At 69.9% G+C, this 56,039-nt stretch carries 49 protein-coding genes, 2 tRNA genes and 4 pseudogenes (1 of these 55 running past the window's edge); 31 read left to right on the top strand and 24 right to left on the bottom strand.

The genetic code is table 11. The annotated features are described in order from the left end of the window. The 4 genes in view from H3H34_RS08945 to H3H34_RS08930 are tightly spaced (at most 17 nt apart) and all read left to right on the top strand, a layout consistent with a single transcriptional unit that may run on beyond the window. Window positions 1–305: the final stretch of a cytochrome c family protein gene (locus H3H34_RS08945; RefSeq protein ID WP_235945634.1), read on the top strand. Its footprint begins 1,123 nt before the window's first position; only the last 305 of its 1,428 coding nucleotides appear in the window; the start codon falls outside the window, past its left edge; the stop codon is at window positions 303–305. Between the two features lie 17 nt (window positions 306–322). Then, entirely contained in the window at window positions 323–2,257 is a 1,935-nt protein-coding gene (locus H3H34_RS08940; protein WP_328831708.1) for a heme-binding protein, read from the top strand. 4 nt (window positions 2,258–2,261) lie between these two features. Then, on the top strand, window positions 2,262–4,067 hold the full coding sequence (locus H3H34_RS08935; protein ID WP_235945632.1) for a hypothetical protein: 1,806 nt from the start codon (window positions 2,262–2,264) through the stop codon (window positions 4,065–4,067). A 1-nt stretch (window position 4,068) separates the two neighbouring features. Beyond that, window positions 4,069–7,968, top strand: a complete 3,900-nt coding sequence (locus tag H3H34_RS08930) for a hypothetical protein (RefSeq protein WP_194744952.1) — start codon at window positions 4,069–4,071, stop codon at window positions 7,966–7,968. Window positions 7,969–8,025: 57 nt separating this feature from the next. On the opposite strand, the gene gdhA is transcribed toward H3H34_RS08930, so the two are convergent. Next, window positions 8,026–9,381, bottom strand: a complete 1,356-nt coding sequence (gdhA, locus tag H3H34_RS08925; protein ID WP_194744951.1) for an NADP-specific glutamate dehydrogenase — start codon at window positions 9,379–9,381, stop codon at window positions 8,026–8,028. A 919-nt stretch (window positions 9,382–10,300) separates the two neighbouring features. Here gdhA and H3H34_RS14160 point away from each other — a divergent pair. The 5 genes and pseudogenes from H3H34_RS14160 (at window position 10,301) to H3H34_RS08905 (ending at window position 14,493) form a co-directional block, all read left to right on the top strand. Beyond that, window positions 10,301–10,557, top strand: a pseudogene (locus H3H34_RS14160) (type II toxin-antitoxin system CcdA family antitoxin). Continuing rightward, window positions 10,557–10,628, top strand: a pseudogene (locus tag H3H34_RS14155) (hypothetical protein); the annotation flags it as partial. The pseudogenes H3H34_RS14160 and H3H34_RS14155, both read left to right, overlap by 1 nt. A gap of 43 nt (window positions 10,629–10,671) precedes the next feature. After that, window positions 10,672–10,821 carry a CcdB family protein gene (locus H3H34_RS14150; protein ID WP_408033953.1) on the top strand — a complete coding sequence of 50 codons (150 nt, stop codon included), beginning with the start codon at window positions 10,672–10,674 and terminating at the stop codon, window positions 10,819–10,821. A 196-nt stretch (window positions 10,822–11,017) separates the two neighbouring features. Continuing rightward, window positions 11,018–12,004, top strand: coding sequence for an AAA family ATPase (locus tag H3H34_RS08910; protein WP_194744950.1), 987 nt, complete (start codon window positions 11,018–11,020; stop codon window positions 12,002–12,004). A 17-nt stretch (window positions 12,005–12,021) separates the two neighbouring features. Then, window positions 12,022–14,493, top strand: coding sequence for a S8 family peptidase (locus H3H34_RS08905; RefSeq protein ID WP_194744949.1), 2,472 nt, complete (start codon window positions 12,022–12,024; stop codon window positions 14,491–14,493). 483 nt (window positions 14,494–14,976) lie between these two features. Here H3H34_RS08905 and H3H34_RS08900 read toward each other — a convergent pair. After that, window positions 14,977–15,068 (bottom strand) — tRNA-Ser (locus H3H34_RS08900). A 130-nt stretch (window positions 15,069–15,198) separates the two neighbouring features. On the opposite strand from H3H34_RS08900, the gene H3H34_RS08895 reads away from it, so the two are divergent. Then, complete coding sequence (locus H3H34_RS08895) at window positions 15,199–15,510, top strand: hypothetical protein (RefSeq protein WP_194744948.1); 312 nt, start codon at window positions 15,199–15,201, stop codon at window positions 15,508–15,510. Window positions 15,511–15,680: 170 nt separating this feature from the next. After that, a complete protein-coding gene (locus H3H34_RS08890; protein WP_194744947.1) occupies window positions 15,681–16,610 on the top strand; it encodes an aldo/keto reductase in 930 nt (309 codons plus the stop codon). Here the strand turns inward: H3H34_RS08890 and H3H34_RS08885 are convergent. From H3H34_RS08885 to H3H34_RS13315, 5 genes are read right to left on the bottom strand one after another with little or no spacing between them, the layout of a single operon-like run. Continuing rightward, a complete protein-coding gene (locus H3H34_RS08885) occupies window positions 16,607–17,797 on the bottom strand; it encodes a CCA tRNA nucleotidyltransferase (RefSeq protein WP_194744946.1) in 1,191 nt (396 codons plus the stop codon). The genes H3H34_RS08890 and H3H34_RS08885 overlap by 4 nt on opposite strands. Next, the gene (locus H3H34_RS08880) at window positions 17,784–18,401 is read right to left on the bottom strand and encodes a CoA pyrophosphatase (RefSeq protein WP_235945630.1); all 618 of its coding nucleotides are present in this window, start codon (window positions 18,399–18,401) and stop codon (window positions 17,784–17,786) included. Before H3H34_RS08880 ends, H3H34_RS08885 begins: the two co-directional genes overlap by 14 nt. Then, window positions 18,385–18,987, bottom strand: coding sequence for a DUF1285 domain-containing protein (locus H3H34_RS08875; protein WP_194745226.1), 603 nt, complete (start codon window positions 18,985–18,987; stop codon window positions 18,385–18,387). Before H3H34_RS08875 ends, H3H34_RS08880 begins: the two co-directional genes overlap by 17 nt. Window positions 18,988–19,044: 57 nt before the next feature. Continuing rightward, window positions 19,045–19,566, bottom strand: coding sequence for a GNAT family N-acetyltransferase (locus H3H34_RS08870; protein WP_194744944.1), 522 nt, complete (start codon window positions 19,564–19,566; stop codon window positions 19,045–19,047). Beyond that, window positions 19,563–19,730 carry a hypothetical protein gene (locus H3H34_RS13315; protein WP_194744943.1) on the bottom strand — a complete coding sequence of 56 codons (168 nt, stop codon included), beginning with the start codon at window positions 19,728–19,730 and terminating at the stop codon, window positions 19,563–19,565. Before H3H34_RS13315 ends, H3H34_RS08870 begins: the two co-directional genes overlap by 4 nt. Between H3H34_RS13315 and H3H34_RS08865 the strand changes: the two genes are divergently transcribed. Next, complete coding sequence (locus tag H3H34_RS08865; protein ID WP_194744942.1) at window positions 19,729–20,361, top strand: glutathione S-transferase family protein; 633 nt, start codon at window positions 19,729–19,731, stop codon at window positions 20,359–20,361. The two genes, H3H34_RS13315 and H3H34_RS08865, sit on opposite strands and share 2 nt — an antisense overlap. Before the next feature lie 41 nt (window positions 20,362–20,402). Here the strand turns inward: H3H34_RS08865 and H3H34_RS08860 are convergent, their stop codons facing one another. Then, window positions 20,403–20,996 (bottom strand): hypothetical protein, encoded by a 594-nt coding sequence (locus H3H34_RS08860; RefSeq protein ID WP_194744941.1) that lies wholly within the window; start codon window positions 20,994–20,996, stop codon window positions 20,403–20,405. Window positions 20,997–21,001: 5 nt separating this feature from the next. Further along, window positions 21,002–22,174, bottom strand: coding sequence for an acetyl-CoA C-acetyltransferase (locus H3H34_RS08855; protein ID WP_194744940.1), 1,173 nt, complete (start codon window positions 22,172–22,174; stop codon window positions 21,002–21,004). Between the two features lie 162 nt (window positions 22,175–22,336). Between H3H34_RS08855 and phaR the strand changes: the two genes are divergently transcribed. From phaR to H3H34_RS08835, 4 genes are all read left to right on the top strand, one after another. Further along, window positions 22,337–22,903, top strand: a complete 567-nt coding sequence (phaR, locus tag H3H34_RS08850; RefSeq protein ID WP_194744939.1) for a polyhydroxyalkanoate synthesis repressor PhaR — start codon at window positions 22,337–22,339, stop codon at window positions 22,901–22,903. A 4-nt stretch (window positions 22,904–22,907) separates the two neighbouring features. Further along, complete coding sequence (locus H3H34_RS08845; RefSeq protein ID WP_194744938.1) at window positions 22,908–24,347, top strand: FAD-binding oxidoreductase; 1,440 nt, start codon at window positions 22,908–22,910, stop codon at window positions 24,345–24,347. Window positions 24,348–24,454: 107 nt separating this feature from the next. Continuing rightward, window positions 24,455–25,201 (top strand): SapC family protein, encoded by a 747-nt coding sequence (locus H3H34_RS08840; RefSeq protein WP_194744937.1) that lies wholly within the window; start codon window positions 24,455–24,457, stop codon window positions 25,199–25,201. Between the two features lie 20 nt (window positions 25,202–25,221). Beyond that, window positions 25,222–25,776, top strand: coding sequence for a cytochrome b/b6 domain-containing protein (locus H3H34_RS08835; protein ID WP_194744936.1), 555 nt, complete (start codon window positions 25,222–25,224; stop codon window positions 25,774–25,776). A gap of 10 nt (window positions 25,777–25,786) precedes the next feature. Here the strand turns inward: H3H34_RS08835 and H3H34_RS08830 are convergent, their stop codons facing one another. Continuing rightward, window positions 25,787–26,887 (bottom strand): NAD(P)-dependent alcohol dehydrogenase, encoded by a 1,101-nt coding sequence (locus H3H34_RS08830; protein ID WP_194744935.1) that lies wholly within the window; start codon window positions 26,885–26,887, stop codon window positions 25,787–25,789. 72 nt (window positions 26,888–26,959) lie between these two features. Between H3H34_RS08830 and xseB the strand changes: the two genes are divergently transcribed. The 6 genes from xseB to tgt all read left to right on the top strand — a co-directional run bounded on the left by xseB (window position 26,960) and on the right by tgt (window position 31,530). Beyond that, complete coding sequence (gene xseB / locus H3H34_RS08825; RefSeq protein ID WP_194744934.1) at window positions 26,960–27,211, top strand: exodeoxyribonuclease VII small subunit; 252 nt, start codon at window positions 26,960–26,962, stop codon at window positions 27,209–27,211. After that, window positions 27,211–28,107 carry a polyprenyl synthetase family protein gene (locus H3H34_RS08820; RefSeq protein WP_194744933.1) on the top strand — a complete coding sequence of 299 codons (897 nt, stop codon included), beginning with the start codon at window positions 27,211–27,213 and terminating at the stop codon, window positions 28,105–28,107. The genes xseB and H3H34_RS08820 overlap by 1 nt, the downstream gene beginning before the upstream one ends. Before the next feature lie 64 nt (window positions 28,108–28,171). Beyond that, a complete protein-coding gene (gene coaD, locus H3H34_RS08815) occupies window positions 28,172–28,699 on the top strand; it encodes a pantetheine-phosphate adenylyltransferase (protein WP_328831855.1) in 528 nt (175 codons plus the stop codon). Window positions 28,700–28,715: 16 nt separating this feature from the next. Then, window positions 28,716–29,405 (top strand): peptidylprolyl isomerase, encoded by a 690-nt coding sequence (locus tag H3H34_RS08810; RefSeq protein WP_194744932.1) that lies wholly within the window; start codon window positions 28,716–28,718, stop codon window positions 29,403–29,405. A 3-nt stretch (window positions 29,406–29,408) separates the two neighbouring features. Then, window positions 29,409–30,425 (top strand): tRNA preQ1(34) S-adenosylmethionine ribosyltransferase-isomerase QueA, encoded by a 1,017-nt coding sequence (gene queA, locus H3H34_RS08805; RefSeq protein ID WP_194744931.1) that lies wholly within the window; start codon window positions 29,409–29,411, stop codon window positions 30,423–30,425. Then, window positions 30,418–31,530, top strand: coding sequence for a tRNA guanosine(34) transglycosylase Tgt (gene tgt / locus H3H34_RS08800; RefSeq protein WP_194744930.1), 1,113 nt, complete (start codon window positions 30,418–30,420; stop codon window positions 31,528–31,530). Before queA ends, tgt begins: the two co-directional genes overlap by 8 nt. Here tgt and H3H34_RS08795 read toward each other — a convergent pair. Continuing rightward, a complete protein-coding gene (locus H3H34_RS08795; RefSeq protein WP_328831696.1) occupies window positions 31,515–32,501 on the bottom strand; it encodes an alpha/beta fold hydrolase in 987 nt (328 codons plus the stop codon). The genes tgt and H3H34_RS08795 overlap by 16 nt on opposite strands. After that, entirely contained in the window at window positions 32,498–33,874 is a 1,377-nt protein-coding gene (locus tag H3H34_RS08790; RefSeq protein WP_194744929.1) for a cytochrome P450, read from the bottom strand. The genes H3H34_RS08795 and H3H34_RS08790 overlap by 4 nt, the downstream gene beginning before the upstream one ends. Window positions 33,875–34,021: 147 nt before the next feature. Here H3H34_RS08790 and phnD point away from each other — a divergent pair, with 147 nt between their 5' ends. Further along, window positions 34,022–34,948, top strand: coding sequence for a phosphate/phosphite/phosphonate ABC transporter substrate-binding protein (gene phnD / locus H3H34_RS08785; RefSeq protein WP_194744928.1), 927 nt, complete (start codon window positions 34,022–34,024; stop codon window positions 34,946–34,948). A gap of 62 nt (window positions 34,949–35,010) precedes the next feature. Next, entirely contained in the window at window positions 35,011–36,417 is a 1,407-nt protein-coding gene (gene phnE / locus H3H34_RS13635; RefSeq protein ID WP_194744927.1) for a phosphonate ABC transporter, permease protein PhnE, read from the top strand. A 28-nt stretch (window positions 36,418–36,445) separates the two neighbouring features. Here phnE and H3H34_RS08775 read toward each other — a convergent pair whose 3' ends face one another. The 8 genes from H3H34_RS08775 to glmU all read right to left on the bottom strand — a co-directional run bounded on the left by H3H34_RS08775 (window position 36,446) and on the right by glmU (window position 45,183). After that, window positions 36,446–37,189: an FxLYD domain-containing protein gene (locus H3H34_RS08775; protein ID WP_194751897.1), complete on the bottom strand. Its 744-nt coding sequence runs from the start codon at window positions 37,187–37,189 to the stop codon at window positions 36,446–36,448. Between the two features lie 103 nt (window positions 37,190–37,292). Beyond that, window positions 37,293–38,666, bottom strand: coding sequence for a class II 3-deoxy-7-phosphoheptulonate synthase (locus H3H34_RS08770; RefSeq protein ID WP_194744925.1), 1,374 nt, complete (start codon window positions 38,664–38,666; stop codon window positions 37,293–37,295). Between the two features lie 41 nt (window positions 38,667–38,707). Beyond that, the gene (locus H3H34_RS08765; RefSeq protein WP_194744924.1) at window positions 38,708–40,135 is read right to left on the bottom strand and encodes a carotenoid oxygenase family protein; all 1,428 of its coding nucleotides are present in this window, start codon (window positions 40,133–40,135) and stop codon (window positions 38,708–38,710) included. Between the two features lie 34 nt (window positions 40,136–40,169). Beyond that, window positions 40,170–41,519 carry a glutathione-disulfide reductase gene (gene gorA / locus H3H34_RS08760; RefSeq protein WP_194744923.1) on the bottom strand — a complete coding sequence of 450 codons (1,350 nt, stop codon included), beginning with the start codon at window positions 41,517–41,519 and terminating at the stop codon, window positions 40,170–40,172. Then, window positions 41,516–43,339, bottom strand: coding sequence for a glutamine--fructose-6-phosphate transaminase (isomerizing) (glmS, locus tag H3H34_RS08755; protein WP_194744922.1), 1,824 nt, complete (start codon window positions 43,337–43,339; stop codon window positions 41,516–41,518). Before glmS ends, gorA begins: the two co-directional genes overlap by 4 nt. Window positions 43,340–43,350: 11 nt before the next feature. Continuing rightward, window positions 43,351–43,566 carry a PIN domain-containing protein gene (locus H3H34_RS08750; RefSeq protein WP_194744921.1) on the bottom strand — a complete coding sequence of 72 codons (216 nt, stop codon included), beginning with the start codon at window positions 43,564–43,566 and terminating at the stop codon, window positions 43,351–43,353. Window positions 43,567–43,572: 6 nt separating this feature from the next. Continuing rightward, window positions 43,573–43,806: a CopG family transcriptional regulator gene (locus H3H34_RS08745; RefSeq protein WP_194744920.1), complete on the bottom strand. Its 234-nt coding sequence runs from the start codon at window positions 43,804–43,806 to the stop codon at window positions 43,573–43,575. 30 nt (window positions 43,807–43,836) lie between these two features. Further along, window positions 43,837–45,183 carry a bifunctional UDP-N-acetylglucosamine diphosphorylase/glucosamine-1-phosphate N-acetyltransferase GlmU gene (glmU, locus tag H3H34_RS08740; RefSeq protein ID WP_194744919.1) on the bottom strand — a complete coding sequence of 449 codons (1,347 nt, stop codon included), beginning with the start codon at window positions 45,181–45,183 and terminating at the stop codon, window positions 43,837–43,839. A gap of 87 nt (window positions 45,184–45,270) precedes the next feature. Between glmU and gph the strand changes: the two genes are divergently transcribed. The 7 genes from gph (at window position 45,271) to H3H34_RS13880 (ending at window position 49,624) form a co-directional block, all read left to right on the top strand. Then, window positions 45,271–45,984 carry a phosphoglycolate phosphatase gene (gene gph, locus H3H34_RS08735; protein WP_194744918.1) on the top strand — a complete coding sequence of 238 codons (714 nt, stop codon included), beginning with the start codon at window positions 45,271–45,273 and terminating at the stop codon, window positions 45,982–45,984. Continuing rightward, window positions 45,981–46,589, top strand: a complete 609-nt coding sequence (locus tag H3H34_RS08730; RefSeq protein ID WP_194744917.1) for a LolA family protein — start codon at window positions 45,981–45,983, stop codon at window positions 46,587–46,589. Before gph ends, H3H34_RS08730 begins: the two co-directional genes overlap by 4 nt. A gap of 279 nt (window positions 46,590–46,868) precedes the next feature. Further along, complete coding sequence (locus H3H34_RS08725; protein ID WP_194744916.1) at window positions 46,869–47,657, top strand: exodeoxyribonuclease III; 789 nt, start codon at window positions 46,869–46,871, stop codon at window positions 47,655–47,657. Then, window positions 47,654–48,727, top strand: coding sequence for a GTP cyclohydrolase II (ribA, locus tag H3H34_RS08720; protein WP_328831688.1), 1,074 nt, complete (start codon window positions 47,654–47,656; stop codon window positions 48,725–48,727). The genes H3H34_RS08725 and ribA overlap by 4 nt, the downstream gene beginning before the upstream one ends. A gap of 38 nt (window positions 48,728–48,765) precedes the next feature. Then, window positions 48,766–49,230, top strand: a complete 465-nt coding sequence (locus H3H34_RS08715) for a L,D-transpeptidase family protein (RefSeq protein WP_194745222.1) — start codon at window positions 48,766–48,768, stop codon at window positions 49,228–49,230. Window positions 49,231–49,265: 35 nt separating this feature from the next. Then, window positions 49,266–49,342, top strand: a tRNA-Arg gene (locus tag H3H34_RS08710). Between the two features lie 150 nt (window positions 49,343–49,492). Next, complete coding sequence (locus tag H3H34_RS13880) at window positions 49,493–49,624, top strand: hypothetical protein (protein WP_268978306.1); 132 nt, start codon at window positions 49,493–49,495, stop codon at window positions 49,622–49,624. Between the two features lie 288 nt (window positions 49,625–49,912). On the opposite strand, the pseudogene H3H34_RS14145 reads toward H3H34_RS13880, so the two are convergent. From H3H34_RS14145 to H3H34_RS08685, 4 genes and pseudogenes are all read right to left on the bottom strand, one after another. Beyond that, window positions 49,913–50,965: pseudogene (locus H3H34_RS14145) on the bottom strand (recombinase family protein); the annotation flags it as partial. Between the two features lie 381 nt (window positions 50,966–51,346). Further along, window positions 51,347–52,250: pseudogene (locus tag H3H34_RS13620) on the bottom strand (transposase). 215 nt (window positions 52,251–52,465) lie between these two features. Beyond that, a complete protein-coding gene (locus H3H34_RS08690; RefSeq protein ID WP_194744915.1) occupies window positions 52,466–52,828 on the bottom strand; it encodes a response regulator transcription factor in 363 nt (120 codons plus the stop codon). A gap of 296 nt (window positions 52,829–53,124) precedes the next feature. Next, window positions 53,125–55,692 carry an EAL domain-containing protein gene (locus H3H34_RS08685; protein ID WP_194744914.1) on the bottom strand — a complete coding sequence of 856 codons (2,568 nt, stop codon included), beginning with the start codon at window positions 55,690–55,692 and terminating at the stop codon, window positions 53,125–53,127. Between the last annotated feature and the right edge of the window lie 347 nt (window positions 55,693–56,039).

Below are 56,039 nucleotides of genomic sequence, written 5' to 3'. Positions count from 1 at the left end.
CCCGCGACCTTGCCGCGCGCGCGCTCGACCCGGCGGCTGCGCTCCGGATCGTTGCCGCGATCACCGACGCGCGGCATCTCGCCCGCGTCTCCGACTACCAGGGCGGGGCCCAGACCCTGATGGCGATCGAGACGCTTGTCGCTGCGCTTGCCCGCGATGGCCTGGTCTCCGAGACCCGCGCCCGGGCGCTGCGGCCCGGGCTCGACGAAGCGCACGCGCTCCTGCGCGATGCCAACCGCTGGGACGCGGAGGCCTTCCACCGGGCGATGCTCCGCCTCGGCGCGGCCGCGCGGGCGATGCTGTGAGGCGGGCCATCCCGAGGGTGGCGAGCCTCGCGCTCCTCGCCCTCCTCGCTGCCTGCGGCGGCCCGCCGGCGCCGTCGCCCGGCCAGGCGCCGTCCGCCGGCCCGCCAGCCGCGCCGCCCGCTCCCCCGGGGCCGCCGGCACCGCCACGGCTGTTCGCCGACCCGGCGCCCGAGGCGCTGACCGAGGCGGACGTGCGCCGCATCGTCGCCCAGGCGGCCGGCGAGGCGCGGGCACGGTCGCTTCCGGTCGTGATTGCCGTCGTCGACCGGGTCGGGAATGTCCTTGCCGTGTTCCGCATGGCGGGCGCGCGGGCGACAGCCCGCACCCGGCCGGGCCCTGGCGGCAACTTCGACGCGCAGGGGATCGAGGTGCCCGCCGAGGCGGCCGCGATCGCCAAGGCGATCACCGGGGCCTATCTCTCCTCGGCCGGAAACGCCTTCTCCACCCGCACGGCGAGCATGATCGTGCAGCAGCATTTCCCGCCCTCGGCGCTCGCCCGCGGCCTCGAGTCGGGACCGCTGTTCGGAGTCCAGTTCAGCCAGCTCCCCTGCTCGGACATCGTGACGCGCTTCGCAGCCGGTCCCTTCGCGCGGATCGGCCCCAGGCGCTCCCCGCTCGGGCTCGCTGCCGACCCGGGCGGCTTCCCGCTCTACAAGGCCGGCGTGGTGGTCGGCGGCATCGGCGTGATGGGCGATGGCGACTATGGCTTCGACGCCGAGGTGCGCGACGTCGACACCGACGACGAGGAGCTGATCGCCCTTGCCGGCACCCATGGTTTTGCCGCGCCCCGCGAGATCGAGGCCGACCGGGTCTCGGTCGATGGCACGAGCTTGCGGTTCCGCGACCGGGGCATCGAGGCGTTGCGCGCCGACCCCTCGGTCGCGCCACCGCTCGAGGCCTTCCCCGGCGCGCTGGTGGCCGTGCCCGGCTACACCGACGGGGCGCTTCGGGCCGGCACGGCCTATGGCACCGAGGACTCGGGCGTGCGGCGTGCGCGGCCCGACGAAAGCGCCAGCCCGGACCAGTATGTCCTCTCCGACGGCACCGGGCTCCGGCGGTTCGCGCCGGCGGCCGGGCGCGACGGCGGGCTCACTGCAGCCGAGGTGGCTGCACTCCTCGACTCCGCCTTCGACGTGATGGCCCGGGCCCGCGGGCAGATCCGCCGACCGCTCGAGAGCCGCGCCCAGGTCTCGATCGCCGTGGTCGACTCGAGCGGTCGAGTCCTCGGGCTGGTGCGGTCGCCCGACGCGCCGGTCTTCGGGATCGACGTCGCCGTGCAGAAGGCGCGCAGCGCCGCCTTCCTCTCCTCGGCCGCCGCCGCGGCCGACCTCCTCGCCCACCCGAGCCCGGCGGTGCGCGCGACGGTTGCCGCCACGCGCGCCTTCCTCGCCGACCCGGCGGCACTGACGGGCCGCCAGGCCCTTTCCGCCCGCGCGATCGGGAATCTCGCAAGACCCCATTTCCCCGATGGCGAGGTGGGGCGGCCTCCGGGCCCGCTCGGCCGGGCGATCGACAGCTTCTCCCCGTTTGCCAACGGCCTCCAGTCGGCGCTCGTCACCGGCGACATCGCCGCCCATCTCGGCTTTCTCGCCGGCGCGGGCGCGGACCCGCCGCCGGGCTGCAGCGGCCTGCCGCCTGCCGACGGTCCCCGCGGCCGGCTGGCGAACGGGCTCCAGATCTTCCCCGGCGGCGTGCCGCTCTACAAGGAGGGCCGCCTCGTCGGCGGCATCGGCGTCTCCGGCGATGGCATCGACCAGGACGACATGATCGCCTTCCTCGGGACCGATGGCATCGTCGCCTCGACTGCGGTCAGGAACGCCGCGCCCGAGATCCGCTCCGACCGGATCGAGGTTGCGCTCGACGATGGCCGGCGGGTGCGGCTGCGCTGGATTGTCTGCCCCTTCGCCCCCTTCCTTGGCGATGCCGCGCAGAATGTGTGCGCCGGGCGCTAGGGCAATGCGGCTGCTCCTCCCGCTGCTGCTCCTCCCCGCCGCTGCCGCGGCAGCGCAGGCGCCTTCGCCCGCCGCCCCGCCCGGCGAGCCCGCGGTCGAGCGGCGCGTGCCCGGAATCCGCCCCGACCTGCCGCCCCCCGAGCCGCCGACCGACAACCCCGGCGCGGTTCCGCCGCCCGAGGCCTGGCCAGCGGACCATCTGCCCGTGCCCGATCGCTGGCGCATCCTCGACAGCCTCGAGGCCTGGAAGATCCCCTATTTCCGCGACGTCCTCGGGGTGCGCCGGCAGCGTGCGCTCGACCCCTACAACCAGAATGTGCTGAAAGGCGACAAGCCGCTTCCCGGCACGACCGACTGGTTCCTGCTGCTCGGCGCCATCTCGGATACGGTCGTCGAGCCCCGCTCCTTCCCGATCCCGGTCGGCATCCAGACGAGCGAGCGGCCCGGCGAGCTCGACGTCTTCGGCCGCACGCAATCCACCGTGGTCGCCCAGACCCTCCTCGTCTCGGCCTCGCTGTTCCAGGGCTCGACCCTCTTCAAGCCGGTGGAGCAGGAGCTGAAGGCGGCGCTCGCCCTCCAGTTCAACCATGTGCGCGTGCCCGAGCGGCGGGTGCTGAGGGTTGCGCCCAGCCTGCCTCCGGAGCGGTCGGACGCCTTCGTCGGCGTGCAGGAGCTGTTCTACGACCGCCACCTGCGCGATGTTTCCGACCGCTACGACTTCGACTCGGTGCGCATCGGCATCCAGCCCTTCACCGCCGACTTCCGCGGCTTCCTCTTCCAGGACAATCCGCTCGGGATCCGCCTCTTCGGCACGCGCGACGACAACCGGGTCCAGTACAATCTCGCCGCCTTCGTGCGGCTGGAGAAGGACACCAACTCCGGCCTCAACGCCCTCCTGCGGCCCCTGCGGCGGGACTATGTGCTGGCCGCCAACCTCTACCGGCAGGACCTGCCCTTTCCGGCGCTCACCTCGCAGCTTGTCGTGCTGTGGAACCTGAACCGCGAGGCCGGCGACATCCAGGTCGACACCAACGGCTTTCCCGTCCGCCCGGCGCTTATCGGCAATCTGCGCGGCCGGGACTATGACGCGGTCTACCTCGGCGCCAATGCCGACGGCCGGATCGGCCGGCTGAACCTCACCGCCTCGGCCTATCTCCTCCTGGGCGAAGAGCGGAACAGCGTCTTCACCGGCGAGAGGGCGCTGATCCGCGCCGGCTTCCTCGCCGCCGAGCCATCGATGGACTTCGACTGGGTCCGCCTGCGCGGCAGCCTCCTGTTCGCAACCGGCGACGGCGACCCCTTCGACGACACCCACCATGGTTTCGACGCCGTGTTCGAGAACCCGCTCTTTGCCGGCGCCGACACCAGCTACTGGATCCGCCAGACCATTCCCTTTGCCGGCGGCGGGCGGGCCGTTGCCGTGAACGGGCGCAACGGCATCCTGAACGCGCTGCGCTCGTCGAAAGAGCAGGGCCAGTCGAACTTCGTGAACCCCGGCACCATCCTTCTCGGCGCCGGCGCCGACCTCGACCTCACGCCCACCCTCCGCCTCTCGGGCAACGCCAATCACCTGCGCTTCCACTGCACCGCCGTGCTCGAGACGCTGCGCCAGCAGGGCGGGATCGCGCCCGCGATCGGCTATGATCTTTCCACCGCGGCGGTCTGGCGCCCCTTCATGCACCAGAACATCGTGGTGCGCGGCTCGGCGGCCATGCTCGTGCCGGGCCGGGGCTTCCGCCAGCTGTTCGTGGCCGAGAACCGGGCGAAGCGCTTCGCTTCCGTCCTTCTCAATCTCGTGCTTTCCTACTGACATGCGGCGCCTGATTCCGGTCATCGTCGCCCTGGTCGGCGCGGTGCCTGCCGCCCCCCTCCCCGCTGCCGAAGCCGAGCGGCCGGTCGCGCGGACCTATGCGCCAGCGCCGCCTGCGCCGAAGAGCCAGAGCTGGGCGGAAGCCGACGCCAAGTCCGCCGGCTGCCAGAGCTGCCACCGCGCGACCGACCATCGCACCATGCACGCCTCGCCTGCCGTGGTGCTGGGCTGCACCGACTGCCACGGCGGCAATGCCGCAGTCCATGCCGAGGCCGGCGCGCAGCCGGGCACCCGCGCCTTCCTCGCAACGCTCGAGCGCGCGCACGTGCTGCCCCGCTATCCGAAGGCGTGGAACTGGCCGTCGTCGGCCAACCCGAAGCGGACCTACGCGCTTCTGAACCGCGAGGCACCCGAATTCGTCCGCTTCGTCAACCCCTCGGACTATCGCGCCGCCCGCGCGGCCTGCGGCGCCTGCCACCTGCCGATCATCGAGGCGGCCGAGCGCTCGCTCATGGCCACCGGCGCGATGCTCTGGGGCGGGGCCGCCTACAACAACGGAATCCTGCCCTTCAAGCGCTACCTCCTGGGCGAAGCCTACACGCCCGATGGCAGGCCGGCGCGGATCGTCTCGCCGGGCCCGCTCACCGAGGCGGCGCGCCGGCGCGGCGTGCTGGAAGCGCTCTACCCGCTTCCCACCTGGCATGTGGTGCCGCCGGCCGACGTCTTCCGCGTCTTCGAGCGCGGCGGGCGCAACATCAACACGAACTTCCCCGAGGTCGGCCTCCCGAACGTGCTCGGCCAGATCCAGCGCCTCGAGGAGCCGGGACGGCCCGACATCCGCCAGTCGAACCGGGGGCCCGGCACCGGCCAGCGCGTCGCCATCCCCGTGCTCAACATCCACAAGACGCGCCTCAACGACCCCTTCACCTGGTTCATGGGCACCAACGACCAGCCCGGCGACTATCGCCACTCGGGCTGCGCGGCCTGCCATGTGGTCTATGCGAACGACCGCGAGCCGCGCCATTCGCTCAGCTTCGCCCGCCATGGCCGCGACGGCGAGACGGCGACTGCCGACCCGATGATCCCGCGCGGGGAGAGCGGCCACCCCATCGCCCACGCCTTCACCCGCGCGATCCCGACAAGCCAGTGCATGAACTGCCACATGCACCAGCCCAACATCTTCCTGAATTCCTACCTCGGCTACACGATGTGGGACTATGAGGCGGACGCGCCCGCCATGTGGCCCGAGAAGCAGGCCTATCCGGACGCCGCGGCGATGCGGAAGGTGCTCGACCGCAACCCGGAAGGGGCGGCCGTGCGTGGCAGATGGGCCGATCTCGACTTCCTGCGTAACGTCTACGATCTGAACCCAAAGCTGCAGCACACCCAGTTCGCCGACTATCACGGCCACGGCTGGAACTTCCGCGCCATCCTGAAGCGCGACCGCGAGGGCCACCTGCTCGACGCCGAAGGGAACCGGGTGGACCCGGCCGATCCCGAGCGCTGGCGGCGCGCCGGCGAGGGGAAGTTCGTCCCCGCCGGGGTGAACCCGGGCAAGACGGTCCACCTGATGGACATCCACGCCGAGGTCGGCATGCAGTGCGCCGACTGCCACTTCGCCCAGGACAGCCACGGCACCGGCAACATCCATGGCGAGGTGGCCGACGCGGTCGAGATCGCCTGCAGGGACTGCCACGGCACTGCCGATGCCTACCCGACGCTGCGCACCTCGAACGTCGCCGCGCGGCCCGGCGGCACCGACCTTTCCCTGCTGCGCAACCCGGATGGCCAGCGCCGCTTCGAATGGGTGGTGGAGGATGGCCGGCGGGTGCTGCTGCAGCGTTCGATCGTCGACCCCGGGCTCGTCTGGCGGGTGAGCCTTGTAAAGGACTCGGTCGATCCGGCCGCGCCGGGCTTCAACCTGAAGGCGGCGCGCGCGAAGCTGATGGCCCGCTCGGGCGCCGAGACCGGGCGCTACCTCTTCGGCCCGGGCGTCGCGCCGTCCGAGCGCGCGCACCGCGACGAGGCGATGACCTGCTACACCTGCCACCTCGCCTGGACCACGAGCTGCGGCGGCTGCCACCTGCCGATCGAGGCCAACTGGAAGACGCAGGTGCACCGCTACGAGGGCAAGACCACGCGCAACTGGGCGAGCTACAACCCGCAGGTCGCGCGCGACGAGATGTTCCAGCTCGGCATCCACCAGACGTCCAAGGGGAACGTCATCGCTCCCGTCCGCTCGTCATCGGCGCTGGTGCTCACCTCCACCAACGCCAACCGCGAGCGCATCTACGTCCAGCAGCCGCCCATCTCGGCAATCGGCTTCTCGTCCCAGGCCTTCGCCCCGCACTTCCCGCACACCGTCAGGAAGACCGAGACCAAGACCTGCACCGACTGCCACCTGTCTTCCGCCGACGACAACAATGCCTGGATGGCGCAGCTCCTGCTCCAGGGCACCAACTACGTGAACTTCGTCGGCCTCTACGCCTATGCCGGCGGCGAGGGCGGCATCTCCGCCATTCGGGTCACCGAATTCTCCGAGCCGCAGGCGGTGCTCGGCTCCTACCTCCACCGCTACGCCTACCCGGATTACTATCGCTGGTTCGTCGAACGGCAGGGCCGGGAGCTGAAGACCGCGCGGCGCGGGCGGGCGGTGATGGGCTCCTTCTGGAACGCGCGCGATTCGGCCGAGGAGTTCCGCAACATCGACAAGGGCACCGCCGGCGCGGTCGGCTGCCTGCAGCACCGGGGCGAGTGGCTGTTCGCCGCCGAGGCGAAGGCGGGCCTCAGGGTCTATGACATCGCCAGCGTCGCCAACAAGGGCGTCTCCGAGCCGATCCTGACCGGCCCCTTCTCCCGCCTCGGCCACGACACGCTGGTGCCCTCGCGCCACGCCACCTGCGTCGCGCTTCCCACCAACCAGCCGGTGGCACCCACCCGCAACACGCCCGAGATGCGCGAGCTGAACGCCGAGCAGCCCTTTCACCCCATCTACCACTATGCCGCGGTCTCGGATGCCGAGGAGGGGCTTATCCTCGTCAATGTCGACACGCTGGTCGACCGCGAGCCGCGCAACAACCGGCTGCGCCGCGCCGTCACCTGGAACCCGGGCGGGCTGCTCCGCGGCGCCCGGCACGTGATGCTCGCCGGCTCCATCGCCTATGTCGCGGCCGACGCCGGGCTCGTCGTCGTCGACCTCTCGGATCCGCTCTCGCCGCGCCATGCCGCGACCGTTCCGCTGCCGGAGGTGCGCGCCTCGGCGCTCCAGTTCCGCTACCTCTTCGCCACCACCGCGCGCGGGCTCGAGGTGCTGGACGCAACCGATCTTCGCAACCCCAGGCCGGTGCCGGGCGCCGTCGTGCCGCTCCCTGATGCGAGGCGCGTCTATGTCGCGCGCACCTATGCCTATGTGGCCGCCGGCCGCGACGGTCTCGTCATCGTGAACGCAACCAACCCCGAGCGGCCGCGCGTCCACATGGCGGTCACGCTCGACGGGCGGATGGACGATGCTTCGGACGTGATCGTCGCCTCCACCAATGCGTCGGCCTTCGCCTATGTCGCCGACGGCCGCAATGGCCTCAAGGTCCTCCAGCTCACCTCGCCCGACAGCCAGCCCAACTTCTACGGCTTCGCGCCCGCGCCCGTGCCCGAGCTCATCGCCTTCGCCCGCACGCCCTGGCCGCTCCGGGCCGTCTCCAAGGGGCTCGACCGCGACCGGGCGGTGGACGAGACGGGCGGGCAGATCGCCGTCTTCGGCCGCTACGGCTCGCGCCCCTTCACGGCTGAGGAGATGCGCCGCTTCTACCTGAACCGCGAGGGCCGGGTCTGGAAGGTCTCCGACCGGGCCGACATGGCCGACTGGGTGGGTCCCCGCCCGCCGCTCCGCGTAGCCGGACGCTGAGCTTCGGGGCGCCGGGCGGCCTGCCGCGCGTGCCGCGCCCACGAAGGAGTGCGGCGCTCAGACCACCCCATAGGCCAGCATCGCATCCGCCACCTTCTTGAAGCCGGCGATGTTGGCGCCCTTCACATAGTCCACATGGCCGTCGGCCTCGGTCCCCCATTTCACGCAGCGGTCGTGGATTCCCTTCATGATGTCCTTGAGCAGCTGCTGTAGCTGCTCCTCGCTCCAGCTGATGCGGGCCGAATTCTGCGCCATCTCGAGCCCCGAGACGGCGACGCCGCCAGCATTGGCCGCCTTGCCGGGCGCGAACAGCACGCGGGACGCCTTCAGATAGTGGGTGGCCCCGAGCGTCGTCGGCATGTTGGCGCCCTCGACGACGGCGATGCAGCCATTGGCCACCAGCCGCTTCGCGTCGTCCTCGTCGAGCTCGTTCTGGGTGGCGCAGGGGATGGCGACGTCACAGGGCACGCCCCAGGGGCGCTCGCCTTCGTGGTAGCTGGCGGCGGGGAAGGCCTCGGCGAACTCGGCGATGCGGCCGCGGCGCACCGTCTTCAGATCTTTCACCCAGTCGATCTGCTCCTGGGTGAAGCCGCCGGGCACATGGATGAAGCCGTCGGAGTCGGAGAGCGTCACCGGCTTCGCCCCCAGCTGCACCAGCTTCTCGGCGGCGTGGGTTGCGACATTGCCCGAGCCGGAGATGGTGCAGACCAGCCCGGCGATGCCCTGGCCCCGGTGGGCGAGCATGTTCTCGAGGAAGTAGACGGCGCCATAGCCGGTCGCCTCGGTGCGGATGAGCGAGCCGCCGAACTCGAGGCCCTTGCCGGTCAGCACGCCGGTGAACTGGTTGGTGATCCGCTTGTACTGGCCGAACATGTAGCCGATCTCGCGCGCGCCGACGCCGATGTCGCCGGCGGGCACGTCGACGTCCGCCCCCACGTGCCGGTAGAGCTCGGTCATGAAGCTCTGGCAGAAGCGCATCACCTCGCGGTCCGACTTGCCGCGGGGGTTGAAGTTGGCCCCGCCCTTGGCGCCGCCCATGGGCAGGCCGGTCAGCGCATTCTTGAACGTCTGCTCGAAGGCGAGGAACTTGAGGACGGATTCGGTGACGGAGGGGTGGAAGCGCAGTCCGCCCTTGTAGGGGCCGATGGCGTTGTTGTTCTGGACCCGCCAGCCGCGCTGGACGCGAATGTTGCCCCGGTCATCCTCCCAGCAGACGCGGAAGGAGACGACGCGGTCGGGTTCGGCGATCCGGCGGAGGATCTGCTCGGCGTGATATTCCTCGTGGCTTTCGAAGAAGTCGTAGATGTCTTCCGCCACTTCCTGCACGGCCTGCACGAATTCCGGCTGGCCGGGGTTGCGCCGCCTGACCCCGTCCATGAAGCCGGCCAGATCGACATGATCGCCTCGGGCCATCGCGTGGCTCCTTCCCTTTTCCCCAGTACGGCAGCATAGGCGCGAATTGCAGCCACGACCACGGGGACATTTCGTGTCTCCGGCAGGCGGCGTTCGGCCTGCCGGTGTGACGAGGGCCGACGCCTTCCACCCTGTCGCGGTCCGAACGCAGCCGCAGCGCCTGCCGGCCATCGGCTTTGGGCTCGTGAAGCTCGGTTGCACCGAAGGCGGCGCAGGTCATCCGAATGACGCAAGTTCCGGGCAGTTTCGCATTCTGCCTGAGCTGCGGCGGGTAGGGCGCCTGCCCGACGAAAAGCCTCTCGGCCGCCGGTCGATGCGGGAAAGGGGCAGTCTTCGATCCCGCCGGGAAATGCCATGCCTCCGTGCAACGGCCTGAAGGCACGCCCGATTTCCGGGCTTTTTCGCAGATCGACAAGGAATGCCGGACGTTCGACCCAGGCGGTCTGCCGCGACGCCGGCGTGACATGTCCTGGCGGAGTCGGAGGGATTCGCATCACGCGGATTTCTTGCGACTCGCCAATGGGTTGCTGCCCCGCCCTCGAACTTCCCCCACAAATTCCTCCACAGTCGGCAGAGGTTTGGCGAATCAATCCGACAGTCAGAGTCAACTTGGATTCGGCTTCCATCAATACCGGGCCGTCTGAACACCCTGTCCGGGACGGGAAGACGCACGGAGATCGTTTCAGCTGGCAGGCCGGCTGCCCTCCCGCGCCTTGAGCTCGAACTTCCGCGCGCCCGGCGCGCGCAGACCCCTTCTAATGGGTTCAGAAGGTCTCACAAGCGGCTGGTGCTAGCCCAGGCTCGCGCTTGTCCGGCTCTTTGCCTTGGCGTCCAGTGGTGGTTTTCAGACTGGATCCCCGGGATGAAAATACATTGATCATGCGCATACAAAGTGCTCAAATTTGGAAAGGAGATCTTCATGACCAGCCCGCAGCCATCGCCTTGCTCCGGACACACGCGACGTATCGCGACCAGCGTTTCCCTTCCTGCGGCCCTTGTCGCGGAAGCGCGCGCACTCGAGATCAATATCTTTCGCGCCTGTGAGGAGGGCCTGAAGGCCAGCGTTACCGGGGCCCGGCGCGCCGCTGGCTGGCCGAGAACCGCGACGCGCTCGACAGTTCCAATGCCTGGGTCGAGGCGCATGGCCTGCCGCTGGCGTCCAAGCGCCGCTTCTGATGGCGCGCTTCGACGTGTTTGCTCGGGCGGACGCGGCACGCGGATATCTGCTCGACTGCCAGGCCGATCTGTTGTCCCATGTCAACACCCGCTTCGTCGTTCCGCTCTTGCCGCTTGACGCCGCGCCCAGGCCTGCCGCACGTGGTGGTCACGCAGTTTGCCGCTGCCGTGCTGACCAGGGAACTTGGCGAAAAGGTCACGTCGCTCAGCGATCAGGGCACAGCCATCACCAATGCGCTCGATATGCTCATCTCAGGCGTATGATCGGCAGAAAGGAGGCCGCATGTGGTCAGGCAGCTTGCGATGCCTTTTTTGGCCAAAGCGGGCATGACGTAGAGCAGGCCGGAACGGTTGGGCGGTTCTGAGAGATCCATCCTTTGTTCGCGATACAACTCGTGGCCGTCCGTCTAAAGTCGTTTATGCCTCGCCCATTCAAGGCCTTCCGGATATAATTGAAGAGATGACGACCGCGCGCCACATCATCAGCCTGCTGAGAAGCCATATCGAGGGGGACGAAGATCGTTTCCTGTCAACCGCTATGCAGCTCGCGGCGCATGAAGCTAGGCACGGGCACGGCAAGCTCGCCCAAGAGCTGAAGAACCTCGTCGACGAGGCGAAGACCCGCGGATCGGGCATCGAGCGTCGGCGGAATCCCGTCCCGATGGTTCAGCCTAAGGGTGAGCTGGCCGCACTGTTGAGCGCCCGCTACCCGACCGAACGCCTCGCTGACATGGTGCTTCCCCAAGCGCTCGGAGAGCGGTTGGAGCGGGTGCTCGTCGAGCAGCGCCAACAGGAGCGGCTGAGGGACCACGGCCTGCGGCCCCGGCGCAAGCTGCTGCTGGTGGGCCCGCCGGGTTCGGGCAAGACGATGACCGCGGCCGCGCTCGCCGGCGAGCTTAAGGTGCCGCTATTCACGGTTGTCCTCGATGGGCTCATTACGAAGTTCATGGGCGAGACGGCGGGAAAGCTTCGCCTCGTGTTCGACGCAATGGCTGGCACACGAGGCGTCTACTTTTTCGACGAGTTCGATGCGATTGGTGCCCGCCGGAGCGAGCGGCAGGATGTCGGTGAGATACGGCGGGTGCTCAACTCCTTTCTGCAGTTCCTCGAGCAGGATGACAGCCAAGGGCTGGTGATCGCCGCCACCAATCACCCCAAGCTCCTCGATACGGCGCTGTTCCGTCGTTTCGACGACGTAATCGAGTACGCTAACCCCGATGTCCCGTTGATCGAGCGGTTGCTCCGTGCGCGCTTGGGTGGCTTTGATACGCGGGGGCTGCAATGGTCAGCCGCCGCCGAGGCAGCGCTCGATCTGTCGCAGGCCGAGGTGGTGCGTGCCGCAGAGGACGCCGCCAAAGCCACAATCCTGGCCGGCGAGAAGCGAGTCACGTCCCAGGTGCTGCTCGGTGCTATCGAGGAACGCCGGAGGGCGTCGCTTAGCGGTTAGTGGGCGGCGAGTGAGTGATGGCGGATGAGTTTCCGCGGGATCGCCCGCATCTCTTCATCCATGGCCGAGGCGCGGTAGAGCCCTATCGTCGTCCAAACCGAAAGATGGACGCGCCGGCTTTGCCGGCGCGTGACCGGGCCTTGCATGCAGCGGCTTTAGAAGCAGCCATCGGAACCGCGCTCGACGCGGCGCGTCGCCAGCTGGCGGATCGCGATGCCGGCCTCGCGGCGGGGACGCCGGGCTTCTACCTCGAAGTGGTGGTGCCGGCGGGCGAGCGAGCGGTGATCGACCAGCTTGCCGACCGTCGCAAGCTCATGGAGGTGGTGGCAGTCCGCGAGGGCGATCCAGGCCAACCGATCACAGCATCCGTCTTCGTCCCCAAGCGCGCCGAGGACTATTACCTCAACAAGGTGCGGGACTATCGCGACAAGGAAACTGCCAAAGGCCGGCCCCGGAACGAGCCGCTAGTCACGCGCATGGAGACGGTGCGGCTCGCCAACGCACGTTCGCTCTTCACCGACGAGGAGCGCCTCTTCCCGAAGAACCCGCAGGAGCGGGTCTGGTGGGAAGTCTGGCTTCGGGAGGGGCGTCGGGAGGCCTTCGAGCGCCTGGCCAACGCCCTAAACTGCGGCCTGAAAGCTCATGCCGTGAAGTTCCCCGAGCGGGAGGTCATGCTGGCGCTTGCCGACAGCGCCACGCTCGACCGGCTGGTCGCGCACAGTGACGTAGTGGCCGAGCTTCGCCGAGGCAAGGACACACCGGCCTTCTTTCTCGGACTTGGCGGAGCCGAGCAGCGCGCCTGGAGCGAGGAGGTTCTGGAGCGGCTGGAGCCACCCGACGCGAACGCGTCGGTGGCAGTCTGCCTGCTGGACAGCGGAGTGCGGCGTACGCACCCGCTGATCAATCCCGCGTTGGCGCCTAGTGATTGGCACACGATCAATCCCGCCTGGGGCCCTGACGATACGCCTGCCTGGCAGGGGCATGGGACCCGAATGGCGGGAGTGGCACTCTATGGCGATCTCGCCCCGGTCCTGACCGGGACACGAGCCGTGGCGCTGCCCTTTCGGCTGGAGAGTGTCCGTATCCTGCCGCCTGAAGCGCAGGCGAATGATCCTGAACTCTATGGGGCGATCACGGGCGAGGCGATCGCGAGAGCCGAGGTCCAGGCACCCCGACGCAAGCGAGTCGTCGCGTGCGCGGTGACGAGCACCACGATTTCGCGCGGTCGCCCCTCCTCATGGTCAGCCGCGGTCGATCAGCTTTGTTTCGAGGAGCCTGATCGGCGGATTATCGTCCTGTCGGCTGGCAATATCGCGGTCGATCTTACCCCCGGCGATTACTTGGTTCGGAATGACGTCGAGCCTATCGATGATCCGGCTCAGGCTTGGAACGCCCTGACCGTCGGCGCCTTCACGGAGAAGGTCGACATCATCGACCCGACGTTTGCGGGCTGGCGGCCGATCGCGCCGGCGGGCGAGCTTTCGCCGCGCAGTCGGACCTCAGTCCCTTGGGACAGCCAGTGGCCGATCAAACCGGACGTGGTGTTCGAGGGCGGGAATCTCGCGCACGACGGCCGCAATCCCGGCGAGGGGATCGATGACCTCCAGCTGCTGACTACCTTTTACCGACCGGAGCTGCGGCACTTCACGACCTTGAGCGATACGAGCGCTGGCGCCGCGCTTGCCGCCAATATGGCCGGCATGATCCTCGCTGAGCGACCTGAGCTTTGGCCGGAGACCGTGCGCGGGCTGATCATTCACTCAGCCGAGTGGACCGATCCGATGTGGGCTCGGATCAATGCATGCGGGGGGCGCAAACGCCAGATTCATGCCTTGCTTCGGCGCTATGGCTATGGCGTACCGGACCTTAGCCGGGCGCTGCGGTCCGCGCGCAATGACCTAACCCTGCTGGTTGAGGACGAGCTTCAGCCGTTCCAGTGCGAGGACGGCGGGAGACCCAAGACTCGTGACATGAAGCTCCATAGCCTGCCCTGGCCGCGCGCGGAACTGGCTGCCCTCGGCGCCGCGCAAGTCGAGCTTCGAGCGACCTTGTCCTATTTTGTCGAACCGAACCCAGGCGAGCGAGGCTGGACGCGTCGCCACCGCTACGCTTCGCACGGATTGCGTTTCCGTATCAAGTTGGCGACCGAGTCGCTGAACGAGTTCAGAGCGCGGATCAACCAAGCGGCCCGTGAGGAGGAAGAAGATGCTGCAGCCGGTGGCGGAGGCGGCGACAACTGGCTCCTGGGCGCTGCACGCGACGTCGGGTCTGTGCATTCGGATCTTTGGCGAGGTACTGCGGCTGACTTGGCGAACCGAGACGCGATCGGCGTCTATCCAGTAGGTGGATGGTGGAAGGAGAAGCCCTACCTAGAGCGCGTCAATGCGCATGCGCGCTACTCGCTTATCGTGACGATCCGTGTGCCTGGTGTAGACGTTGACATCTACACGCCGGTCGAAGCGCAGATCGCCGTCCCAATCGAGACCTAAAAGATTCTCGAAAGCTTCTAGGCGCTTGGAACTGTCATCGACATGCCCTTCTAAGCGAGCTGGCTGCACGGCGGCTCTCAATCAGAGCAACGACACACCGCCAATGGTGGAAGCGGAAGTGCAGAACGGACCGGCGGCTTGTGCAGATCCCAACGTCCATGCGCTGCCGAGTGCGGCCCGGAGAGGCGGTCGAGGGGCCCGGTTCCATGGCATCCCGGCGCTCCCGGTAGCCCGGTTGGAGCACTGGCGGACCTTGTCCACAGCCGTGTTTCTCCCCCACAAATTTGCCCACACTCGGCACCGGCCTCGACCGCCAAGGAATGGATTGTGCTGGATGACGCCGTGCACGTCGCGCAACCGCAAGCAACCGGTCAACACGCTGTGGAACCGACGGAATTTTAGATGTTCGACGCTCACGTCCGAGGAAACCGGGATTCGAACCGGGGTCGTTTTCTTATTTAATATCAATCCTTTAGTCTGTTCTGGCGGAGTCGGAGGGATTCGAACCCTCGGTACGGGTATCCCCGTACGGCGGTTTAGCAAACCGCTGGTTTCAGCCACTCACCCACGACTCCCGGAGCGCCTTGGCCCCAAGGCCTATAGGGAGACGGGGAGAAGGGGGCAACAGCCGCGCTCCGGCCCGCATGTCGGGCCATAAACCCCGCGCCCCTGCCGCCGTAACCCGGGCTTGCGAGGTGGCGGCCGATGGATCTCTCCGGGCACAGGCAGTTTCTCGATGCCATCGCGGCCCGCGACCCGGAAGGCGAGCGGGAGGCGCCGCCGCCTGCGACCGGGCCGGCCCTTCTTCTTGCCGCCTGGTCGGCCCTGCAGTCGGCCAACGTCGAGGCGGTCGACCTCCACCTGCGCTCGGGCACCGTGGTGCGCGGCGCCATCCGCGTGCGCCTCTCGGGGCCCATCGCCCAGGCCTCCACGCGGCGCGAGGGGTGGAGCCACGTCTTTCCCGTGGATGACCTTGCACTCGTGCGCCTCATCGGTCGCGGCGGCCGCCGGGACTAGGGACACCGGCGGGGAGGGGAGCCGAAGGGGAGGGCGACCGGACGGGCCGACGGGACCGGGCGAGGCAGGATGGCCCGGGAGCAGGTGCGCGGCGGCTCGTTCGCCGGTCGCAGCGGCAGGTGCGGCTTGCCTCTCGTCACCCGGCGGCCGCTCTGCCATGTGGCGGAACGATGCTGACACCCGATCTCGCGCCGCGCCCGCTGGCACCGGGGGGACCGGCGTTCGCGCCGCTGGCCTGGAACCTCCGGCCCCGCCCTGGGCTTGCCCCCGAGGCCCTCGTCCCCGCGCTCGGGGCTGCGCGGAGCGCCGGCTTCGGCCTCGTGTGCGTCGGCGACCTGCCGACCGGCCCCGGTGGCCGCTTCGGCGAGGCCACCGCGCTGCTCGGAGCCGTGCTCGCCCAGAAGCCGGATCTCGCCGAAGGCTGGTGCCTTGCCGTCCGCGGCGGCGTCGCCCCCGGCCCCGTCTACGACAGCCGGGCCGACAGCCTCGAGGCCGGGCTCGTCGCGGCACTCGACAGGCTCGGCCGGCCGCGTGCCGACCTCTTCCTCCTCCAGCGTGCCGACCTGCTTTCCCACCCGCGCGAGACGGCGGCAGCGCTCGCCCGCCTCGTGGCGCGCGGGCTGGCCACGGCCGTGGGCGTTGCCAATCACCCGGCAAGTCGGCTGCGCGCGCTTGCGAAATGGCTCGACGTGCCGCTCGCGGTCGTCGAGCTCCCCTTCTCCGCGCTTGACATCGACGCGATTGCCGATGGCGCGCTTGATTGCGCGATGGAGCTCGGGGCGACGGTGCTTGCGTCCGCGCCGCTTGCCGAGGGCCAGATCGGCGACCGGCCCGGGCTCGCCGCCAGCGTGACGGCGCGGGCGACGCTCCGCGCGCTCGACGCGATCGCCGGGCAGCAGGGGGTGAGCCGGGCAGCGGTTGCCGCCGCCTTCGTCGCCACGCACGCGAGCCGTGCCGTGCCGCTCTTTGGCACGCAGGAACCGGACGAACTGCTGGCCGCACCGGCCTTCGCGCGCGTGAAGCTCGAGCGGGCCGACTGGTACCGGATCTACGAGGCCGCGCGTGGCGAGCGGCTGCCGGGCGGCGAGCCCGATCGCTAGCCCTGCTCCAGCCGGTGTCGCGCGAGGGCCAGCACCGCCTCGCGATCTTCCGGGAAGCCGGCCGCGATCCAGTCCCTCTCCACTTCGGCGAGCGTGCGGGAGACCTCAGGGCCGGGCGGCAGGCCAAGCGCGATCAGGTCCTTGCCCGTGAGCGGAAGGGACGGGCGCTCCCAGGCGGCAAGCGGTTCGAGCCAGCGGGCTGCGCGCGCATCGCCCAAGAGCAGCATCCGGTCCGCAGCGACCGCGCCGCCCGCCCGGTAGGCGAGCGCGCGGGGGTCTTCGGGGACTGCGCCGGGGGTGGTAAGCGCGACGAGCCGCGCCTTCTCGGCATTCGACAGCCGGAGCCGTGCTGCAACCTCGGCGGCGAGGGCGGGAGTCTCGGGCAGGAGGGCAGCCAGCCGCCGCAGGGCGGCCGGGCGGGCGCCCGCCCGGCGCTCCGCCGCGAGCAGCGCTCGTAGCCGTGCGACGTCTGCGGCCTCGGGCAGGAAGGCCGCCATCACGCCGTGCGCCACCATCGCCTCGACCGTGGGCGCCGGGTCGGGCGCCTCGAGGAGCTTCAGCAGCTCGTCGCGCACACGCTCGCGCGATAGCGCCTTGAGGTCGTTCGCGCGGGCAGCGCAGGCGGCAAGGCCTTCGGGGTCGAGCCGGTCGGCGTAGCGGGCCGAGAAGCGGAAGAAGCGCAGGATCCGCAGATGATCCTCGGCGATGCGCAGCAGCGGGTCGCCGATGAAGCGCACCCGGCGTGCGGCAAGATCCCCAGTGCCGCCGAAGAAGTCGGTGACCTCCCCTGAGAGGGGGTCGGCGTAGAGGGCGTTGATCGTGAAGTCGCGACGGGCGGCGTCTTCCTCCCATGCGCGGGTGAAGACGACCCGGGCGTGGCGGCCGTCGGTGCCGACGTCGCGCCTCAGAGTCGTCACCTGATAGCCGATGCCGCCGGCGACCGCCGTGACCGTGCCGTGGGAAAGCCCGGTCGGCACGGCTTTCAGACCGGCCTCGGCAAGGCGCGCCATCACCTCGTCGGGTACCAGCCGCGTCGCGAAGTCGATGTCCGCCACAGGTAGCCCGAGGAGCGCGTCGCGCACTGCGCCGCCCACCACGCGGGTGGCGCCTTCCGCTGCGGCCAGCGCACCGAGCAGCCGCTCCATCCGCGGCCGGGCCAGCCAGAGCGCGGGGTCAACCCGCGTCATCGCCCGCCTCCCCGGCTAGCCGGTGCGCGAGGTTGACGAGCATGGCTGCGGTTGCGCCCCAGATCGACCGGCCGTTCCATTCGATGACGTAGAAGCGGCGCATGCGGCCCTGCCACTCCGCTTCCCGGAGCTGGTGGTTCGCCGGGTCGAGCACGAAGCCGAGCGGCACCTCGAAGACGGCGGCCACCTCATGCGGGTTCAGGCGGAGCGGCGGGTCGGGCGGGAGCAGGCCGACCACCGGGGTCACCGCATAGCCGGTGCCCGTCAGGTAGCGGTCGCCGCTGCCGAGCACCCGGACGAGGGCCGGCGGGAGGCCTACCTCCTCCTCGGCCTCGCGGAGCGCGGCCGCGACGGCATCGGGGTCGGCGGGGTCGATCCGGCCGCCGGGGAAGGCGACCTGCCCTGCGTGACGCCGAAGGTGCGGCGTGCGCTCGGTCAGCAGAAGGCTGGGCTCGGCGCGGGCGAGCACAGGCACCAGCACGGCCGCGGGCACGGGCGGCGCATCGGGCGGGGGCTCGGCGAAGCCGAAGTCCCAGTCCCCCCGCACCTGCGGACGGCCCGGCTGCCGCAGGCGCGCTTCCAGCCGCTCAAGCAGGGAAGGCAAAGAAGGCGCCACCGCTCCAGAGCCCGGGCGGGCCATCCCTCGCCTCGGCGAGCGCCCATTCGGCAAGCTCGTAGAAGACCGGCCGGGCGATGAGCGCCTCGATCCCGTTGCCGATGGTGCCGCGCACGTGGAGATAGGGCTTGGGAGTGCCGTCGGGATCCGGGCGGAAGGTGAGGGGGTTCGCAGGGCCGGCGATGACGATCTCGTCGGTCGCGAGCCGGAAGGCGAGGGTGCGTTCGCGCCCGCTGCCCTCGCTCTTCACTTCGACGGCCTGGAGCGGGGCATCCTCGACGTCGATGTCGAGCTTCTCGACGGGCGTTACCAGGACGAACCGCCCGTCGGGCTCGCGGCGGAGGATCGTCGAGAAGAGCCTGACGAGGGCCGGCCGGCCGATGGGCGTGCCGCCGTGGAACCAAGTGCCGTCGCGGGCGATCCGCATGTCGGAATGGCCGCAGTGCGCAGGCGTCCACTGCTCGACCGGGGGCAGCCGCTTTTCCGCGGCCGCCCGGGCGACCTCGGCAAGCGACATGCTGGCAAGCGCGGGCAGCTCGGGCCGGATCGGCGCGTCGGTCGAGCCTTCGGTCATGGGCTTCGGATTGCCCGAGACCGACGGGCCGTTCAAGCGCGCCACGGCCGGCGGGGCTCAGGCCGCATGCGCCCGAGGCATGGCGAAAGGTGCAGCCGCGCCGACCCGCGCGGGCCCTGCCCAGCGTTCGGGCTGGCCGGAACGGAGGAGCAGCCGCCCCGGCTCGACCGGCCCGGGAAGCTCCCAGGACGCTGCCGGCGCCTCGCGGAACCCGAAGCGGCCATAGTAGGGCAAGTCGCCGACGAGCAGACAGTCGTCGCCGCACCCGTCCAGCGCCGAGACGGCGTGCGCCATGAGCAGGCTGCCGATGCCCTCGCCCCGCCGCTCGGGCGCAGTGACGAGCGGGCCGAGGAGCACCAGCGGCCAGGCGCCGCCGGGCCCCTCCCAGCGGATGGGGTGGCAGGCAACGCTGCCCACGATCCGGTCTGCGTCCTCGGCAACGAAGCTGAGGGACGCAATCGGCGTGGAGCCCCCGCGCAGGAGGGCAGCGGTGCGCCGGCGGCGCTCCGGGGGAAAGCAGCGGTCGACGAGTGCCTCGATTGCCCGCGTATCCGAAGGGGTGCGGCCCCTGATGATCATCCTCTCGGTCCTTCCTGGTTCAGCGCCTCGCCCGGACGGCCGCCAGCCGCCCGCCCGCCGCGCGCGACCATGCGCGCGGCGGTCAGCCGCGTCGCAGGAAGGAGAGGTGGACCCGCGTCATGCTCGCGCCCATAGGGCAGGTCGCTCGCGAAGGGAAGGGACATGAAGCTCTACGACATGACGCTTGCCCCCAATCCGCGCCGGGTGCGGATCTTCCTTGCCGAGAAGGGCATCACCATCCCGATGGAGCAGGTGGACATCGAGAAGGGCGAGAACCTCGCGCCCGCCTATCTCGCGGTGAATCCGCGCGGCGTGGTGCCCACCCTCGTCCTCGACGACGGGAGCATCCTTGACGAGTCGATCGCCATCTGCCGCTACTTCGAGGCCCTGGTGCCCGAGCCCGACCTGTTCGGCCGCAGCCCGCTCGAGATCGCCCGGATCGAGGCGTGGCAGCGGCGGATCGAGTTCGAGGGCATGTTCAACGTGGCGGCTGCCTTCCGCAACAGCCGGCCGGCCTTCGCCGCGCGCGCCGCACCGGGCGCCGGGCCGCCGACCGCGCAAATCCCCGCGCTTGCCGAACGTGGCCTCCTGCTTGCCCGCGCCTTCCTCGACATGCTGGAGGCGCGGCTGGCCAACAGCCCCTTCGTCGCCGGAGACCGCTACACGGTCGCTGACATCACGGCGATCGTGACGCTCGATTTCGCCCGCTGGGTGGGCCTGCGGGTGGAGGAAGCTCACCCCCACCTTGCCGCCTACCGGGCGCGGATGAAGGCGCGGCCCAGCACCGCGGCCTGATCCTCGCGGGAGGCGTCGGGCCATGGCCCGGGTGCCTCGCGTCAGGCTCCGGCCTCCGGTGGCGGCAGCCGCCGCGCGCCCTGCGCCTCGGCGATGGCGGCCACCGTCTCCGGGTCGGCCAGGCGCTCGAAGCGGAGCTGGTCGGGGCGTTCGTCCTTGAGGCGCCAGTCAAGATAGAGCCCGTGCGACCAGAAGCCGACACCCGTCGGTGTCACCTCCATCTCCGCCCCAAACAGGATCGCCTCGCCGATGACCGAGCGGCCGAGCCACACGAGGGCGCGCCGGTTCGTCAGCATGTAGCGTGCCCGGCCGCGGGCCGAGGCGCGCAGCCAGACCGGAAGGGCGATGATGATGACCGTGCCGATGACGAGCAGGAGGATGACCGGGAGCGCCTCGGGCCCCGGCTGGCCGGCGAAGGCGGAGCCGCCGAGGTGCGGCGCGATGAGGAGCACCGCCGTCCAGGTGAGCAGGCCGAGGAGCACCAGCAGGAACAGGAGCTCGAACAGCCGCCCGGCCCCGAGCGACGGCCGCCCCTCCCACAGCACCGTCTCCGCCGGGCCAGGCGCGACCGGCCGAAGCGGCGCCGGCCTCGCCAGCGTGCCGGCAACGGTGCCCGCCTCGGCCTCGCCCGGCATCGGCCTCAGCGTTCGACCGTGAGCGCGATCCCCATGCCGCCGCCGATGCACAGCGTGGCCAGGCCCCGCTTCGCGTCCCGCTTCTGCATCTCGTGGAGGAGGGTGACGAGGATGCGCGCGCCCGAGGCGCCGATCGGGTGGCCGATGGCGATGGCCCCGCCGTTCACGTTGAGCGTCTCCGGGTCGAGGCCGAGCTCCTGCCCGACCGCCAGCGCCTGCGCGGCGAACGCCTCGTTCGCCTCGACGAGGTCGAGGTCGGCAACCGACCAGCCGGCCTTCGCGAGCGCCATGCGGCTGGCCGGCACGGGCCCCAGGCCCATGACTGCAGGGTCCACCCCGGCCGAGGCCCAGCTCCTGACGGTGGCCAGCACCGGCGCGTTGCGGCGGGCGGCCTCGTCGGCCGACATCAGCACCAGCGCCGCCGCGCCGTCGTTGAGGCCCGAGGCGTTGGCGGCGGTGACCGTGCCGTCCTTCCTGAACGCGGGCTTGAGGCCCGCCATGGCCTCGACGGTTGCGCCTTCCCGGATATACTCGTCTTCCGCGACCACGGTGTCGCCCTTGCGGCCCTTCACCGTCACGGGAACGATCTCGTCCTTGAACCGGCCGGCCTTCTTCGCGGCTTCCGCGCGGTTCTGCGAGCGGGCGGCGAACATGTCCTGCGCCTCCCGGCTGATCTGGTAGCGTTCGGCGATGTTCTCGGCGGTGATCCCCATGTGGTAGCCGTTGAAGGCATCCCACAGGCCGTCCTTGATCATGGTATCGACGAGCTCGAGCGCGCCCATCTTGGTGCCGGCGCGGAGCGCCTGCGCATGCGGCGACAGCGACATCGATTCCTGTCCGCCTGCCACCATCACCTTGTGGTCGCCGTTGCGGATTGCCTGGGCGGCAAGCGCGACCGACCGCAGCCCCGAGCCGCACACCTGGTTCACCCCCCAGGCCGGCACCTCCTGCGGCACGCCGGCGGCCATCGACGCCTGGCGCGCCGGGTTCTGGCCCTGGGCGGCGGTCAGCACCTGGCCCATGATGACCTCGCCGACTTCGGCTCCCTCCACCCCGCTGTCGGCAAGCGCCGCGCGGATGACCTCGGCGCCGAGCAGGTGCGCCGGCGTGGTGCCGAAGCTCCCCATGAAGCTGCCGACCGCGGTGCGCCGCGCGGCGGTGATGACCACGTCCACCATTCTCGTCCTCCTCGCTCGAAGCCGCGGCTGCTCTAGTCGCTCGAGCGGGGGCTGGAAAGCGCGGCCGTTCGCGCTGCCCGGGCTTTGCGCTTCCATGCTGCGCGTGCTAGGCGCTCGCAACTGGGCCTTGGGGCCCACTCAGCAAGCGGAAGGGCCGTGCAGATGGCGGAGCGGAGCGGAGCGGAACCGGTCATCGTCAAGAAGTACGCCAACCGCCGCCTCTACAACACCGACACCTCCTCCTACATCACGCTCGAGCATCTCTCGGCGATGACGCGGGAGGGCCGCGAGTTCAAGGTGATCGACGCCAAGTCGGGCGAGGACATCACCCACAATGTCTTGACCCAGATCATCCTGGAGGAGGAGACGCGAGGCAGCACCATGTTGCCGGTCTCGTTCCTGCGCCAGCTCATCGCCATGTACGGGGACCAGATGCAGGCGGTGGTGCCGCTCTACCTCGAGGCGTCGATGGAGGCGTTCCGGCGCAACCAGGAGCAGTTCCGCTCCGCCTTCGAGGGGCTGATGGGCGGCAACGTCTCCGCATCCACCGCCTTCGAGGCCCTCGTCCGGCAGAACATGCAGATGATGCAGGCCGCAGCCGACATGTGGCGCAACGCGAACCCCCTGCTTTCCCCTCCGGCGCAGCGGGCCGAGGCCGATGACCTCGAGTCGCTGCGCGCCGAACTCCGCGAGCTGAAGGCCAGGCTCGACCGCATCGCCGGGGGCTGAGCCCGTGGCGAGTGCACCGGCCGCCAGCGGCAACCCGGTTGCGGCGCTCGCCGGGTCCCTGCCGCCCGGTCTCGTCACCGCCGATCCGGAGCGGCTCGCCCCCCACCTCCTTGACTGGCGCGGGACGAAGCGTGGCGTGGCCGATCTTCTGGCCCTGCCGCGCTCGACGGCCGAGGTCGTCGCGCTCGTCCGCACTGCCCGCGCGCATGGGGCAGCGCTCGTCCCGCAGGGCGGCAACACAGGCCTCGTCGGCGGCTCCGTCCCCGAGCCCGCCTCCGGCCGGCCGACGATCCTCGTCTCGATGCGGCGCATGGCCCGGATCCGCGCCGTCGATCCGGCGGGCCTCAGCCTCGTCGCCGAGGCCGGCGCGATCCTCGCCGACGTGCACGAGGCCGCGCGCGCGGCCGGCGCCATGTTCCCGCTTTCCCTTGGCGCAAAGGGCTCGGCCACCATCGGCGGTCTCGTCTCGACCAACGCTGGCGGCACCCAGGTGCTGCGCCACGGCACGATGCGCAACCTCGTGCTGGGCCTCGAGGCCGTGCTGCCCGACGGCACCGTCCTCGACCAGCTGAAGCCGCTCCGGAAGGACACTGCCGGCTACGACGTGAAGCAGCTGCTGATCGGCGGGGAGGGCACGCTCGGCATCGTGACGGCGGCCGCGCTGCGGCTCGTGCCCGCGCCCGCGGTCTCGGCCGTCGCCTGGGCTGGCGTGCCCGACATGACCGCGGCGCTCGCCCTTCTCGCCCGGCTGCGCCGCGCTGTCGGCGAGCGGGTCGAGTCGTTCGAGCTCATGGGAGACGAGGGCTTGGCCCTTGTGCTGGCGCACGTGCCTTCCGCGCGTGCGCCGCTTGCCACGCCGGCGCCGTTCCACTGCCTCGTCGAGCTGACCGACGTCGACCCGGAAGCGCCGCTTGCTGCGCGCCTCGAGGCCGTACTTGCTGCCGCGCTCGAGGCTGGCGAGGTGCGCGATGCCACGGTTGCGGCAACGCTTGCGCAGGCGCAGGCGCTCTGGGCGCTGCGGGAGGAGCTGCCGGTGGCCGAGAAGGCGGACGGCCCCTCGCTCAAGAACGACGTGGCGGTCGCCGTCGCCGACGTGCCGGCGTTCGATGCGGCCGCGCGCAAGGCGGTCGCGCAGCATTTCCCGGGCGCGCGGCCGCTCGTCTTCGGCCACCTCGGCGACGGTAACCTGCACTGGAACCTGCGCCCACCGGCGGGGGCGGACGCCGGCAGCTGGCTCGCGCAGCATGGCGAGGCGGCGCGGCGGCTGCTGCACGATGTTGTCGTCCGCTTCGGCGGCACCATCTCGGCCGAGCACGGCATCGGCACCGCCAGGGCCGCCGAGCTCGCCCGTCTCGGCGACCCGGGGCGGCTTGCCGCCATGCGCGCCATCAAGGCCGCGCTCGATCCGGCCGGCATCATGAACCCGGGCAAGCTGCCGCTCTGATCCGGCGGGCGGCGCTTGCCATCCGCACTGGCCGGGCGCTAGAGCCGCGCGCGTTCGCCGCACCCCCATCGCGGCCCGCCCAGCCCTGCAACAGAGGTCCCGTTCTCATGGCCAGCCAGCCGCAACCGCAGCTTCCCCTCTTCTACCGCAACCTCGTGCCCCTCAACACCGAGATGCACGGGAGCTGGGGGCTGAAGCCGCGCACCGACCTGGCCTTCGCCCGCGACACGCACGCCGTGCCCATCACGGTCGACGAGTTCGCGCTCGCCCAGCGCTTCTACCCCATCGTCTTCGGCACCGACGAAGTGCCCGTGCCGCTCGCGCTGGTCGGCCTGCGCGAGGGCGAGAACCTGTTCATCGAGCCGGACGGCCAGTGGCGCCCGCGCGCCTACGTGCCCGCCTACATCCGCCGCCACCCGTTCATGCTGGCCCGCCTCCAGCCCGATGCCCAGGTGCTGAGCCTCGTCTTCGACGACAGCTGGGGCCTCGTTGCCGAGGATGGTGAGCAGAAGCTCTTCGACGGCACCGAGCCCTCCGAGCTCACCAAGGGCATCCTGAAGTTCTGCGAGGAGTTCGAGGCGGCCGTCGCCCGCACCCGCGGCTTCATGGAGGAGCTCAACAGGCTGGGCCTGCTGATGGACGGCGAGGCCTCGATCCAGAACCCCGACATGCCCGAGCCGGCCAAATTCTCCGGCTTCCGCATGGTCAACGAGAAGAAGCTCCAGAACATCCGCGGGGACCATGCCCGCAAGATGGTGCAGAACGGCATGATGGGCCTCATCTACGCGCACCTCTTCTCGCTGGGGCAGATGCGCGAGCTCTTCGCCGACATGCAGGCGCGCGCGGCGGCCTGAGCGGCGCGAGCGGGCGCCCGGTGGCGGCTGACCCTTGCCCCTATTCCGCGCCCGCCATCGCGCTCCACTGGGCGATCGCGCTCCTCGTGCTCCTGAACCTCGGCGGCGGGTTCGTCGCCGCCGACCTCGCCGGCGCGGAAGACGCCCGTGCGCGGGCCCTCGGCCGCGAGCTCCTCGGGCTTCACCAGTGGCTGGGGCTCGTGGTGCTCGCGCTTGCGCTCCTCCGCCTGCTGCTGCGGCTCGCCGAGGGCCTGCCGCCGCTGCCTCGGCACATGACGCCCACCGAGCGGCGGCTGGCGAGGGCCGCGCACGGGGGCTTCCACCTGCTGCTGCTGGCCCTCCCGCTTGCCGGCTGGATCATGGTCTCGGCCCGGTCCGGGCTCGCCCGCATTCCCGCGCTGCCCCTTGGCCACGACCCGCCCCTCGCGACCGCTGCGGGCGCCACCCACGCCGCGCTCGCCTCGGCCATGGTCGGCCTCCTGCTCCTCCAGGTCGCAGCCGCGCTGAAGCACGAGCTCCTCGACCGCGACGACGCCTTCGGCCGGATGTGGCCGCGCTGGCACCGCCGCGGCTGACGCCTCCGCCTCAGTCCGGGAAGAGGAGCACGGGCTTGACCGTCCGCCCGCTTTCCATGGCGTGCGCGGCTGCGTTGATCTCGGCGAAGGGGAAGGTCTCGACCAGCCGGTCGTGGGGGAAGCGGCCCTCGAGGTGGAGCGCGGCGAGGTGGGGCACGAAGACCTGCGGGTCGGCGTCGCCCTCGATGAGCCCGACGATGCGCTTGCCGCCGAGGAAGCCCGCAAGCGCGAAACGGGCCTCCGCACCCGGAGGCGAGATGCCGAGCACCAGCATGGTGCCGCGCGTGCCGAGCGCGGCGATTCCGGTCTCGACGAGCGCCGGCACGCCGGTCGTGTCGAGCACCGCATCGAAGCCGGGGCGGATGGCGGCGAGGTCGGCGGCGAGCCGGTCGCCCGAGAGGAGCCCGTGGGTGGCACCCAGCTCCTGCGCAAGCTCGAGCCGCGCCGGCACGCGGTCGACCGCGACGATCGGGTCCATGCCGGCACACCGGGCCGCCATGATGGCGGCAAGGCCCACGGCGCCAGCGCCGAGCACGGCAAGCGACTGGCCGGGGCGGGCCGCAAGCGTGTTGAGGATGGCCCCGGCGCCGGTCTGCATGCCGCAGCCGAGCGGTGCGGCGAGGTGGAAGGGTAGCGCATCGGGCAGCTTGACCGTGTTGCGTGGCCGCGAGAGCGCGAAGGCGGCAAAGCTCGACTGGCCGAAGAAGCTCGCGAACAGGGGGCGGCCATCCGGCAGGCGCAGCCGGGGCTGCATCTCGGGGCCCAGGCCGGAGATGTTCCTGAGCGCGAATTCCGCGCAATATTGCGGGGCCCCTTCGGCGCAGACGGGGCAGCGGCCGCAGCTGTCGTAGGAGAGGGCGACGCGGTCGCCGGGCGCGAAGCCCTCGACATCGGCGCCAACGGCCTCGACGATGCCGGCGCCTTCGTGGCCGAGCACCATGGGCAGCGGCGTGCCGAGCTCCATGTCGCGGATGGCAAGGTCGGTGTGGCAGATGCCGGCGGCCTTGATGCGGACGAGGATCTCGCCCGGGCCGGGCGAAGGCCGCTCGGCCTCGAGGAGGGCGAAGGGCTGGCCACGCTCCACCACTGCCGCCACCGTCATCGCCGCCATGGCGCGCTTCCTCCCCGTTCGTCTGCGCTTGACCCCCATGGTGCCCCCGTCCAAAGGGCGGAGGCAAGCGAAATGGGACGGCCGGTGGGTTCCGAGGGCGAACGGGAGCTGAGCTTCGAGGAGGCGCTGAAGCGCCTGGAGGCAATCGTGCGGGAGCTCGAGTCCGGCGACGTGCCGCTCGAGCGGGCGATTGCGCTCTACGAGGAAGGCCAGGGGCTGAAGAGCCTGTGCGAGGCGCGGCTCGCCAGCGCCGAGGCCCGCATCCGCGAGCTCCAGATCGGTGCCGACGGCATGCCGGCCGGAGAACGGCCGTTCGCCTCCTGATGCGCCCCGGGGTTCAGCTCCAGCCGGTGCTCGATGCCATCGGCGAGCAGGTCGACGCCCGGTTCGACCGGCTGCTGGCCGTGCCGGACGATCCGCGCGCCCGCCTCTACGAGGCGATGCGCCACGCCATCATCGGCGGCGGCAAGCGCATGCGCCCGCTGCTCGTGGTGGCAAGCTGTGATCTCTTCCATGTCGACCGGGAGCGGGCGATGCGCGTGGCGCTCGCGATCGAGGCGGTCCACGTCTACAGCCTCGTCCACGACGATCTCCCCTGCATGGACGACGACGACCTCCGGCGCGGCAAGCCGACGGTGCACCGGGCGTTCGACGAGGCGACCGCCGTTCTGACCGGCGACGCGCTCTTCGCCATTGCCTTCGAGCTCATCGCCGACGAGGCAACGCACGAGGATCCGTTCGTCCGCGCCGAGCTTGCGCTCGAGCTGGCGCGGGCTTCGGGGCCGGCCGGCATGGCCGGAGGCCAGGCCATGGATCTGGCCGCCGAGGGCGCGTGCTTCGACCTCGCGACGACGACAAGGCTCCAGCAGCTGAAGACGGGTGCGCTCATCGGCTTCTCCTGCGAGGCGGGCGCCATCATGGGGAAGGTGCCGCAGCCGCTCCGCATGAAGCTCCGCGGCTACGCCCGCGACCTCGGCCTTGCCTTCCAGATCGCCGACGACCTTCTCGACGTCGAGGGCGATGCGGCCGCGGCCGGCAAGGCGCTCCGGAAGGACGAGGCGCGCGGCAAGTCCACCTTCGTTTCGCTCCTCGGGGTCGAGCGCGCCCGCGCCCAGGCGGAGATGCTGATCGACCAGGCCATCCACCACCTGCAGGGCTTCGGCGCCGAGGCCGACCTGCTGCGCGGCATCGCCCGCTTCGCCATCGAGCGCGACCATTGAGCGTGACGGGCGACGAGCGGGGATCGGGTCGAGGGGCGCGGCGAGGGAGGAGCGGCCAGTGACGATCGCGCAGAAGACCGTAACCGGCGTCTATCCCGGCACCTTCGATCCCGTCACGCTGGGCCACATGGATATCATCCGCCGCGGGGCGAAGCTCGTGGACCGGCTGGTCATCGGCGTTGCCACCAACCCCTCGAAGTCGCCGCTCTTCACGCTCGACGAGCGCGTCGCGCACGTCCGGCGCGAGACGGCCGCGCTGCCGAACGTCGAGGTGGTCCCGTTCGACGCGCTTCTCATCCATTTCGCCGAGTCGGTCGGCGCTTCGGTCATCATCCGCGGTCTCAGGGCCGTTGCGGACTTCGAGTACGAGTTCCAGATGGCGGGCATGAACCAGCAGCTTTCGAGCACCATCGAGACCGTGTTCCTGATGGCCGACGTCGCGCTCCAGCCCATCGCGTCGCGCCTTGTGAAGGAGATCGCGAGCTACGGGGGTGCCATCGACCGGTTCGTGAGCCCGGCGATCGCAGCCGACGTCTACGCCCGGCTGGCTGCGAACGGGGTGACGTCGCGCCGGGCCAACGCCCCTGTCTGAGCCAGCGCCCGCTCCGATGCGCCGTCGCGCATTCCTCCTCGGGGCTGCCTTCGCGGCCGGGCTCCTGCCGGGCGCCCTGCGCGCCGAGCCCCAGGCGTCACCGGCCGCCGCCGGGGCGCCTGCCAGCCCCGCTCCCCGTCCCGACCCGAAGGACCCGGAGAACATCCTCTACCTTGACCTCTCGACCGGCGGCCGCGTCACCATCCTGCTCCGGCCCGACGCCGCGCCCGCCCATGTCGAGCGAGTGAAGACGCTGGTTCGGCGCGGCTTCTACGACGGCCTCATCTTCCACCGGGTGATCGACGGCTTCATGGCGCAGACCGGAGACCCGAAGGGCACCGGCGAGGGCGGCTCCGACCTCCCCGACCTCAAGGCCGAGTTCAACAACCTGCCGCACATGCGCGGCGCCGTCTCGATGGCGCGCACCGAGGAGCCGGACAGCGCCAACAGCCAGTTCTTCATCACCTTCGCCCCCGTGCTCCGGCTCGACCGCCAGTACACGGTGTTCGGCCGGGTGATTGCGGGCATGGAATGGGTGGATGCCATTCCCCGCGGCGAGCCGCCTGCCGACCCGGCGCGGATCCTCCAGGCCTCGATCGCCGCCGACGGCAAGCCGCCGCCGGCCTTCCCGAAACCCGCCGCGGCGCTTCCGGCCGACCTGCGGCCCTCGGCGCTGCCGCCCCCGCCTGCCCCCCCTCGGCCCTGAGCCGTGGAGGTCGCCGCCTTCGACTTCGACCTGCCCGAGGACCGGATCGCGCTGCGGCCGGCCTCGCCGCGCGATTCCGCCCGCCTCCTCAAGGTGACACCCGCTGGCGTCTCCGACCATGTGGTCCGCGACCTGCCGGCGCTGCTCCGCCCCGGCGACGTGCTCGTCTTCAACGACACCCGCGTCATCCCGGCCCAGCTCGCCGGGCGCAAGGGGACCGCCACGATCGATGTCACGCTGCACCTGCGCCTTGGGCCGCGCGAGTGGCGCGCCTTCGTTCGCAACGCCCGGCGCCTGGAGGCGGGCGATCGAGTGGACTTCGGCGGGGCCCTTGAAGGCGAGGTGGTGGAGAAGCTTGCCGACGGCGAGGTCCACTGGCGCTTCCACTGCGACGGGCCGCTCGAAGTGGCGCTGGAGCGTGCCGGCGCCATGCCGCTTCCCCCCTACATCGCCCGCCGCCGCGCCATCGACGCCCGCGACCGCGCCGACTACCAGACGGTCTATGCCGCAAAGGATGGCGCGGTTGCGGCGCCGACCGCCGGGCTCCATTTCACGCCCGAGCTGCTCGCCCGGCTCGACGCCGCCGGCATCGTCCGCGAGACGGTGACGCTCCACGTCGGGGCCGGCACCTTTCTTCCCGTCAAGGCCAGCCGCACCGAGGACCACCGGATGCACGCCGAGTGGGGAAGCGTTTCGCCCGAGGTGGCCGCGCGGCTCAGGCGTGCCAAGGCCGAAGGGCGGCGGATCCTCGCCGTCGGCACCACCTCGCTTCGCCTCCTCGAAGCCTCGGGGCTCGACCCGTTCACCGGCACCACCGACCTCTTCATCACTCCGGGCTACCGCTTCCGCGCGATCGACGGGCTCATGACCAACTTCCACCTGCCGAAATCGACCCTCTTCATGCTGGTCTCGGCGCTCATGGGCCTCGAGCGGATGCAGGCCGCCTACGCCCACGCCGTCCGCAACGGCTACCGCTTCTACAGCTACGGGGACTCCTCGCTCCTTCTGCCCCATGGCTGAGGCGTTCCGGTTCACGGTTCATGCCACCGAAGGGCGGGCGCGCCTCGGCACGCTCGAGACGCCGCGCGGGCCGATCCTCACACCCGCCTTCATGCCGGTGGGAACGGCGGCCACCGTCAAGGGCATGAAGCCGGCCGACGTGCGCGCTTCGGGCGCCGACATCCTGCTTGCCAACACCTACCACCTGATGCTGCGGCCGGGCGCCGAGCGGGTGGCACGGCTTGGCGGTCTCCACCGCTTCATGGCGTGGCCCCACCCCATCCTGACCGACTCCGGCGGCTACCAGGTGATGAGCCTCGGCCCGCTTGCGAAGGTGAGCGAAGAAGGGGTGGAGTTCCGCTCCCACCTCGACGGCTCGCGCCATTTCGTGAGCCCTGAGCGCTCGATCGAAATCCAGCGGCTGCTCGGCTCCGACATCGTGATGGCCTTCGACGAATGCACGAAGCACCCGGCGACCCGCGATGAGGCCGCGCGGTCGATGCAGCTCTCGATGCGCTGGGCAGGGCGCTCGCGCGACGCCTTCCTCGCCGATCCGGGACAGGCTGCGCTCTTTGGAATCCAGCAGGGCGCGCTCTTCGAGGACCTTCGGCGCGAATCGGCCGAGCGGCTCGTCGACATCGGCTTCGAGGGCTATGCCATCGGCGGGCTCGCCGTGGGCGAAGGCCAGCAGGCGATGTTCGAGGTGCTGGACTATGCGCCGGAACAGCTCCCGCCCGACCGGCCGCGCTACCTGATGGGCGTTGGCAAGCCCGCCGACATCCTCGGCGCCGTGCTGCGCGGCGTCGACATGTTCGACTGCGTGCTCCCCACCCGCTCGGGCCGTACCGCCCAGGCCTTCACGCGAGGCGGAACGCTCAACCTCAGGAACGCCCGCTTCGCCGAGGACGAGGGCCCGCTCGACCCGCGCTGCGCCTGCCCGGTGTGCGCGCGCTTCAGCCGCGCCTATCTCCACCACCTGTTCAAGGCCGGCGAGATGCTCGGGCCCATGCTGCTGACCGAGCACAACCTCTGGCACTACCAGCAGATGATGGCCGGCCTGCGGGCGGCGATCGCCGAGGGCCGGGCGCAAGCCTTCGCCCGCGGCTGGACTCAGGCGGGCGACTGAAGCGCGCGGATGCGCGCGGGCGTCGGCGCGTGGCGCTCGAGGAAGGCGCGGACGGCCTCGGCGCTGGCATCGGGCGCTTCCTCCTGCGGGATGTGGCCGACGCCGTCGAGGATGACGAGCTCGGCCTCCGGCAGCGCCGCCTTGAACCACGCGGCGGCTTCCGGCGGAAAGAGCCGGTCCTCCCGGCCCCAGAGGATGAGGACGGGAAGCCCGGCAAGCGGCTTCAGCGTCTCGGCGCCGAAGGGTTCGCGCGGCGCGGCGAAGCGGGCGATGGTGGCCGCGCGGTTGCCGGGGTGGCGGAGAAGCTCCCAGTAGCGGTCCACCTTCTCGGGCGTGGCGGCGGCCTTGACGCTCGTCGACTGGTCAAGCGAGCGCGCGATCATGGCGCGCGGGGTGATTTGCTCGGCGAGCGTGCGTGCGCCGGGCATGGCGGCGATGCGGAAGCCGAGCGGCCGGCTGCCGCCGTTGCGGAACTGCGCGCCGGCGGAATCGACGAGGATGAGGGCCGACACGCGCTCCGGGTGGGCGAGCGCATAGCGGATGGCGACCAGCCCGCCCATCGAGTTGCCGCCCACCGCCATCCGCTCGATGCCGAGCCGGGCGCGGACCCGCTCCACCGTCTCGGCCATGCAGCTGCCCGTGTAGCAGCCGGAAGGGATGGGGCCGGTCAGCCCATGGCCCTGGAGGTCGAGCGTGACGACCCGATAGTCCTGCCCCAGGCGCTCGACCCACGGCTCCCAGGTGTGGAGCGAGGCATTGGAGCCGTGGAGCAGCAGGAGGACGGGCGCGTCGCGCGGACCCTCGTCGCGGACGTGGACGGCGAAGCCCGGCGCAAGGTCCAGGAACTGCGAGGCGGCGTTCGCGTAGCGTGCACGCAGCACCTCGGCCGGGATGTCGGGCGTGCGGACGGCGAGGAAGGCGGCGACTAGGAGACCGGCGACGACCGCCAGGCCGGCGAGGAGCTTCCTCACCGCCGCGGCAGCGAAACGGGCAGCCCGTCCTTCGGTCGCGGGATCGGCACCATCCGGAACTCGGCGCGATAGCCTTGCGGCAGCACGATCCGCCGGTCGGAGAGCAGGCGGAACATGAAGGCCTTGGCCTGCATGTAGGCGAAGTGGAGGCCGAGGCACATGTGGGCACCGCCGCCGAAGGGCACCCAGGCATATTTGTGGCGGTTGGCCGACATCTGGGTGGTGAAGCGCAGGGGGTCGAACCGCTCCGGGTCGGGCCAGTGCTCGGGCATCATGTGGGTGTACATCGGGTTCACCCCCACGCCCGAGCCGGCCGGGATCCGGTAGCCCATGAACTCGAAGTCGCGGAGCGCCCGGCGCGGGATCATCGGCACCGGGGGCACCAGCCGCAGCGCCTCCTTGAACGCCATTTCGACGAGTTCGAGCTCGCCGAGCGCCTCGTGCGGAAGCCGCTCGCCATGCCGGGCGCGCACGCCGTCTACCTCCTCGCGCAGGCGCTCCTGCCACTCCGGGTTGATGCCGAGGAAGTAGACGAGCGAGGTCAGCGAAGAGGTCAGCGTGTCGTGCGCGGCCATCATCAGGAAGTTCATGTGGTCGATGACTTCCTGGTCGGAAAGCAGCCTGCCGTTCTCGTCCTCGGCGTTGACGATCTGGGTGAAGATGTCGTCGGCGGTGCGGCCGCGGCGCTTCGGGATCTCGCGGGCGAAATAGGCCGACATATATTCCCGGCCCTTCACGCCGCGCCGCATCTGGGTGAAGGGCAGGGGCTTGCGCACGACGGCAACTGCGGCGAGCACCATGTCCATGAAGGCGCGGTTGATCTCGCGCGCCTCGGGGCCCCAGGGCACGCCGAGGAAGCAGCCGGCGGCAAGATCGAGCGTCAGGTCCTTGATGGCGGGGTAGAATTTCATCGGCGCGTCGGTTGGCCAGCCCGCCACCGTGCGGTCGATCCCCTCCGTCAGCCCGCCGAGATAGGCCTTCATCGGGGCCGGCTTGAAGGCGACCGAGAGCGTCTTGCGGTGGACGCGGTGCTCCTCGAAGTCCATGAGCATGAGGCCGTTCGGGAACAGCCGCTCGAGCACCGGGTTCCAGCCGAGTTTCGAGGAGAAGATCCGGTCCTTGTTGAACAGCACGAGCTCGTTGGCTTCGGGCCCGAGCAGGGTCACCCCCCAGCCGAAATTGTCCTGCCGGCGGAACACGGGGCCATAGGTGGCCGCCAGCCGGTTGACCGTGCCGCGCGGGTCGCGAAGGAACTGGAGGGTCCTGAGCGTCCGGAACCGGGCGGGGGGCGGCCCGGGCACATGGGCGAGCTGCGCAAAGGTGACGGGCGCGAGCGCCGGGTAGACCTCCTCCGCACGGACCGGAACGTTCATCGGCGCGCCTCCCGAAAAGTGCGGAGGGGATATACGCACATTTGCGCCGGGCTTCAACGCGAAGCCGTGCACCGCCGGCGCGGCAAAACCGCTTGCAGAGCCGCGGCCGCGCGAGTAACTGCGAGCCGTTCTCAGGAAGGACGCGCCTTGCCCCACGCCTTCGATCGCCGTTCCGTTCTCGCTGCTGCAGGCCTTGGTCTCGCCGGCCCGCTCGGCGCCCAGCCCCGCCCGCTCGTCTTTGCCTTCCAGCCGCAGAAGGACCCGGCACAGATCCGCAAGGCCGCCGACGACATGACGGCGGCCCTCACGCAGCGCCTCGGCCGCCCGGTCGAGGTGCTGGTGCCGCTTGCCTATGCGGCCTCGGTCCAGGCCCTTGTCTCGCGCCGCGCCGACATCGCCTGGCTCTCCTCGCTGCCCTTCCTGCTCGCCCGCCGCGACGGCGGCGCGCGGCTCATCCTCGCCGAGGTGCGCACCGACACGAAGGGGCGCGCGCGGACCGACTATGACAGCGTGTTCGTGGTTCCGAAGGCGAGCCCGCTCAGGAGCTTCGCCGACCTCAAGCGGCAGGCGAAGTCGCTGCGCATGGTCTTCACCTCGAACACTTCCACCTCGGGCTTCGTCTTCCCCTACGACCGGATGATCGCGGAGGGGATGCTGAAGCCGAAGCAGCCCCCGGAGGAGGCGTTCCGGTCCGTCGCCTATGCCGGCGGCTATACCCAGGCGCTCGAGCAGCTGCTCGCGGGCCGGGGCGACGTCTGCGCCGTCTCCGACTACACCGTCGAGGGGCCGAAGCGCACGGTCTACCTGCCCGAGGCGAAGCAGGCCGAGCTTCGCATCCTCGCCCGCACGCCGGGCGTGCCCACCCACTGCGTCGCCGTCTCGTCAGCGCTCACGCCGGCCGAGGCGAAGGCGGTGCAGGCGGCGCTCCTCGACCTGACGAAGACCAGCCCGGCGCTTCTCTCCGACGTCTACGGCGCCTCCGGTCTCGCCATCGTCGACGAGAACCGGCACGTGGCGGCCACCGTCCGCGCCATCGAGCGCACCGGCCTGCCCATCGCGGGGCTGGTGAAATAGCCGCGCCCGTCGCCATCCGGGCCTCCGGGCTCGTCCTCGACTATCCCGCGCCCAGCGGCCCCGTGCGCGCGCTTGCCGGCGTTGATCTCGAGGTGCCGCAGGGCGCCCATGTCGCCCTCATCGGCCCGTCGGGCTCGGGCAAGTCGTCGCTGGTCGCGGTGCTCGCCGGGCGGCTTGCGCCGTCGGCCGGCCGGGTCGAGATCGGCGGCCGCGTCGCGCGAATCCACCAGGACCTTCGGCTCGTCCCGCGCGCCTCGGCGCTGCGGAACGTGCTGCATGGCTGCCTCGGCCGCGTGTCGCTCTGGCAGTCCTTCCGCTTCCCGCCGGCCGAGCGCCAGCGCGCCGAGGCGCTGCTGCGGCGGGTCGGCCTCGGCCACCGGCTCCACGCGCCGGTCAGGACGCTCTCGGGCGGGGAGGCGCAGCGCGTCGCCATTGCCCGCGCGCTGATGCAGGACCCCGACATCCTGCTCGCCGACGAGCCGGTCGCGAGCCTCGACCCGGCCAATGCAGCGGCTATCATGGGCCTTCTCGACGAGCTCCGGCGAGAGCGGGGCCTCACCCTCGTCTCCGTCCTTCACGATGTCGCACTCGCGGAAGCCCATGCCGACACCATCGTGCGGCTCCAGGCGGGCCACGTGGCGCGCGGGGCGGCGCCGGGTCAGGCCGGGGCGCCGCCGTTTCCGACGCCTGTCGCAGCTCCGCCGCCGCGCCTTCCGTCGAGCCTCGGCTTCCTTGTCCTGACCGGCGTCGCGGTGGCCCTCTCCTGGGGCGTGATGGCCGGCGCCCCCGCCACCTTCGAGGGTGCGTTCGGCGAGGCGCTGCGCTTCCTCGCCCGGCTCGTCCCCACCCCAGCCCAGATGGACGAGATCCCGTGGGGGGAGCTTGCCCGCTCGCTCCTCGACACGCTGCGGATGGCGGTGCTCGGCACGGTGCTCGCCACCGTCTTCGCCCTGCCGCTGGCGGCGCTCGCGGCGCGCAACATCGTGCCGCCCTGGCTCGGCTGGCCGGTCAGGGCGGCCCTCAACCTCTGGCGCGCGGTGCCCTCGATCGTCTGGGCGCTGCTGTTCGTGGCGGCGGTCGGGCTTGGCGCCATGGCCGGCGTGCTCGGCCTCGTCGCCTATTCGCTCGGCTATCTCACCAAATTCTTCTACGAGGCGTTCGAGGGAGCGGAGACGTCCGCTGCCGGCGCGCTGGCCGAGCTTGGCGCCTCGGGCATGAAGCGCTTCGTCCACGCGGTCTGGCCGGTCGCGCTCCCCGCGCTCGCCGGATCGGTGCTCTTCATGCTGGAATATAATGTGCGGGCGGCCTCGGTGCTCGGGATCGTCGGCGCCGGCGGAATCGGCCATGATCTGAAGCTCGCCGTCGACTGGTCGAACTGGCACGTGGTGGGGGCCATTCTTGCCCTTCTTGCACTCGCCGTGATTGCGGTGGATGCGTTCAGCGCCTGGGCCCGCGCCCGCATCGGCTAGATCTCCACGACCTTAGAGTGAAAAGTCTTTAGCTGCCACCCAGGTCTTTGTTTTGCCTTCTAAGAGGCTCTCTTTCCGATGCAACAAGTGCTATGGCTGATAAGAGATCATCCACTTTAGCGTGAGCAATCCCATAATCTGATCGAAACTCGCTGATTGCTCTTCTAGTTTCTGGTCCGATCTTTCCATCCACCGAAGAGTTCATATAGCCGAGAGTCTGAAGAGATCGTTGCAATCTTAGAATCTGCCTTTCACGCGCCAAAGCGTCTGTAGAATGCTTTCGCGCATCGCGATAGCTTAGTTCAGAACCCAATAACTCCTTGAACCTGATAGATGCGGTTGCCATAAGAGGATTGTATCGCGCCATAACACGAAATGGCGTTGACTGATTTGGCATCAGTGGCGAGAATTCAGAAAGCGCGCTATCAGAAGTAATGAAATTCCCGCTCTGGTCATAAAATTCTACTACAACTTCAAGGTTTCTAATCCTCGCTTGACCAACGTTCCTGACTCGTCCCTCCACAATCGCATAGCCAGATCTAGAAAACCATTGCCAATTTTCCAACTGAAGTGTATAGTCTAACACCGGTTCTTTGTCTAGTTCTCGCAAATCTTCCAATCTCTTTTCTGCCTCTTTAACAAGCTCTGGCCCTGTCAGTGGCGGAAGGAGAGAAAAGTTATTCCAATTTGGGCTTTGTTGAATCTCTTTGTTTTGCATTCTATCATCTTCAATTTTGCAGCTGGACAAGACAAATAGAGGCAGAAAAACCATGGAAAATCGCGTAAATGTCCGATAGAACTGCTTAAAAGAAAAATCTCTTCGGAGTTTGTTAAGGGGCATCAGCGTTTTTACCTAAAAGGGGGCAAGAAGCCTCTCAGGCCGCGGCGGCGGGGCGGGCCCTGCGAGCCTCGGCCAGCTCCTCGGCGAGCAGGAAGGCGAGCTCGAGCGCCTGGCTGGCGTTGAGCCTCGGGTCGCAATGGGTGTGGTAGCGGTCGGCCAGCGTCTCGTCGGTGACGGCGATCGCGCCGCCGGTGCACTCGGTCACGTTCTGGCCGGTCATCTCGATGTGGATGCCGCCCGCGTGCGTTCCCTCGGCGCGGTGGACCGCGAACACCTGCCGCACCTCGGCGAGGATGCGCTCGAACGGCCGGGTCTTGAGGCCCGAGGCGGACTTGATGGTGTTGCCATGCATCGGGTCGCACGACCAGACCACATGCCGGCCTTCGCGCTTCACCGCGCGGATGAGCGCGGGGAGGTGCGCTTCCACCCGGTCGGCGCCGAAGCGGGAGATGAGGGTGAGCCGGCCGGGCTCGTTGGCAGGGTTCAGCGTGTCGATGAGGCGCAGGAGATCATCGGGCGTGAGACTCGGCCCGCACTTGATGCCGATGGGGTTCAGCACGCCGCGCAGGAACTCGACATGGGCGGAGCCTGGAAAGCGGGTGCGGTCCCCGATCCAGAGGAAGTGGGCGGAGGTGTCCACCCAGTCGCCGGTCAGGCTGTCCTGCCGGGTCATCGCCTCCTCATAGCCCAGGAGCAGCGCCTCGTGGCTGGTGTAGAACTCCGTGCCCTTGAGCTGCGGCACGGTCTCGGGCGAGATGCCGCAGGCCTCCATGAAGGCGAGCGCCTCGCCGATCCGCGTTGCCACCTCGGCATAGCGCTCGGCCCAGGGCGAGCGGGCCATGAAGTCGAGGTTCCACTTGTGGACCTGGTGGAGGTTGGCGTAGCCGCCGGTTGCAAGCGCGCGCAGCAGGTTGAGCGTCGCGGCGGCCTGCATGTAGGCGCGCTTCTGCCGTTCCGGGTCGGGGGTGCGGGCCTCGGCGTCGAAGCCGATGTCGTTCACGATGTCGCCCCGGTAGGAGGGAAGGGCGACGCCGCCCTGTTCCTCCATGTCGGCCGAACGGGGCTTGGCGAACTGCCCGGCCATCCGCCCCACCTTCACCACCGGCATGTGGCTTGCGAAGGTGAGGGTGACGGCCATCTGCAGGATCACCCGGAAGGTGTCGCGGATGGTGTTGGGGTGGAACTCGGCGAAGCTCTCCGCACAGTCCCCACCCTGGAGCAGGAAGGCGCGGCCTGCCGCCACGTCCGCAAGGCGGGCCTTGAGGTCGCGCGCCTCGCCGGCGAACACGAGCGGCGGATAGCTCCGCATCTCGGCCTCGACCGCTGCCGCGCGCGCAGGGTCGGGCCAGGCCGGCAGCTGCCGCGCTTCGGCCGCGCGCCACGAGGAAGGTGTCCAGGGTTTCGCCATCGCGCCTGCGTCATGCACCGGCAGGCGCGGGCGGGCAAGCCTCAGGCGGGGAGGGCGGGGATCCAGTTGCCGTGGAAGCCGGGCGGAATCCGCCGGGGGATGCGTACCTCGGCGACCGGCGGCGCCGCGATGTCGGCCGCATCGAGGATCATGAGCGCGCTTCGCCCCTCGCCTGGCCAGGCGACGAGGCCCACGAGCCAGCCCTCCAGCTCGCGCTTGCCGCGCGGCACATGCACGAACTCGCCCACCATGGCGCCGGGGCCGAAGTCGTGCACCTGGCTGCTGCCAGCTTCGACGTCATGGGCAAGCAGGCGGGGGGTGGCGACGACCGTGGCCAGGTCCACTTCCGCGGTCCAGACATGGCCGTGGCGGCGGCCGGTCCGCCGCTCGTCGATCCGGGGGAACTCCTGCGGCCGGTCGTCGAGCACGCGGCGCGCAACCGTTCCCGCAGCCGGGTCGAGGGTCCAGCGCTCGAGGGTGATGCGCTGCGCGTCCGGCCCCGAGGTGGAGCGCCAGAACATGCGGTCGTGCACCACGAGGTCGCAGACGATGGTGCCGTCGCCAACCTCGAAGGCGTTGGCGGGGTGGAAGACGTAGCAGGGGTCGACCGCGCACCAGCGGATGCTCGCCCCCGGCGCCTCGAGGCCGAGCACGCCGACCCGGGCGGGGTGCCGCGGGTTCCACGCCAGCGGGAAGCGGTGACCCTTGAGGTAGCGGTCGAGCGCGAAGGTGACCGGCAGGTCGAAGACGAGGATGTGCCGTTCGGTGATGGCGCAGTCGTGGATCGAGGGGCCGTCGGCAACCGCGATCTCCTCCGCCCGCTCGACGCGGCCACCGGGCGAGACGACGACATGCCACACCCGGCCGTTCGGGGCGCCCTCGTAGCAGATGGCATGGTGCTTCCCCGTGGCCGGGTCCCGGTGGGGGTGGGCGGAGAAGGGGGTGGTGAGCGTGCCGCCGAACGGGTCGTGGCGGAGCGTCGCAAGATCGGGTCCGAGCTCGACCGGGTATCCGGCGGCCTCGACGATCGCGTAGGTCTTCCCGCCGATGTCCACCACGTTGGTGTTGGCAACGTCGGTCAGCGGGTGGCGGGGGCCAGGCGCAGGCGCTTCGCCGAGGAAGGCCGAAACCGCGTTCGAGCGCACCCAGCGGTTGCGGTACCAGAGCGCCCTGCCGTCCTTCAGGCGCACGCCGTGGACCATGCCCTGCCCGAGGAACCAGTGGTGGCTCGGCTGGTGCTCGGTGCCGAGCGGGTTGGCGCCGTTCCTGACGTAGAGGCCGTCGAGTGCCTCGGGGATGGTCCCGCGGACCTCGAGGCCCTCGAGCGTGACCTCCTCGGTGACGGGGGCGAACACCCCGTTCATCCAGGGGTTGGGGTCAGGGCGCATCCGCCCCCGGTTGAAGCCGGCGAGCGCCGCCAGCCCCGTGCCCACCACGCCCCTGATCGCCGCCTCGACACCGCCTGCCATGGCCGCCTCTCCTCCAGGCGCCACCCTAGCCGCGTCAGCGCATCAGGACCAGTTCCTCGGCCATGGTCGGGTGGAGGGCGACGGTCGAGTCGAGCTCGGCCTTGGTGAGGCCTGCCTTCACCGCGATGGCAAGCGCCTGGAGGATCTCGGGCGCTTCGGGCCCGATCAGGTGCGCGCCGACGATGCGGTCGGTCGCGGCATCGACGACGAGCTTGTAGAGTGCGCGCTCGTCGCGTCCGGCGAGCACGTTCTTCATCGGCCGGAAGTCGGCGGTGAAGATGCGCACGCCACCCAGCCGCTCGCGGGCCTCGGGCTCGGTCATGCCGACCGAGGCGAGCGGCGGGTGGCTGAAGACGGCCGACGGCACGTTCGCATAGTCCACCGTCCAGTGGCGGCCGCCGAACAGCCGGTCGGCAAGCGCATGGCCCTCGCGGATGGCGATCGGGGTGAGCTGCATCCGGTCGGTCACGTCGCCGACGGCGTGGAGCCATGGAAGGTTCGTGGTGCTGCCATCGTCCACCGCGATCTCGCCGCGGTTGCGCCGGGTGACGCCGAGCGCCTCGAGCCCGAGGCCGTCGGCGTTGGGGATGCGGCCGATGGCCCAGAGCAGCGCATCCACCTCGAGCGGCTCGCCGGCCGAGAGCGCGACCCGGAGCTGGCCTCCCGCCAGCCGCTCGACCCGGGTCGGCTGGCAGTCGAGGCGGATGTCGATGTGCTTGCCGAGCGAGATCTGCAGCAGCCGGTCGGCAAGCGCCGGCTCCCAGCCACGGAGGAGGCGATTGCCCCGCACGAGCTGCGTCACCCGGCTGCCGAGCTCGTGGAAGATTCCGGCGAACTCGTTGGCGATGTAGCCGCCGCCGACGATGGCGATCCGCTCGGGCAGGGCCTCGAGGTGGAAGACCTCGTTCGAAGTGATGCCGAGCTCCGCGCCGGGAACGTCGGCCGGCACCTGCGGCCGCGCGCCGGTTGCCACCAGCACGTGCCGCGCCGTGACCTCGCGCTCGCCCACCCGCACCCGGTTGGGCCCGGCAAGCTCGGCGCGGGCGTGGAAGGTCTCGACCGCGTGGCTGTCGAGGGTCGCCTGGTAGGCCCGCTCCAGCCGGCTCACGTCGGCGAGCACATTGTTCCTGAGGGTCGGCCAGTCGAAGTGGCGGCCCTCGATCCGCCAGCCGAAGCGGGCGGCATCCACCAGGTCTTCGGCGAAGTGGGCGCCGATGACGAGGAGCTTCTTCGGCACGCAGCCGCGGATGACGCAGGTGCCGCCCACCCGGTGCTCCTCGGCAATGCCCACCTTCGCGCCATGGCCGGCGGCGATGCGGGCTGCGCGCACCCCGCCCGAGCCCGCACCGATCACGAAGAAGTCGAAGTCGAAGGACGCGGTCACTCGACCGTCACCGACTTGGCGAGGTTGCGCGGCTGGTCGACATCCGTCCCCTTGGCGACCGCGACATGGTAGGCGAGGAGCTGCACCGGCACCGCATAGACGAGCGGGGCGATCAGCGGGTGCGTGCGCGGCATCTCGAGGGTGGCCAGGCACCCGTCGCCGGCGGCGGCGAGGCCCTCCCGGTCGGAGATCAGGATCACCTTGCCGCCGCGAGCCCGGACTTCCTGCATGTTGGAGACGGTCTTCTCGAACAGCGGGCCGGAGGGTGCCAGCACGATGACCGGCACTGCCTCGTCGATGAGGGCGATGGGTCCGTGCTTCATTTCGCCCGCGGCATAGCCCTCGGCGTGGATGTAGCTGATCTCCTTGAGCTTCAAGGCGCCCTCGAGCGCCATCGGATAGTCGGGCCCGCGGCCGAGGTAGAGCACGTCGCGCGCCGGGGCGACGAGCGGGGCGAGCGCTGCGATTGCCGGGTCGAGCGCGAGCGCGGCGTTCATGGCCGCGGGCGCCTCGGCGAGGTGGGTCACGATCTCGCGCTCCTCCTCGCGGGAAAGCCGGCCGCGCGCGCGCGCGAGGTTGGCGGCAAGCGCTGCCAGCACGGCGAGCTGGCAGGTGAAGGCCTTGGTGGAGGCCACGCCAATCTCGGGGCCGGCGTGGGTGGGCAGCAGGATGTCGGCCTCGCGCGCCATCGAGCTCGTCGGCACGTTGACGACGGCAGCGATGGTCTGCCCCTCGGCACGGGCGTGGCGCAAGGCGGCAAGCGTGTCGGCCGTCTCGCCCGACTGGCTGATGAAGAGCGCCAGCCCCCCGGGCTCCAGCACCGGCTCGCGGTAGCGGAACTCGGAAGCGACATCGATGTCGACGGCCACCCGGGCGAAGCGTTCAAGCCAGTAGCGCGCCACCATGCCGGCGTAGAAGCTCGTCCCGCAGGCGACGATCGTGACCCGGCCCACGTTCTCGAGACGCGCATCGGGGATGGGCAGCGCCACCTGGCCGTCGAGCGGCTTCAGGTAGGACTGGAGCGTCTGCGCCACCACCAGCGGCTGCTCGTGGATCTCCTTCAGCATGAAGTGGCGGTAGTTGCCCTTCTCGACCAGCGCGCCCGAGAGGCCCGAGCGGATGCGCGGCCTCGTGACCGGCCGGTTCTCGCGGTCACGGATCTCGACCGCCCCGCGGCGGAGGATCACCCAGTCGCCGTCCTCGAGGTAGCTCACCTCCTGGGTCAGATCGGCAAGCGCCAGCGCATCCGAGCCGAGATAGGCCTCGCCGTCGCCGAAGCCCACGGTGAGCGGCGCGCCGAGCCGCGCGCCGATGAGGAGGTCTGGTTCGTTGCGGAACAGGAGCGCGAGCGCGAAGGCGCCGTGGAGCTGCGGGAGGACCGCCTGCACTGCCGCCACCGGCGGGTGGCCGCGCTCCAGCTCGCGGGCGACGAGATGGGCGATGACCTCGGTGTCGGTCTCGGAGGTGAAGACCCGCCCCTCGGCTTCGAGCGCCTCGCGCAGCGGGCGGAAGTTCTCGATGATCCCGTTGTGGACCACGGCCACGTCGCCCACGATGTGGGGGTGGGCGTTCACCTCGCTCGGCCGGCCGTGGGTGGCCCAGCGGGTGTGGGCGATGCCCGAGGCGCCATGGGCCGGCTCGGCAGCGAGCCGCGCCTCGAGGTTGGCGAGCTTGCCCTCGGCGCGCCGGCGGACGAAGCCGTCGCTGCCCACGAGGCAGATGCCGGCGGAGTCGTAGCCGCGATACTCGAGCCGGCGCAGGCCGGCGACGAGCCGCGCGGCCACCTCACCGCGCCCGAGGATGCCGACGATTCCGCACATGGAGGGGCCTTTCAGGGAAGCTCGGAGGGCACGCGAATGCCCGGCCAGCCGGCCGGAAGGTCGCGCGTGTCGCGGGTGATGAGACTGGCGCCACGCACTTGGGCCGTGGCGGGGATGATGGCATCAAGGAGCTTCATACTGCCGAGGTGGAGGGTGACGGTTCGGGCCTCGGGGCAGCCGCGGCAGCAGTCAACCAGCGCATGGGTATCGAACTCGGGGTCGGACATCGGCCGTCAGTCCGCATCCCGGTCCTGGCGGATCTCCTGCGGGTAGAGCACGCCGTCGGCCGGGCCGGGCAGCTCCCTCCAGCGCCCCTGACCGCAAGCGATCCATCCCGGTTCGGAATGGCCGAGCGGATGGGCGCAAACGCCGTCGCGCACCGCGGCCACGCGCGATTGGCGGTCGCGCCGTGCCAGCGCATCGAGCCGCTCGAGGTCGTCGGCGGGAATGTCGATGAGCGTGCGCATGGCTTTCCGATATCACGATGTCATTCTGTCTCAATCAGCCTTGCCTGCCTTCCCCGCGCGAAACCGCGCCGCCCAGCCGGCATGGGCCTCCTGGCGCCCGCGCGCGACCGCAAGCGCATCGGCCGGCACGTCGCGGGTAATGACCGAGCCGGCGCCGACGATCGCCCCGGCCCCTACCGAGACGGGCGCGACCAGCGCGCTGTTCGAGCCGATGAAGGCGCCTTTGCCGATTACGGTCCTGAACTTGTCGAACCCGTCGTAGTTGCAGGTGATGGTGCCTGCACCGATGTTGGCGCCCTGGCCCACCTCGGCGTCGCCAAGGTAGGTCAGGTGGTTGGCCTTTGCCCCGGCGCCGAGCCGCGCCTTCTTGGTCTCGACGAAGTTGCCCACCCTGGCGCCCGCCTCGAGGACCGTCCCGGGCCGGAGGCGGGCGAAGGGGCCGACCGCGCAGCCGTCGCCGAGCGTCGCGCCCTCGAGGTGCGAGTGGGCGTGGACCACCACCCGGTCGCCGAGCGAGACGCCGGGACCGAACACCACGAAGGGCTCCACCACACAGTCGCGCCCGAAGCGGGTGTCGTGCGCGAGAAAGACGGTCTCTGGCGCCACCAGCGTGACGCCCGCCTCCATCACCTCGCGGCGGCGGCGCGCCTGGAAGGCCGCCTCGACTCGCGCAAGGTCGGCCCGGCTGTTGACACCGAGGAGCTCGTCCTCGCGTGCCTCGACCACCGTCGCGTCGAGACCTTCCGCGCGCGCCAGCATCACGATGTCGGGCAGATAATATTCGCCGGCCGCATTGGCGTTCCCGACCTGGTGCAGCAGCCGCCAGAGGAGCGGTGAGGCCATCGCCATCATGCCGGCGTTGCAGAGCGGAACGGCAAGCTCCTCGGGACTTGCGTCGCGGGCCTCGACCATCCTCAGGATCCGCCCGTCCGCGTCGGTCAGGATGCGGCCATAGGCCCCCGGCTCGGCTGGACGGAACCCGAGCACCGCGATCGGCGCGGCCGCGCTGACGGCGGCAAGCAGCGCGGCAAGCGTCTCGGCACGCACCAGCGGCACGTCCCCGAACAGGACGAGTATCGGCCCCTCGTGGCCGCGGAGCAGCGGCTCCGCCTGCAGCACGGCGTGGCCCGTGCCCAGCTGCGGCTCCTGGACGACGGTCTCGCAGCCGAGCGGCTTGACCACGGCTGCCACCTGCTCGGCCCGGTCTCCCACCACCACGACCGTGCGGACCGGTGCCAGTGCCGCGGCGGTCTCGAGGAGGTGGAGGAGCATCGGCCGGCCGCCAACGGGGTGCAGCACCTTGTGCGTGTCGGAGCGCATGCGCGTGCCCTTGCCGGCGGCAAGGATGACGATGGCGGGTGCCAGAGGCTGCGGCATGGCGCGCCCCTGCCACAGCCTCCGCGCTCGTGCCACCATGGGGACACGGCCTTTCCTTCCCCGAGGCTTTCCGGCACGGGCCGCCGCATGCCGCCGCGCCTTCCCATGACGGTCGCCTTCGACCTCGACGGCACGCTCGTGGACACCGCGCCCGATCTGGCTGCCGCACTCAACCATGCGCTGGCCGCCCTGGGCCGGCCCCCGGTCCCGGCCGAGTCGGTGAGGGCCATGGTCGGGCAGGGGGCGCGCCGCCTGCTCGAACGCGGGCTTTCCGCCACTGGCCCGCAGGAGGCCATCCCAGAGCTCGTCGCCCAAGGGCTCCCCCTCTTCCTCGCCCACTACCGCGCCAACATCGCGGCAATGAGCCGACCGTTCCCGGGGGCGGCAGCCGTACTCGACTGGCTAGCGGGCGAGGGCGTCCGGCTGGCGGTCTGCACCAACAAGCCGGAAGCGCTTGCCCTTGCCCTCCTCGACGCAATCGGCTGGCGGGCACGCTTCGCCGCCGTGCTCGGCGCCGATTCGCGTCCCTGGCGCAAGCCCGATCCGCGCCACCTCATCGACACGCTCGCCGCCGCCGGCGGGGCGACGGCCGCGTCCGTCTACGTGGGGGATTCGGCCACCGACTCGGAGACCGCCCGCGCGGCACGCGTGCCCTTCGTGCTGGTGACACACGGTTACAGCGAGATCCCCCACGCCGAAATCGCAGCGGACGCGCGGATCGACGGGTTCGCCGCCCTCGAAGGCGCGCTCGCGGCCCTTCACGCCCGATTCACCGGGGAGGACGCAACCGCCCGGCCATGATCCGCACCCTGGTTGCAGCCTTCGTCCTCGCCGCGCCTGCCTCCGCCACGACCCTTGCGGATGTCGAGCGTGCGCTCGCGGCCACGCGGAGCATGACGGCCACCTTTCGCCAGACCGCCCAGGACGGCAGCGTCGCCACCGGCACGATGACGCTGAAACGCCCGGGCCGGATCCGGTTCGACTACGGGCCCGGAGCGCGCATCCTCGTGGTGGCCGATGGCCAGCGGCTCTCGTTCATCGACTATGGCGTTGCCCAGGTCTCGCAGTGGCCTGTGCGCCAGACCCCGCTTGCCGTCCTCCTCGACCCCGAGGCGAACCTGTCGCGAATCGCCCGCCTCGTGCCCGAACGCGAGTCGCCGATTCCCGGCGCCGTGACCGTCGAGGCGCAGGACCCGAAGCGGCCCGACCTCGGCAGGATCCGCTTCTTCCTCGCGCCCGATTCCGCCGCACCTGGCGGGCTGCGCCTTCTCGGCTGGCGCGTGATCGACGGCCAGAACAACCTGACGCAGGTGGAACTTTCGGACATCCGCTGGAACGTCGAGGTTGGCGAGAACGCTTTCACGTTCCGCGATCCGCGCCCGCGCACCGGACGCCCGGGGGCGTGACCCAGCTGCCGGGTCGGCGAAGCGTCCCGCCCACGCGCCGGCTTGATTGCCAGCAGAATTTCGGCAAGTTTTTCCCGTTCACGGTTCGGAAAGCCTCCATGGCCTAGAAGCGTGAACAGGAGAGGCGCCGCCGGGATTTGCCCCCTGTTGCCCGGCCCCGCCCTCCCTTGCGTGACGAACGCATAAACGGCCCCTGCTCCATGCCCCCGGAGCAGGGGCCAATGCGTTGGAGGCCTCGCGGGGCTTGCCGCGCACGACAGGGGCGGCCAAGTGGTCCCCATGCCGCTCACCATCGCGAGCCTCAACATCAACAGCGTTCGCGCGCGCCCGCACCTCCTCGAGGAGCTGCTCCGTCGGCACAGGGTCGACATCCTCTGCCTCCAGGAGACGAAGTGCACGGATGCCGAGTTTCCCCGTCCGCTGTTCGCGGCCCTCGGCCTGCCGCACCTTCACCTCAACGGCCAGCGGATGCATCATGGGGTTGCCATCGCCTCGCGCCTGCCGCTCGAGCCGATCGAACGCCAGGACTGGCAGGGCAACGGCGAAGCGCGCCATGTTGCCGTTCGCCTGCCTTCGGGCATCGAGCTCCACAACGTCTACATCCCGGCTGGGGGCGATGTCCCCGACCGGGAGATCAACCCCAAGTTCCGCCAGAAGCTCGACTTTCTCGCCCGCATGACCGACTGGTCGGCCGCGCACCGCGCGCCCGCCATCCTCGTCGGCGACCTCAACATCGCGCCCCTGCCCGAGGATGTGTGGGACCACGAGGCCCTGCTCGACGTCGTCTCCCACACCCCGGTCGAGGTCGAGGCGCTGGGCCAGCTCCAGGCGAGCCGCAACTGGTGCGATCTCGGCCGCCGCTTCGTGCCCCCGCCCGAGCGGCTCTACAGCTGGTGGAGCTATCGCGCGCGCGACTGGGAGGCCTCCGACCGCGGCCGGCGCCTCGACCATGTCTGGTGCTCGCCCGAGCTTGTGGATGCGGCCCTCGGGGTCGAGACCCTGCGGGAGGCGCGCGGATGGCCGCGCCCGTCTGACCACGTGCCGCTCCTTGCCACCTTCGACCTGTGAGCGCAGCCGCCACCGACCTCGCGCTTGCCCGCGCCGTCGATGACCTGAGGCGCGGGGTCGCCGTGCGCGTCGCCGATGGCCCCTTCGCGCTCCACGCCCTGCCGGCCGAGCTGGCGACGTCCGAAAGCCTCGCCAGCCTCGAGACACACGGCCGTGCCGACCTGCTGCTGACGCCCGAGCGCGCCGCAACGCTCCGCATCACCAACCAGCGGGCAGCCGCCGGCGCCCGGGCCGTGCTCGTCACCCGCATGCCCTGGCTGGACCTGGTCACCGGCATCGCCACGGCCGACCCGGCCGACGACCTCGCAACACCGCTCAAGGGCCCGTTCCCGACCCGGGATCCGGGCCCGCACCTGCGCGCGGCGGAGGCCGTGCTCGTGCTCCTGAAGCGCGCCGGCCTGCTGCCGGCTGCCTTCGTCGTTGCCGATGCGCCGGCGGCGCCCGAGATGCTTGCCGTCGATGCCGCGGCGGCCCTGGCATGGCGCCGCGCGCCGCGTCTTCGGGTCGTGAGCCGGGCGCGGCTGCCGCTCGAAGGCGCGGAGGCCTGCGAGGTCATCGCCTTCCGGCCCGAGGACGGCGGGCCCGAGCACCTGGCGCTCGTCATCGGCGCGCCCCCGTCGCCGCCGCTCGTGCGGCTGCACAGCGCCTGCCTGACGGGCGACGTGCTGGGCAGCCTCCGGTGCGACTGCGGCCCGCAGCTCCGCGCCGCGGTTCGCGCGCTTGCCGCCGAAGGCGGCCTTCTCCTCTACCTTCAGCAGGAGGGCCGCGGCATCGGCCTCATGAACAAGCTTCGGGCCTATGCATTGCAGGACCAGGGCTTCGACACCGTGGATGCCAATCTGCGTCTGGGGTTCGAGGCCGAGGAGCGGGATTTCGACCTCGCGGCCGCCATGCTCCGCAAGCTCGGCGTGGGAGAGGTCCGGCTGCTCACCAACAACCCGGCCAAGACCGGGGCGCTCGAAGGGGAGGGCATCGCGGTGGTCGAGCGGGTGCCGCTCGTGCTGCCGCCCAACCCGCATAACGCGGCCTATCTCGCGACCAAGCGGGCGCGGCAGGGCCACCAGCTGTGATCCTTCGGGTCGAGGGCGGCTGTCTCCACGCCGAGGGCATGCGCGTTCCCGTGCGCGTGGGCCGCAGCGGCGTGGTGGCGCCCGAGGCCAAGCGCGAGGGCGACGGTGCAACCCCGGCGGGGCGGCTTCCCCTGCGGAGCGTCCTCCTTCGCCCGGACCGGGTCGAGGCCCTTCCGCTGCGGCTGCCGTGGCGCTGGCTGCGCCCGGCTGACGGCTGGAGCGACGCGCCCGCGGACCCGGCCTACAACCGCCCCGTGACGCATCCGCACCCCCATTCCGCCGAGCGGCTGTGGCGCGATGACGAACTCTACGACGTCATCGTCGTCCTCGGCTGGAACGATGCGCCGGTGGTGCCGGGCCGCGGCAGCGCCATCTTCTGGCACCTGGCACGGCCCGACGGCGGGCCGACCGAAGGCTGCCTTGCAACGGCCCGGGAAGATCTTCTCGCCCTGCTGCCGCGGCTTGGGACCGGCAGCGTGGTGGAGGTGGCAGGGCCGGCTTGACTTCGCCTTCCCGAATGCCCATCGGCGCGGGCCACGCACCCGTAGCTCAGCTGGATAGAGCGTTGCCCTCCGAAGGCAGAGGCCAGAGGTTCGAATCCTCTCGGGTGCGCCACCTCTGGGCAAAAGTGGGCACCAGCCGCCGGTCCGATTCGGCCGAGCGCGCGACCATGACCTCGAGGTCGGAGGTGTGGCCGCGGATGACGAGCCCCTCGTTCGAGAGGCGGACCTCCGAGACCAGCATGTGAAGGTAGCTCTTCCTGAGGTGCGGATCGGGCCCGCGGAGTGCCTCGCGCATGAGGCGCGCGAACCGGTCGAGCACGTCTGGTGTGATCTGCCGGTGCGGGCGGTCGCGATCCTGCGCCTCGAGGGCGCGGATTTCTTCGTCGAGGACTGAGAGTTCGAGGTTGCGCGCCTCGAGCCGCTGCCGCACCTCGGGGTCGCGGGGGTCGGCAAGGCCGGCCTCGATTGCGTCCCAGAGGCGCGCCTTCGTAGCTTCCGCCTCGGTGCGGCGGGCGCGCAGGCGGGAGAGGCGGCTGGCGCGCTCGGCACGGGCGGCATCCGAGCGGTCGAGGAGGTGGTGGAGCAGCTCCCGGAGCCGTTCGGGGCCAAGGATCCTCTGCTCGATTGCGGCGATCACCGCGTCATCGACGTCGGCGAGGCGGAAGTTCCTGAGCGTGCAGGCATCGGCCGCCTGGGTGCGCTTCGTCTGGCAGGTGAGGTAGCGGTAGCGGCCGCCCTTGCCGGTCACGAGGAGGAGGCCGGCGCCGCATCCCGGCTCGCCGCAGCGGCCGATCTGGCCGAGGAGCGTCGGGCCGTTCACCCGCCGCGGTGCCGTGACCTTCGGCCGATTGATGGCGAGCCGGGCCTGGACGGCCTCGAAGAGCGGGCGCTCGACGATCGGCGGGCAGGGGATGCGGATCCACTCCTCGGGCGGCCGGATCCTGCCGGTCCGGCTGTCGCGGACATTGTAGAGATGCTCGCCGATGTAAGTCGTGCGCTGGAGGATGTCGGCGATGGTCGAGGTCAGGAACCGCTTGCCGCGCAGCCGCACGCCCTCGCCGTTGAGGCGGGAGGCGATGGCCTTGAGCCCCTGCGGCCCTGAGCCTTCCTCGCCGTGGGCATAGAGGCGGAAGATGCGGACGACGACCGCGGCCTCGTCGGGGTCGGGGACAAGCCGCTTCTTCATCTTCCGGCCCACCTGCCGGTCGGGCGCGGCCTGGTAGCCGAACGGGGGCCGCGAGCCGTTCCACCAGCCCTGCTCGGCATTGGCGCGCATGACCAGCTTCACCTGCTCGGCGTTGATCTGCGAGGCATACTGGTCGATCGCGGTCAGGATCTGGAGGATGAGGTCCGCGTGCGGGCCGGTGCCGAAGTCCTGGGTCACCGACTGGAGCTGGACGCCGTGCCGGGCGAGCCGCAGCTTGTAGGCGGCGAACTCCTCGGCGTTGCGGAAGAAGCGGGAGTAGCTCCACACCAGCACGAGGTCGACCCGGAGCGCGCCCGAGCCGATCTCGCGAACCATGCGCTGCAGCTGCGGCCTGCGGTCGGTGGTGCCGCTCGCACCCTCCTCAACGAACGTTGTGACCAGCTCGACCCCGTTGGCCTCGGCCCAGGCCCTGATCTCCTCCTGCTGCTCGGCAAGCGACAGCTCGTTGTCGGCCTGCTTCCTGGTCGATACGCGCACATAGGCGGCAGCCCGTCGTCCGGCCAGGACGCCGGTGGAGGAGGATGCCATGATCGGGCTTGCGCTTGCGGTGAGGGCTTGGGTCATTCGAACAGCTCCTCGATGCGATGCCCGAGGGCGGCGAAGACCATCTCCACTTCCTCCGGCGTCACGGGCGGCTCGTCCGGCCAGCCTGCATCGGCGCGCATGCCGAGGCCAGACAGGATCGTGTCCGACGCGTAGGCGCGGGCGTCGGGTTCCTTGGGCTTGGGATGCCGCTTCTGGCTGCATGGCAGTGCCATGCCGGCGTTGTCGCGTATGAGGCACGGCTGCGCTGGTGCCTCGTCCCGGAAAATCCCGCCCCGCGGCTGGGCTTCACGGTCGTGGCAGTGGCGCGTGCCACCCGCCGTGGAGCCTCTGCTCTGTGGATCACTGGGCTAGACCAGTTCTCGATCATGTTGGTTCATACCCGCAGGTGCTGAATGAGTTGGCGCATTCCTGGGTAGGTTGAGGATTAGGATGCAACCGATGGTGTTGCAGAGGCCGTGAGCGGTGCGCTCCGCTGGCTTTGCAGAGGTGGGCCTTGGGCTTCAAGAAGGCCTTGTCGATCAGGTTGAAGTCGCGACAGAAGGCGCGGGAAGACGCAAAAGGTCGCGCTGGCGGCCTCGATGCCACTCGCACCGCTAGCGCTGTGTGTCTGGCCACCTCGTCCGAGATGACGATGTGGCTAGGTCTCAACTCTAGGACAAGCACCTGCTCTACGTAGGCAGGGAACGCGTCGCGGTTGATCGGGCCGTCGAGCACTATGGGCGCGACCATGCCGCTGTTCCCGGGGGCCGGCGAGGAACGTCGTCGTCTTCCAGTGACCGTGCGAAAACCCGGCGGCAGCCGCTGGCCTTTGGGCGCCTGGCCTTGGCCGCGCACCATGATGGTCGACTCACAAGTCTCGTTGATGAACACTAGGCGGCCGGGGTCAAGATATGCCTGGCCCTCGAAGCAGGCCCAGCGCTGCTTCAGGATGTCGGGCCGGTCCTGCTCGGTGGCGATCGAAGAACCGCCAGACGTCTGCGATGCTGACGGGGGTGCCACGCGCCGCCAGCGCGGCCCGGAGCTCATCGAGGGTGAGCTCCGGCTGTTCCTCAACCAGCGCCAGCAGAAAGGCCCGATGGCCATCAATCACAGAAGACCGCACATTGCCCCCCGGGCGGCCGGGTCGGACACGCTCTCGGCTCAACTGCTGCTGAATGGCGCTCGAAACCTCTATCCCGAACCGGGCCGCCGCTGCCCAATACAACCTGCAGCTATCCGCCGCCCCCATCACCCGCTCCCGCAGGTCCATCGACAAGGCTCGTCCAATCCAGGCTGGCCTCCTCACCAACCCAATGGATGAGTCAGGAAACCTCAGCCTCGGGAGTCCCCCATCGATTCAACGTCGGTAAGAACCAGTCTAGCCTCATCATGCGTCAATTGCTCTTGTAACATTGCCATACAAAGTCCCATCGAAACCCTATCTTTCATGACGACATGTGACTAGACAATGAATTGACAGCGGTGACGGGTGTCGCAGGGATTTCAGATTTTCCCCCCTGTAGTACGTCGCATTCTGAACGGCTGGAACCGGTAGCGAGCAAAATTAGCAATTTTAGAACCTCGTGGAGCCGAGGAAACCTTGAAGCGCTCAATCCTGTTCCGTTGTTGCTCCAACGCAGATCGCCATAGGATCGCGGCCTCCCGCCTGTTACGCACGCCGAGAATGGTGATGGCACGGCGCATTCGCGCATCAACCGTGTGGGGAGAAATTCCAAGCTGCTGCGCAATTTCCTTGGAGGTCGCATGCGCATCGACGAGTTCGAGACATGCGACGAGCCTAGGGGTCAGGCGCTTGATCCTGCGCAACGCGTCTTGAGTCTCGGTCTCAAAGCCGGCCTGCCGCATCACTGCCTTCCAGCGCGACTTTTTGAATGTCGCAGACCAAAAATAAATTTTTTGTTATCTCTTAACAAGAGGTGTCGCGGGCGAAACGGTCACGTCCGCTGAGATCGACGGATGGCGGGGAGCAGACCTTGGCTCTGGCAGGGAGGCCCGAACATGCTCCGTTCGGCTGGAACGCCGGTTTTCCTCATCGTCTTCGATGTCGGTCAGGAACGCTCTCGGTCAGGTGCAGTGTTGCGCGTTCGCGGTTGATGGCCGAGCAGATCCAGTCCTTGGGATCCGGCCAGCCGTGATTGTGCTCACCCTGAGCGCAGGCCGGAAAGGTACTTTGCAGTGCGGGGCCCCGGATCCTTCGACTTCCCGGAGGCGGACATGACTTGGTTGAGCACATCGAGGGCCTGCGGTTCGGGCATCGGTTTGCCGATCAGGTAGCCTTGCAGGTGCGTGCAGCCGTGGCTTTCAAGGAAGTGACGCTGTTCGAGGCTCTCGACGCCTTCGGCAACGCAGTCGAGCCGAAGGCCGCGCGCCAAGCCGATGATCGTCGTCGCGATCAGTTCCCGACGACGGTCGGTCCCAATGGCGGCGACGAAGCTCTTGTCGATCTTCAGAGCATCCACCGGAAGCGTTCCCACATGGTTGAGAGACGCGTGGCCGGTGCCGAAGTCGTCGAGCGCGATCCGCACCCCGGCGTCGCGCAGGCGGGTCAGATGTTCGACGATGCGGCCAAACGAGCGGTCGAGGAGCACGGTCTCGGTGATCTCGAGCTCGAGCGCCTGTGCAGGCAGATCCTGCGCGGCAACCAACAAGAGGACACGCTCGGCGAAGTCCTCCGCGAGGAGCTGAGCAGTCGAGATATTGACCCCTACCTTAAGTGGCTGACCCGTGGCGGCGCGCAGCCTTGCACAGGCGGCGAGAGCCTGCTCCATCACCCGTCGACCAAGCAGTTCTGCGAGACCATGTTCGTCGGCGGCGGCCACGAACTCAGGCGGAGGCACCTGGCGCTGGCCGTCGTTCCAGCGCGCGAGGGCCTCAAAACCTGTCACGCGCCCTTCGGACAAATCCAACTGGGGCTGGAGGGCAATGGTGATCTGGTCGGCTGCGAGCGCTTGCCGCAGTCGCTCGGCCAGCTGATGCCTTTCCGCCATCTCGCCGGCCAGCCGGTCAGCATAAAAGACGACCCGGCCTCTGCCCTGACGCTTGGCTTCGTAAAGGGCGCGGTCGGCATTTCGGAGCAGTTCCTCGCAGTCCGAACCATCGACCCCTGCCAGCGCCGCGCCCGCCGAGATAGATGGAACAAGCCGCACCGTGCCAACCTGGCTGAAGCGCATGATCGACTGGATAATTTCCTCTACTCGGCAAGGTGCGTCCTGCTGTGTGACGTCGGGTAAGAAGATGGCGAACTCGTCGCCACCTAGCCGGGCGACCAGGTCCTGCCTGCGTACCGCACGGGAGGCGCGCCGAGCGACGGTCTGGAGCAGCGTGTCGCCAGCCTCATGCCCATAGGCGTCGTTCACGGCCTTGAAGTGATCTACATCAAAGACAACGAGACAGCCCGACGGCGGCATGGGCTCTGAGGATGCCAACATCCGCGCTTTCATCGCCTTGAGCAAATCGAGGAACCCGGACCGATTCAAAAGGCCAGTGAGTGTGTCTCTGCTGGCTCGTTCACGCGCTTCGAGCTCAGACCGCTTCTGTGCAGTGATGTCCGTACGCACCCAAATAAGATTGCCCGAGGGCGATCGCCGAGCAGAGGACAAAAGCCACCGGCCGTCGGGCAACTGGAGCTCGTGTGGCGGAACATCTGACGCTGCGGCCTCCACCATGGCGCGGATGGTCTGATCCAGGTCCGGGGTGAGGACCTTACCTTCCTCGATACAGAGCCATCCCCGGATGACCTCCTGAAGCGGCATGCCTGGCGTCAGCGTTGCCGCGTGCCCGGGGAACATCTCGCGCTTCATGCGATTGACGAGGATAAGGCGGTTCTGCTGATCATAGGCGGCGACCACGACCGGGACCGCATCGATGATGTCTCGCAGAAGCGTCTCGGCGGCACGTCGAGCCTCGAGTTCCCGGCGGGCAGCTTCTTCAGCTTCGCGCCTCGGGGTCACGTCGCTCTCGATGCCGACGAAGCCGCTGACCCCGCCCTTCCGGTCAAAGATCGGCGAGATGGAGAGCTCGATCCAGTAGGGCCGGCCATCGGCGTGATAGTTGAGGATCTCGCCATGAAACGGCCGGCCCTCGCGAATGGCCGACCCGATCGCAGAAATGGTCTCGGGATCAGTGCCTGGCCCCTGTAGGACGGAACCGGGCTTTCGGCCGATAAATCTTTCAACCGGGTGCCCGGTCAGCTTTTCGAAGGCGGTATTGGCCCAGACTGTATAGCCCTCGCGGTCGGTTACGATGGCGGCATTGGTCATCTGCCTGACGACCAGCGCCAGCCGTTCGTGATCACGGGCCCGCTCGGTGGCCTCGGTCACGTCCTCGCAAGTGCCAACAATGAACCTGGTGCGCCCCTCCTCCTGCACGGTGAAGCCGCTGGAATGCAGTAGGATCCGGCGCCCTCGGAAGGTGACCGCGGGATAGGTCTCGTCCCAGCGCGCACCGGTTTCCCGCGCCCTGTCGATGACCGCCAGCACGGCGTTCCGCACCTCCGGTGCGTAGAAGTCGATCGCATTGGGCAAGGTGGGTTCAAAGTCCTGCGGCACCTCGTGGATGCGCCGCGTCATGCGGCTCCACCACAGCGTCGAACGGTCAAGGTCGGCCAGCCAGACGCCGATGCGCGCGGCTTCAAACAGAGTCTCGGAGGCCTTCAGGCATTCAATGCTGGGTGCAGCAAGCAGTTCGGTCGGTGGCGCGAAGTGACGCATGACAAAATTCCAGTATTGGGCGTTCGAGCCACCGTCCGACGAGCCACGGCCTGGATGACAAGGCGGCCAGCTGAGGAGACGACCGCGCGCGACGCGGTTTGCGTGCAGTTTATGCGACATGTCGTCGCAAAGGTGTGAATCTCCGTCAGCTGTCGCCCAGAAGTTACGCGCCCTTTACGAGCCGGTCTTCGTCCTCCGTCCGACCGTTTTCTGGAACCGAGGTCTCGACCCCTTCCAGAGTGTCAGGCGATATCGAGGCAGAGCCAGACCGACAGATGGATTGACGATTGGCCCGGTCTGGCCAACCGCGCTCATGATGCGTGGCGGCAGGGCAGATCCAGCCTGAG

The sequence above is a fragment of the Thermaurantiacus tibetensis genome, assembly GCF_015354055.1.
Taxonomy (GTDB): domain Bacteria; phylum Pseudomonadota; class Alphaproteobacteria; order Sphingomonadales; family Sphingomonadaceae; genus Thermaurantiacus; species Thermaurantiacus tibetensis.
The sequence above is the reverse complement of the archived record's forward strand: the minus strand, read 5'-3'. Positions and strand labels throughout refer to the sequence as shown.

What these genes read in the sequence shown, in the direction of transcription:
- H3H34_RS08890 (WP_194744947.1), top strand. Translation starts at nt 15,681, where the DNA reads ATGCTGACACCCGATCTCGCGCCGCGCCCGCTGGCACCGGGGGGACCG.
- H3H34_RS08840 (WP_194744937.1), top strand. Translation starts at nt 24,455, where the DNA reads ATGGCCAGCCAGCCGCAACCGCAGCTTCCCCTCTTCTACCGCAACCTC.
- H3H34_RS08935 (WP_235945632.1), top strand. Translation starts at nt 2,262, where the DNA reads ATGCGGCTGCTCCTCCCGCTGCTGCTCCTCCCCGCCGCTGCCGCGGCA.
- H3H34_RS08690 (WP_194744915.1), bottom strand. Translation starts at nt 52,828, where the DNA reads ATGCGGCAGGCCGGCTTTGAGACCGAGACTCAAGACGCGTTGCGCAGG.
- H3H34_RS08750 (WP_194744921.1), bottom strand. Translation starts at nt 43,566, where the DNA reads ATGTCCGACCCCGAGTTCGATACCCATGCGCTGGTTGACTGCTGCCGC.
- phaR (WP_194744939.1), top strand. Translation starts at nt 22,337, where the DNA reads ATGGCGGAGCGGAGCGGAGCGGAACCGGTCATCGTCAAGAAGTACGCC.
- H3H34_RS08810 (WP_194744932.1), top strand. Translation starts at nt 28,716, where the DNA reads ATGCGCCGTCGCGCATTCCTCCTCGGGGCTGCCTTCGCGGCCGGGCTC.
- H3H34_RS08895 (WP_194744948.1), top strand. Translation starts at nt 15,199, where the DNA reads ATGGATCTCTCCGGGCACAGGCAGTTTCTCGATGCCATCGCGGCCCGC.
- gph (WP_194744918.1), top strand. Translation starts at nt 45,271, where the DNA reads ATGCCGCCGCGCCTTCCCATGACGGTCGCCTTCGACCTCGACGGCACG.
- H3H34_RS08865 (WP_194744942.1), top strand. Translation starts at nt 19,729, where the DNA reads ATGAAGCTCTACGACATGACGCTTGCCCCCAATCCGCGCCGGGTGCGG.
- H3H34_RS08930 (WP_194744952.1), top strand. Translation starts at nt 4,069, where the DNA reads ATGCGGCGCCTGATTCCGGTCATCGTCGCCCTGGTCGGCGCGGTGCCT.
- H3H34_RS08830 (WP_194744935.1), bottom strand. Translation starts at nt 26,887, where the DNA reads ATGGCGGCGATGACGGTGGCGGCAGTGGTGGAGCGTGGCCAGCCCTTC.
- xseB (WP_194744934.1), top strand. Translation starts at nt 26,960, where the DNA reads ATGGGACGGCCGGTGGGTTCCGAGGGCGAACGGGAGCTGAGCTTCGAG.
- H3H34_RS08820 (WP_194744933.1), top strand. Translation starts at nt 27,211, where the DNA reads ATGCGCCCCGGGGTTCAGCTCCAGCCGGTGCTCGATGCCATCGGCGAG.
- H3H34_RS08770 (WP_194744925.1), bottom strand. Translation starts at nt 38,666, where the DNA reads ATGGCGAAACCCTGGACACCTTCCTCGTGGCGCGCGGCCGAAGCGCGG.
- glmS (WP_194744922.1), bottom strand. Translation starts at nt 43,339, where the DNA reads ATGTGCGGAATCGTCGGCATCCTCGGGCGCGGTGAGGTGGCCGCGCGG.
- H3H34_RS08775 (WP_194751897.1), bottom strand. Translation starts at nt 37,189, where the DNA reads ATGGTTTTTCTGCCTCTATTTGTCTTGTCCAGCTGCAAAATTGAAGAT.
- H3H34_RS08870 (WP_194744944.1), bottom strand. Translation starts at nt 19,566, where the DNA reads ATGATCATCAGGGGCCGCACCCCTTCGGATACGCGGGCAATCGAGGCA.
- gdhA (WP_194744951.1), bottom strand. Translation starts at nt 9,381, where the DNA reads ATGGCCCGAGGCGATCATGTCGATCTGGCCGGCTTCATGGACGGGGTC.
- H3H34_RS08885 (WP_194744946.1), bottom strand. Translation starts at nt 17,797, where the DNA reads ATGACGCGGGTTGACCCCGCGCTCTGGCTGGCCCGGCCGCGGATGGAG.
- H3H34_RS08910 (WP_194744950.1), top strand. Translation starts at nt 11,018, where the DNA reads ATGACGACCGCGCGCCACATCATCAGCCTGCTGAGAAGCCATATCGAG.
- H3H34_RS08715 (WP_194745222.1), top strand. Translation starts at nt 48,766, where the DNA reads ATGCGCGTTCCCGTGCGCGTGGGCCGCAGCGGCGTGGTGGCGCCCGAG.
- H3H34_RS13315 (WP_194744943.1), bottom strand. Translation starts at nt 19,730, where the DNA reads ATGTCCCTTCCCTTCGCGAGCGACCTGCCCTATGGGCGCGAGCATGAC.
- H3H34_RS08905 (WP_194744949.1), top strand. Translation starts at nt 12,022, where the DNA reads ATGGCGGATGAGTTTCCGCGGGATCGCCCGCATCTCTTCATCCATGGC.
- H3H34_RS08725 (WP_194744916.1), top strand. Translation starts at nt 46,869, where the DNA reads ATGCCGCTCACCATCGCGAGCCTCAACATCAACAGCGTTCGCGCGCGC.
- glmU (WP_194744919.1), bottom strand. Translation starts at nt 45,183, where the DNA reads ATGCCGCAGCCTCTGGCACCCGCCATCGTCATCCTTGCCGCCGGCAAG.
- H3H34_RS08790 (WP_194744929.1), bottom strand. Translation starts at nt 33,874, where the DNA reads ATGAACGTTCCGGTCCGTGCGGAGGAGGTCTACCCGGCGCTCGCGCCC.
- H3H34_RS08685 (WP_194744914.1), bottom strand. Translation starts at nt 55,692, where the DNA reads ATGCGTCACTTCGCGCCACCGACCGAACTGCTTGCTGCACCCAGCATT.
- H3H34_RS08875 (WP_194745226.1), bottom strand. Translation starts at nt 18,987, where the DNA reads ATGACCGAAGGCTCGACCGACGCGCCGATCCGGCCCGAGCTGCCCGCG.
- H3H34_RS08765 (WP_194744924.1), bottom strand. Translation starts at nt 40,135, where the DNA reads ATGGCAGGCGGTGTCGAGGCGGCGATCAGGGGCGTGGTGGGCACGGGG.
- H3H34_RS08855 (WP_194744940.1), bottom strand. Translation starts at nt 22,174, where the DNA reads ATGGTGGACGTGGTCATCACCGCCGCGCGGCGCACCGCGGTCGGCAGC.
- H3H34_RS08745 (WP_194744920.1), bottom strand. Translation starts at nt 43,806, where the DNA reads ATGCGCACGCTCATCGACATTCCCGCCGACGACCTCGAGCGGCTCGAT.
- tgt (WP_194744930.1), top strand. Translation starts at nt 30,418, where the DNA reads ATGGCTGAGGCGTTCCGGTTCACGGTTCATGCCACCGAAGGGCGGGCG.
- H3H34_RS08730 (WP_194744917.1), top strand. Translation starts at nt 45,981, where the DNA reads ATGATCCGCACCCTGGTTGCAGCCTTCGTCCTCGCCGCGCCTGCCTCC.
- H3H34_RS08860 (WP_194744941.1), bottom strand. Translation starts at nt 20,996, where the DNA reads ATGCCGGGCGAGGCCGAGGCGGGCACCGTTGCCGGCACGCTGGCGAGG.